The organism is Streptomyces shaanxiensis (assembly GCF_039537145.1).
GTDB lineage: Bacteria > Actinomycetota > Actinomycetes > Streptomycetales > Streptomycetaceae > Streptomyces > Streptomyces shaanxiensis.
Genome location: NZ_BAAAZY010000009.1, coordinates 57,672 through 112,660, shown reverse-complemented (window position 1 = coordinate 112,660; position 54,989 = coordinate 57,672). Strand labels below are relative to the sequence as shown.

Annotated in this window: 56 protein-coding genes and 1 riboswitch (2 of these 57 cut by a window edge); of the genes, 35 read left to right on the top strand and 21 right to left on the bottom strand. The window is 72.1% G+C overall.

Going from position 1 to position 54,989, the window contains the following annotated elements; genetic code table 11:
• The 3 genes in view from ABD932_RS13570 to ABD932_RS13560 are tightly spaced (at most 39 nt apart) and all read left to right on the top strand, a layout consistent with a single transcriptional unit that may run on beyond the window.
• Positions 1-1,287 carry the 3' portion of a DUF6777 domain-containing protein gene (locus tag ABD932_RS13570; protein WP_425587457.1) on the top strand. 15 nt of this gene lie to the left of the window's left edge, so only the last 1,287 of its 1,302 coding nucleotides appear in the window; its start codon lies off the left edge, out of view; it ends in the stop codon at positions 1,285-1,287.
• A gap of 39 nt (positions 1,288-1,326) precedes the next feature.
• Entirely contained in the window at positions 1,327-3,441 is a 2,115-nt protein-coding gene (locus ABD932_RS13565) for a serine/threonine-protein kinase (RefSeq protein ID WP_345012196.1), read from the top strand.
• Between the two features lie 12 nt (positions 3,442-3,453).
• A complete protein-coding gene (locus ABD932_RS13560; protein WP_345012193.1) occupies positions 3,454-3,624 on the top strand; it encodes a hypothetical protein in 171 nt (56 codons plus the stop codon).
• Positions 3,625-3,627: 3 nt separating this feature from the next.
• Here the strand turns inward: ABD932_RS13560 and ABD932_RS13555 are convergent, their stop codons facing one another.
• The 4 genes from ABD932_RS13555 to ABD932_RS13540 form a co-directional block, all read right to left on the bottom strand.
• Positions 3,628-4,845: a sensor histidine kinase gene (locus ABD932_RS13555; protein WP_345012191.1), complete on the bottom strand. Its 1,218-nt coding sequence runs from the start codon at positions 4,843-4,845 to the stop codon at positions 3,628-3,630.
• Between the two features lie 88 nt (positions 4,846-4,933).
• Positions 4,934-6,646, bottom strand: coding sequence for a sodium/solute symporter (locus ABD932_RS13550; protein ID WP_345012188.1), 1,713 nt, complete (start codon positions 6,644-6,646; stop codon positions 4,934-4,936).
• A gap of 20 nt (positions 6,647-6,666) precedes the next feature.
• Positions 6,667-7,026, bottom strand: a complete 360-nt coding sequence (locus ABD932_RS13545; RefSeq protein WP_345012186.1) for a hypothetical protein — start codon at positions 7,024-7,026, stop codon at positions 6,667-6,669.
• Between the two features lie 2 nt (positions 7,027-7,028).
• Positions 7,029-7,781 carry a LytR/AlgR family response regulator transcription factor gene (locus tag ABD932_RS13540; RefSeq protein ID WP_126389538.1) on the bottom strand — a complete coding sequence of 251 codons (753 nt, stop codon included), beginning with the start codon at positions 7,779-7,781 and terminating at the stop codon, positions 7,029-7,031.
• A gap of 78 nt (positions 7,782-7,859) precedes the next feature.
• Between ABD932_RS13540 and ABD932_RS13535 the strand changes: the two genes are divergently transcribed.
• The 6 genes from ABD932_RS13535 to ABD932_RS13510 all read left to right on the top strand — a co-directional run bounded on the left by ABD932_RS13535 (position 7,860) and on the right by ABD932_RS13510 (position 15,761).
• The gene (locus tag ABD932_RS13535; RefSeq protein ID WP_345012182.1) at positions 7,860-8,345 is read left to right on the top strand and encodes an Lrp/AsnC family transcriptional regulator; all 486 of its coding nucleotides are present in this window, start codon (positions 7,860-7,862) and stop codon (positions 8,343-8,345) included.
• 155 nt (positions 8,346-8,500) lie between these two features.
• Positions 8,501-9,310 carry a dimethylargininase gene (gene ddaH / locus ABD932_RS13530; protein WP_345012180.1) on the top strand — a complete coding sequence of 270 codons (810 nt, stop codon included), beginning with the start codon at positions 8,501-8,503 and terminating at the stop codon, positions 9,308-9,310.
• Positions 9,310-10,527, top strand: a complete 1,218-nt coding sequence (gene rocD, locus ABD932_RS13525) for an ornithine--oxo-acid transaminase (RefSeq protein ID WP_345012178.1) — start codon at positions 9,310-9,312, stop codon at positions 10,525-10,527. Before ddaH ends, rocD begins: the two co-directional genes overlap by 1 nt.
• 365 nt (positions 10,528-10,892) lie before the next feature.
• On the top strand, positions 10,893-13,352 hold the full coding sequence (locus ABD932_RS13520; protein ID WP_345012176.1) for a SpoIIE family protein phosphatase: 2,460 nt from the start codon (positions 10,893-10,895) through the stop codon (positions 13,350-13,352).
• A gap of 88 nt (positions 13,353-13,440) precedes the next feature.
• Positions 13,441-14,673, top strand: coding sequence for a PP2C family protein-serine/threonine phosphatase (locus ABD932_RS13515; protein ID WP_345012174.1), 1,233 nt, complete (start codon positions 13,441-13,443; stop codon positions 14,671-14,673).
• Between the two features lie 353 nt (positions 14,674-15,026).
• Entirely contained in the window at positions 15,027-15,761 is a 735-nt protein-coding gene (locus ABD932_RS13510) for a lysophospholipid acyltransferase family protein (protein ID WP_345012172.1), read from the top strand.
• 29 nt (positions 15,762-15,790) lie between these two features.
• Here ABD932_RS13510 and ABD932_RS13505 read toward each other — a convergent pair whose 3' ends face one another.
• From ABD932_RS13505 to ABD932_RS13475, 7 genes are all read right to left on the bottom strand, one after another.
• The gene (locus ABD932_RS13505; protein ID WP_345012170.1) at positions 15,791-16,564 is read right to left on the bottom strand and encodes an urease accessory protein UreD; all 774 of its coding nucleotides are present in this window, start codon (positions 16,562-16,564) and stop codon (positions 15,791-15,793) included.
• Positions 16,561-17,238 (bottom strand): urease accessory protein UreG, encoded by a 678-nt coding sequence (ureG, locus tag ABD932_RS13500; RefSeq protein ID WP_345012168.1) that lies wholly within the window; start codon positions 17,236-17,238, stop codon positions 16,561-16,563. Before ureG ends, ABD932_RS13505 begins: the two co-directional genes overlap by 4 nt.
• A 202-nt stretch (positions 17,239-17,440) precedes the next feature.
• Positions 17,441-18,115: an urease accessory protein UreF gene (locus tag ABD932_RS13495; protein ID WP_345012166.1), complete on the bottom strand. Its 675-nt coding sequence runs from the start codon at positions 18,113-18,115 to the stop codon at positions 17,441-17,443.
• A gap of 13 nt (positions 18,116-18,128) precedes the next feature.
• Complete coding sequence (locus tag ABD932_RS13490; protein WP_345012164.1) at positions 18,129-19,850, bottom strand: urease subunit alpha; 1,722 nt, start codon at positions 19,848-19,850, stop codon at positions 18,129-18,131.
• Complete coding sequence (locus tag ABD932_RS13485) at positions 19,843-20,154, bottom strand: urease subunit beta (RefSeq protein ID WP_126389569.1); 312 nt, start codon at positions 20,152-20,154, stop codon at positions 19,843-19,845. Before ABD932_RS13485 ends, ABD932_RS13490 begins: the two co-directional genes overlap by 8 nt.
• A 10-nt stretch (positions 20,155-20,164) precedes the next feature.
• On the bottom strand, positions 20,165-20,467 hold the full coding sequence (locus tag ABD932_RS13480) for an urease subunit gamma (RefSeq protein WP_020270782.1): 303 nt from the start codon (positions 20,465-20,467) through the stop codon (positions 20,165-20,167).
• 143 nt (positions 20,468-20,610) lie between these two features.
• Positions 20,611-21,240 carry a TetR/AcrR family transcriptional regulator gene (locus ABD932_RS13475; RefSeq protein WP_345012161.1) on the bottom strand — a complete coding sequence of 210 codons (630 nt, stop codon included), beginning with the start codon at positions 21,238-21,240 and terminating at the stop codon, positions 20,611-20,613.
• A 128-nt stretch (positions 21,241-21,368) separates the two neighbouring features.
• Here ABD932_RS13475 and ABD932_RS13470 point away from each other — a divergent pair, with 128 nt between their 5' ends.
• On the top strand, positions 21,369-22,397 hold the full coding sequence (locus ABD932_RS13470) for an ABC transporter permease (protein WP_345012159.1): 1,029 nt from the start codon (positions 21,369-21,371) through the stop codon (positions 22,395-22,397).
• A gap of 94 nt (positions 22,398-22,491) precedes the next feature.
• Here the strand turns inward: ABD932_RS13470 and ABD932_RS13465 are convergent, their stop codons facing one another.
• Positions 22,492-22,770: a type II toxin-antitoxin system Phd/YefM family antitoxin gene (locus ABD932_RS13465; RefSeq protein WP_345012157.1), complete on the bottom strand. Its 279-nt coding sequence runs from the start codon at positions 22,768-22,770 to the stop codon at positions 22,492-22,494.
• A gap of 69 nt (positions 22,771-22,839) precedes the next feature.
• On the opposite strand from ABD932_RS13465, the gene ABD932_RS13460 reads away from it, so the two are divergent.
• The 3 genes from ABD932_RS13460 (at position 22,840) to ABD932_RS13450 (ending at position 24,819) form a co-directional block, all read left to right on the top strand.
• Positions 22,840-23,475 (top strand): ATP-dependent Clp protease proteolytic subunit, encoded by a 636-nt coding sequence (locus tag ABD932_RS13460; RefSeq protein ID WP_345012155.1) that lies wholly within the window; start codon positions 22,840-22,842, stop codon positions 23,473-23,475.
• Positions 23,476-23,482: 7 nt separating this feature from the next.
• Positions 23,483-23,791 (top strand): hypothetical protein, encoded by a 309-nt coding sequence (locus tag ABD932_RS13455; RefSeq protein WP_250080946.1) that lies wholly within the window; start codon positions 23,483-23,485, stop codon positions 23,789-23,791.
• Between the two features lie 418 nt (positions 23,792-24,209).
• A riboswitch (cyclic di-AMP (ydaO/yuaA leader) is annotated at positions 24,210-24,342 on the top strand.
• Between the two features lie 3 nt (positions 24,343-24,345).
• A complete protein-coding gene (locus ABD932_RS13450) occupies positions 24,346-24,819 on the top strand; it encodes a C40 family peptidase (protein ID WP_345012152.1) in 474 nt (157 codons plus the stop codon).
• A gap of 61 nt (positions 24,820-24,880) precedes the next feature.
• Here ABD932_RS13450 and ABD932_RS13445 read toward each other — a convergent pair whose 3' ends face one another.
• A complete protein-coding gene (locus ABD932_RS13445) occupies positions 24,881-25,495 on the bottom strand; it encodes a LysE family translocator (RefSeq protein ID WP_345012150.1) in 615 nt (204 codons plus the stop codon).
• Between the two features lie 130 nt (positions 25,496-25,625).
• Between ABD932_RS13445 and ABD932_RS13440 the strand changes: the two genes are divergently transcribed.
• Entirely contained in the window at positions 25,626-26,540 is a 915-nt protein-coding gene (locus ABD932_RS13440; RefSeq protein ID WP_345012148.1) for a LysR family transcriptional regulator, read from the top strand.
• Positions 26,541-26,684: 144 nt separating this feature from the next.
• Here ABD932_RS13440 and ABD932_RS13435 read toward each other — a convergent pair whose 3' ends face one another.
• Positions 26,685-27,140, bottom strand: a complete 456-nt coding sequence (locus ABD932_RS13435) for an ATP-binding protein (RefSeq protein ID WP_345012146.1) — start codon at positions 27,138-27,140, stop codon at positions 26,685-26,687.
• 213 nt (positions 27,141-27,353) lie between these two features.
• Between ABD932_RS13435 and ABD932_RS13430 the strand changes: the two genes are divergently transcribed.
• Positions 27,354-28,232 (top strand): helix-turn-helix domain-containing protein, encoded by an 879-nt coding sequence (locus tag ABD932_RS13430; protein WP_345012144.1) that lies wholly within the window; start codon positions 27,354-27,356, stop codon positions 28,230-28,232.
• Positions 28,233-28,241: 9 nt separating this feature from the next.
• Entirely contained in the window at positions 28,242-28,469 is a 228-nt protein-coding gene (locus tag ABD932_RS13425; RefSeq protein ID WP_345012142.1) for a DUF397 domain-containing protein, read from the top strand.
• A gap of 95 nt (positions 28,470-28,564) precedes the next feature.
• Here the strand turns inward: ABD932_RS13425 and ABD932_RS13420 are convergent, their stop codons facing one another.
• Positions 28,565-29,692, bottom strand: a complete 1,128-nt coding sequence (locus tag ABD932_RS13420; protein ID WP_345012140.1) for an 8-amino-7-oxononanoate synthase — start codon at positions 29,690-29,692, stop codon at positions 28,565-28,567.
• Positions 29,693-29,838: 146 nt separating this feature from the next.
• Here ABD932_RS13420 and bioB point away from each other — a divergent pair, with 146 nt between their 5' ends.
• The 5 genes from bioB to ABD932_RS13395 all read left to right on the top strand — a co-directional run bounded on the left by bioB (position 29,839) and on the right by ABD932_RS13395 (position 33,595).
• Entirely contained in the window at positions 29,839-31,086 is a 1,248-nt protein-coding gene (bioB, locus tag ABD932_RS13415) for a biotin synthase BioB (protein WP_345012138.1), read from the top strand.
• Between the two features lie 10 nt (positions 31,087-31,096).
• Complete coding sequence (locus ABD932_RS13410) at positions 31,097-32,377, top strand: adenosylmethionine--8-amino-7-oxononanoate transaminase (RefSeq protein WP_345012136.1); 1,281 nt, start codon at positions 31,097-31,099, stop codon at positions 32,375-32,377.
• A gap of 1 nt (position 32,378) precedes the next feature.
• Positions 32,379-33,095, top strand: coding sequence for a dethiobiotin synthase (gene bioD / locus ABD932_RS13405; protein WP_345012134.1), 717 nt, complete (start codon positions 32,379-32,381; stop codon positions 33,093-33,095).
• A gap of 44 nt (positions 33,096-33,139) precedes the next feature.
• Positions 33,140-33,352: a hypothetical protein gene (locus tag ABD932_RS13400; protein WP_345012132.1), complete on the top strand. Its 213-nt coding sequence runs from the start codon at positions 33,140-33,142 to the stop codon at positions 33,350-33,352.
• A 75-nt stretch (positions 33,353-33,427) separates the two neighbouring features.
• Positions 33,428-33,595 carry a hypothetical protein gene (locus ABD932_RS13395; RefSeq protein ID WP_345012130.1) on the top strand — a complete coding sequence of 56 codons (168 nt, stop codon included), beginning with the start codon at positions 33,428-33,430 and terminating at the stop codon, positions 33,593-33,595.
• Here the strand turns inward: ABD932_RS13395 and ABD932_RS13390 are convergent.
• Complete coding sequence (locus tag ABD932_RS13390; RefSeq protein WP_345012372.1) at positions 33,592-36,462, bottom strand: LuxR C-terminal-related transcriptional regulator; 2,871 nt, start codon at positions 36,460-36,462, stop codon at positions 33,592-33,594. The genes ABD932_RS13395 and ABD932_RS13390 overlap by 4 nt on opposite strands.
• Before the next feature lie 118 nt (positions 36,463-36,580).
• Here ABD932_RS13390 and ABD932_RS13385 point away from each other — a divergent pair, with 118 nt between their 5' ends.
• Positions 36,581-37,267, top strand: a complete 687-nt coding sequence (locus tag ABD932_RS13385) for an esterase/lipase family protein (protein ID WP_345012128.1) — start codon at positions 36,581-36,583, stop codon at positions 37,265-37,267.
• A 136-nt stretch (positions 37,268-37,403) separates the two neighbouring features.
• A complete protein-coding gene (locus ABD932_RS13380; protein WP_345012126.1) occupies positions 37,404-38,105 on the top strand; it encodes a class I SAM-dependent methyltransferase in 702 nt (233 codons plus the stop codon).
• Here ABD932_RS13380 and ABD932_RS13375 read toward each other — a convergent pair whose 3' ends face one another.
• The gene (locus ABD932_RS13375; RefSeq protein WP_128430484.1) at positions 38,106-38,480 is read right to left on the bottom strand and encodes a fic family toxin-antitoxin system, toxin component; all 375 of its coding nucleotides are present in this window, start codon (positions 38,478-38,480) and stop codon (positions 38,106-38,108) included.
• Between the two features lie 4 nt (positions 38,481-38,484).
• The gene (locus ABD932_RS13370) at positions 38,485-38,712 is read right to left on the bottom strand and encodes an antitoxin (RefSeq protein ID WP_062704383.1); all 228 of its coding nucleotides are present in this window, start codon (positions 38,710-38,712) and stop codon (positions 38,485-38,487) included.
• A gap of 192 nt (positions 38,713-38,904) precedes the next feature.
• Here ABD932_RS13370 and ABD932_RS13365 point away from each other — a divergent pair, with 192 nt between their 5' ends.
• From ABD932_RS13365 to ABD932_RS13335, 7 genes are all read left to right on the top strand, one after another.
• Complete coding sequence (locus ABD932_RS13365; protein ID WP_345012120.1) at positions 38,905-39,783, top strand: ABC transporter ATP-binding protein; 879 nt, start codon at positions 38,905-38,907, stop codon at positions 39,781-39,783.
• Positions 39,784-39,786: 3 nt separating this feature from the next.
• Positions 39,787-42,360, top strand: coding sequence for an ABC transporter permease (locus ABD932_RS13360; RefSeq protein WP_345012118.1), 2,574 nt, complete (start codon positions 39,787-39,789; stop codon positions 42,358-42,360).
• Between the two features lie 47 nt (positions 42,361-42,407).
• Positions 42,408-43,349 carry an LLM class F420-dependent oxidoreductase gene (locus tag ABD932_RS13355; protein WP_345012116.1) on the top strand — a complete coding sequence of 314 codons (942 nt, stop codon included), beginning with the start codon at positions 42,408-42,410 and terminating at the stop codon, positions 43,347-43,349.
• 56 nt (positions 43,350-43,405) lie between these two features.
• Positions 43,406-43,831 carry a GNAT family N-acetyltransferase gene (locus tag ABD932_RS13350; protein ID WP_126389636.1) on the top strand — a complete coding sequence of 142 codons (426 nt, stop codon included), beginning with the start codon at positions 43,406-43,408 and terminating at the stop codon, positions 43,829-43,831.
• Between the two features lie 189 nt (positions 43,832-44,020).
• On the top strand, positions 44,021-45,364 hold the full coding sequence (locus ABD932_RS13345) for a hemolysin family protein (protein WP_345012112.1): 1,344 nt from the start codon (positions 44,021-44,023) through the stop codon (positions 45,362-45,364).
• Complete coding sequence (locus ABD932_RS13340) at positions 45,361-46,374, top strand: hemolysin family protein (protein WP_345012110.1); 1,014 nt, start codon at positions 45,361-45,363, stop codon at positions 46,372-46,374. The genes ABD932_RS13345 and ABD932_RS13340 overlap by 4 nt, the downstream gene beginning before the upstream one ends.
• A gap of 71 nt (positions 46,375-46,445) precedes the next feature.
• Positions 46,446-47,228, top strand: a complete 783-nt coding sequence (locus ABD932_RS13335; RefSeq protein WP_345012108.1) for an SGNH/GDSL hydrolase family protein — start codon at positions 46,446-46,448, stop codon at positions 47,226-47,228.
• A 99-nt stretch (positions 47,229-47,327) separates the two neighbouring features.
• On the opposite strand, the gene ABD932_RS13330 is transcribed toward ABD932_RS13335, so the two are convergent.
• Positions 47,328-48,155: a hypothetical protein gene (locus tag ABD932_RS13330; protein ID WP_345012106.1), complete on the bottom strand. Its 828-nt coding sequence runs from the start codon at positions 48,153-48,155 to the stop codon at positions 47,328-47,330.
• A gap of 391 nt (positions 48,156-48,546) precedes the next feature.
• On the opposite strand from ABD932_RS13330, the gene purB reads away from it, so the two are divergent.
• Positions 48,547-49,989, top strand: coding sequence for an adenylosuccinate lyase (gene purB, locus ABD932_RS13325; protein ID WP_345012104.1), 1,443 nt, complete (start codon positions 48,547-48,549; stop codon positions 49,987-49,989).
• Positions 49,990-50,002: 13 nt separating this feature from the next.
• Positions 50,003-50,566, top strand: a complete 564-nt coding sequence (gene mug / locus ABD932_RS13320; RefSeq protein ID WP_345012102.1) for a G/U mismatch-specific DNA glycosylase — start codon at positions 50,003-50,005, stop codon at positions 50,564-50,566.
• A 49-nt stretch (positions 50,567-50,615) separates the two neighbouring features.
• Here mug and ABD932_RS13315 read toward each other — a convergent pair whose 3' ends face one another.
• The gene (locus ABD932_RS13315; RefSeq protein ID WP_345012100.1) at positions 50,616-51,341 is read right to left on the bottom strand and encodes an ABC transporter permease; all 726 of its coding nucleotides are present in this window, start codon (positions 51,339-51,341) and stop codon (positions 50,616-50,618) included.
• Positions 51,338-52,276: an ABC transporter ATP-binding protein gene (locus ABD932_RS13310; RefSeq protein ID WP_345012098.1), complete on the bottom strand. Its 939-nt coding sequence runs from the start codon at positions 52,274-52,276 to the stop codon at positions 51,338-51,340. Before ABD932_RS13310 ends, ABD932_RS13315 begins: the two co-directional genes overlap by 4 nt.
• Before the next feature lie 108 nt (positions 52,277-52,384).
• Here ABD932_RS13310 and ABD932_RS13305 point away from each other — a divergent pair, with 108 nt between their 5' ends.
• From ABD932_RS13305 to ABD932_RS13295, 3 genes are all read left to right on the top strand, one after another.
• Entirely contained in the window at positions 52,385-53,551 is a 1,167-nt protein-coding gene (locus ABD932_RS13305) for a sensor histidine kinase (RefSeq protein ID WP_345012096.1), read from the top strand.
• Between the two features lie 14 nt (positions 53,552-53,565).
• Positions 53,566-54,228 (top strand): response regulator transcription factor, encoded by a 663-nt coding sequence (locus ABD932_RS13300; protein ID WP_345012094.1) that lies wholly within the window; start codon positions 53,566-53,568, stop codon positions 54,226-54,228.
• Between the two features lie 121 nt (positions 54,229-54,349).
• Positions 54,350-54,989, top strand: the 5' portion of a protein-coding gene (locus tag ABD932_RS13295) for an ROK family protein (RefSeq protein WP_345012092.1). It continues 518 nt past the right edge of the window; only the first 640 of its 1,158 coding nucleotides appear in the window; the start codon lies at positions 54,350-54,352; its stop codon lies beyond the right edge, outside the window.

Below are 54,989 nucleotides of genomic sequence, written 5' to 3'. Positions count from 1 at the left end.
GCCTCGGGAGTTCCGTCGCTGGCGCCCTTCTTCGACGAGAGCCAGGGGCTGGGCCGGGACCAGCAGGTCAGGGCGCAGACGGCGCCCGGCGGTCTGCAGCAGGGCGACACTCCTGGCCTGTACGGGGGGTCGAAGCAGCCGACCATCTGTGACGTCGAACGGCTCAGGGAGTTTCTCACCGATCCCGCCAATGAGCGGAAGGCACAGGCGTGGGCAACCGCGCTCTCGATCACCACGGCCGAGATTCCCGGTTATCTCGATCGCCTCACACCCGTTCTCCTGCGTCACGACACTCTCGTGAAGAATCACGACTACAAGAAGGAAAAGGCCGTCCCCTTCAACGCGTTGCTGCAGACGGGAATCGCGATTCTCGTCGATGCGGAAGGCCTTCCCGCCGTGAAGTGCTCGTGCGGAAATCCGCTGCGGCCCTTCGAGGGTGACACGACCCGGATAAAGGTCGAGTTCGACGACCGCAACGAGGAGTGGAAGGGGTACGAGAAGGCGTCCGTCGTCGCCGTGCGGCCCGCCACGCGGACAGTGGAGCGGCTCGCGCTCGTCGACGTGGAGGAGCCGGAGCGGGGCATCAACCGTCCCGTCGGCACGACGGGCAAGGACGACACGACGTTCGACACGCGTGAGCGGCGCGCGGTGCCCAACCTGGCCGGGGCGACGTTCGGGCAGGCGAGCCGGACGCTGGCCGACAAGGGGCTGGCGGTCGCCTTCGAGGGCGGGGGGCTGCCGCCGGACGGCGCCGAGGTCACGGCGTCGGATCCGCCGGCCGGGACCGAGCTGCGGTTCGGGGAGTACGTGACGCTGAGCGTGGCCGGGGGGACCTCGGAGGGCTCGTCCGACGGGACGTCCACTCCGCCGGGGACGTCCCAGTCGACGCCGGGTCCGTCGGACTCGAAGCCGTCGACGTCCCCGCCGTCCACCTCGACCCCGCCGCCCTCGTCCTCCGGCTCCGGAAGCGCCGGTCCCAGCAGCTCCGGGCCCACCAGCCCCGGTCCCACGAGCGCGCCGCCGTCCTCCTCCGCACCGCCCACCTCCGACCGGCCGCCCAGCTCCGCCCCACCCCCCTCGACCAAGGACCCCACCACCAGCTCGCCACCCCCACCCACGACCGGCGCACCCCCACCGACCACCGGCTCGCCCCCGACCAGCGCCCCGGTCACCAGCAGCGAGCCGCCGCCCGGGACCAGTGCGCCCGCCACCACCGAACCGGCGACCGACCCGCCGTCCACCGGCGCACCCTCGCCCGGCGCGCCCACCGCGAGCACGACCGTCTAGCGACCACGCAGCGCCCCCGCAGAACCCGGGAGACACCGGATGCCTTCAGGATCACCGACGTCGGGAGTGGGCCGGGTCATCGCCGGCCGTTATCTGCTGCTGAACCGGCTCGGCAGCGGCGGGATGGGCCATGTCTGGCTCGCCCACGACCGCAGACTCGCCTGTGAGGTCGCGCTCAAGGAGATCGTGTTCCGGGACCCGGCCGAGGCCGACGAGCGTGAGGCCCGGGTGGCCCGTGCCCGGGCCGAGGCCCGGCACGCGGCGGGGCTGCGCGGGCATCCGCATGTGGTGACCGTGCACGACGTGCTGGAGCACGAGGGGCTGCCGTGGATCGTCATGGAGTACGTGGCAGGTGCCGTCAACCTGCGTGACCTGGTCGACCAGCGCGGTCCTCTGGCGCCCGCGGAGTGCGCCCGCATCGGGGTCGCCGTGCTCGACGCGCTGACCGCGGGGCACGAGCGGGGCGTCATGCACCGGGACGTGAAACCGGCGAACATCCTGCTCGCGCCGGACCGCTCCGGGGCGCCGTACGGCCGGGTGCTGCTCGCCGACTACGGCATCTCGGTGCAGCCGGACGCCGGGGAGACGCGGTACACGCTGGCGTCGGTGCTGGTGGGTACGGCGGGCTATCTGGCGCCGGAGCGGGTCACGGGCGGGGCGCCGACGCCGGCCACCGATCTGTTCTCGCTGGGGTGCACGCTGTACTACGGCGTCGAGGGACGGGGTCCCTTCGACCGGGAGTCGCACCTCGCGGAACTCACCGCGGTGGTCATGGAGGACCCCCGGGCGGCCGCGCGGGCCGGTGCGCTGGGGCCCGTCCTGCGGGCGCTGCTGGAGAAGGATCCGGCACGGCGGATTCCGGCCGCGGAGGCGGAGGCGGCGCTGTCGCGGATCGTCACACCGGAGGTCGACGCGTACGCGCGGACGCAGACCGACCTCGGTTCGCAGCCGCACTGGGGCGGGGCGGCACCGCCACCGGGACCCGCGCCCGACGCCGCGGCGGGGTTCGGCCCCCGGCCCGCGACCGACCGGCCCGACGCCACGTCGTTCGGCCACCCGCCCGCGACCACCCGGCCCAGCGCCGCAGGCTTCAGCCCCCTGTCCCCAACCGACCACCCCAACGCCGCCGGCTTCAGCCCTCCGCCCGGGTCCGACCGGCTCGGCACCGCGTCGGGCTTCAGTCCTCCGTCCGGGCCGTCCGGGCCGTCCGGACAGTCCGGGCAGAGCTGGAGCTCCGTAGCGGAGCAGCCCGGCCGCCCGCACGGCTTCGGTGTGCCGTCCGGCGAGCCCGGTGTGCCGCAGGGCTTCGGCCCGGGGCCCGGCGGGCGGCGTCGTACCCGCCCCCGCATCCTCCACGCGGTTCTCGCCGGACTCCTCGGGCTGGCGCTCGCGGGGGCCGGTGTCTGGTACGCCATGGCCCAGCCGGAGGGCACCGACGGGACGGCGCGGCCGTACGGCGACACCGTCGGACTCCGCGATCCGCTGAAGAGCGGCGACTGCGTGCTCGCCGACTGGCCCGGCGCGGCCGCCTTCCAGGGCACGCCCCGGCTGAGTCTGGATCCCAGTTGCGGGGAGAAGGCGCCCGACGGTCAGGTGATGGCGTTCGTCGCGGCCGCGTCCGCCGCCGAGGCGCGTGAGGAGGGGCCGGCCGCGTGCGAGGAGCGGACCGAGGAGATCCGCGGGAGGCTCGCGGACGTCCGCGGCTTCGCCGTCGTACCGACCGAGGCGGGGTTCGAGGCGGCCGGGCGGCGCACCGCCTGCCTGGTGCTGGGCGCGAACGGGCCGGTGTACGGGCCGCTGGGCGAGCATCGGAAGACCGGGGCGGCCTTCGCCGACACGGCGACCATGCAGCGGCGCGACTGTCTGGATGTCCGCTCGCACCGGGACGCCCGGCTGGCCTCCTGCGACCGGCCGCACGACGAGCAGGTGCTCGGGTTCACCCGACTGGGTGCCGACGTCACGCTGACCGAGGCGCGCACCGAGTCGGACACGGCGTGCGCCCGGGAGGTGCCGCCGCGCGAGTACGGCTTCGATCCGTCCGTGTACACGGCGGGCTCCTGGACGAGCCAGGGGTCCTGGAAGACGGGCACTCATTTCGTCGTCTGCACTGTTCGGAAGCAGAACGGGGGCACCATGGAGGGGGACGAACCTTAGGAGGGTGTTGCGATGCCCGGTTCTGCGGACGGTTCTACGAAGGCGATGGGGGTGGTCACCGTCGGTGGGCTCGTCGTGGTGACGGCCTACACGGTGGCGCTCGGGAGCAATGGCTGGCTGTGGTTCGGGTGGGTGGTGCTGGGGCTGATCACGCTGGGGCTGGTAGTCAGCCGCGGCACCTGAGCCTCACTCCCGGGTGAGTCGCCCGGCGGAGTGCACGCCCGGCTGGTACTTCGGCAGCCGGGCGGTGATCTTCATGCCCGCGCCCACGGCGGTCTCGATGACGAGGCCGTAGTTGTCGCCGTACACCTGACGGAGCCGGTCGTCGACGTTGGACAGCCCGATGCCGCCCGAGGGGCTGACCTCGCCGGCGAGGATGCGGCGCAGCACGGCGGGGTCCATGCCGGCGCCGTCGTCCTCGATGACGACGAGGGCCTCGGCGCCGGCGTCCTGTGCGGTGATGCTGATGTGGCTCTTGCCCGCGGTGGACCCGGCCTTGCCCTCCAGGCCGTGCTTGACGGCGTTCTCGACGAGCGGCTGCAGGCAGAGGAAGGGCAGTGCGACCGGGAGCACCTCGGGGGCGATCTGGAGGGTCACGGAGAGGCGGTCGCCGAAGCGTGCCCGGACGAGTGCCAAGTAGTGGTCGATGGCGTGGAGTTCGTCGGCGAGGGTGGTGAAGTCGCCGTGCCTGCGGAAGGAGTAGCGGGTGAAGTCGGCGAACTCCAGGAGCAGTTCGCGGGCACGTTCGGGGTCGGTGCGGACGAAGCTGGCGATCACCGCGAGCGAGTTGAAGATGAAGTGCGGGGAGATCTGGGCGCGCAGGGCCTTGATCTCGGCCTCGATCAGGCGGGTGCGGGACTGGTCGAGGTCGGCCAGCTCCAACTGCACGGAGACCCAGCGGGCCACCTCGCCGGCCGCCCGCACGAGCACCGCCGACTCGCGGGGAGCGCAGGCGACGAGCGCGCCGTGGACCCGGTCGTCGACGGTGAGCGGGGCGACCACCGCCCAGCGCACGGGGCAGTCGGGGGTCTCACAGGTGAGCGGGAAGGCTTCGCCGCGGCCCGACTCCAGGGGACCGGCGAGGAGTTCCATGATCTCCGTACGGTGATGGCCGCCCACCCCGTCCCAGACCAGGACGTCCTTCTCGTCCGTCAGGCACAACGCGTCGGTGCCCAGCAGTGAGCGCAGCCTGCGGGCCGACTTGCGGGCGGTCTCCTCGGTGAGGCCGGCGCGCAGCGGGGGTGCGGCGAGGGAAGCGGTGTGCAGGGTCTCGAAGGTGGCGTGCTCGACGGGGGTGCCGAGGCCGCCGAGGGTCTGGGGGCGGGCGGTGCGCCGGCCGAGCCAGAAGCCGGCGGCGAGCAGCGGGAGGATCGCCACGCACAGGCCCGCGATGAATCCGCTCATGACGTCACCGCCACCCGATGTCCGGCACCGAGCCCGCTGAGTCCGCCGAGTCCGCCACCGCCACCCGACGTCCGGCACTGCGTCCCGCTCATGCCTTCACCTCCGCCCGCAGCTCCTCCGGCAGATGGAACCGCGCCAGGATCGCCGCCGTCCCGGGCGGCACCCGGCCCGGCGTGGCCAGGGACACCAGCACCATGGTGAGGAAGCCCAGCGGCACCGACCAGAGCGCGGGCCAGGCGAGCAGCGCGTGCAGGGTGCCGGAGCCCGGGAAGCCCGCCATGGTCGCCGCGACGGCGAGCAGCGCCGAGCCGCCGCCGACCAGCATCCCGGCGGCCGCGCCGGGCGGGGTCAGCCGGCGCCACCAGATGCCGAGAACGAGCAGCGGGCAGAAGGAGGACGCCGACACGGCGAAGGCGAGGCCCACCGCGTCGGCGACCGGCAGCCCGCCGACCAGGACGCTCGCGGCGAGCGGGACGGCCATGGCGAGGACCGTGCCGAGCCGGAAGTGCCGTACGCCGCGCGACGGGAGCACGTCCTGGGTGAGGACGCCCGCGACGGCCATGGTCAGGCCCGAGGCCGTGGACAGGAACGCGGCGAAGGCACCCCCGGCGACCAGCGCGCCGAGCAGGTCGCCGCCCAGGCCGCCGATCATGCGGTCGGGCAGGAGGAGTACGGCGGCGTCCGCGTCGCCGGTGAGGGTGAGTTCGGGGGCGTAGAGGCGGCCGAGGGCGCCGTAGACCGGCGGCAGCAGGTAGAAGGCGCCGATCAGGCCGAGCACGGCGACGGTGGTGCGGCGGGCGGCGACGCCGTGCGGGCTGGTGTAGAAGCGGACGACGACGTGCGGCAGGCCCATGGTGCCGAGGAAGGTGGCCAGGATCAGTCCGTACGTGGCGTACAGCGGGCGTTCGCCGCGGCTCTCGGCCTGCGAGGGTGACAGGCTGCCGCCCGCTCGGTGGTCGGGTTCGGGGACCTCGGCGCCCTTGGCGAAGGTCAGGCGGGCGCCGCCGTCGATGCGGTGCGTGCCGGCGGGGAGCCGGAGCTGCTTGTCCTCGTGGTCACGGCCGTCGATCGTGCCGCTGACCGTGACCGTCAGGGGCCGGTCGAGCTTCAGGTCGAGGGTGCCGTCGACGCGGACGACGCTCTGTTCACGGAAGGTGGCCGGTTCGTCGAAGGCGCGGCGAGGGGCGTCGTCGCCCTGCCAGGCGAGGATCAGGAAGAGGGCGGGGACGAGCAGGGCGGTGAGTTTGAGCCAATACTGGAAGGCCTGCACGAAGGTGATGCTGCGCATGCCGCCCGCGGCGACGATGGCGACCACGACGACGGCGACGATCAGCCCGCCGAGCGAGTCGGGCGCCCCGGTCAGCACGGTCAACGTCAGTCCGGCGCCCTGGAGTTGGGGCAGCAGATACAGCCAGCCGGTGCCGACGACGAAGGCGCCCGCGAGCCGCCGTACGGCTTGGGAGGAGAGACGGGCCTCGGCGAAGTCGGGGAGGGTGTAGGCGCCGGAGCGGCGCAGCGGGGCGGCGACGAACAGCAGCAGGACGAGGTATCCGGCGGTGTAGCCGACCGGGTACCAGAGCATGTCCGGGCCCTGGACGAGGACCAGGCCCGCGATGCCGAGGAAGGAGGCGGCGGAGAGGTACTCGCCGCTGATCGCGGCCGCGTTGAGGCGGGGGCCGACGGTGCGGGAGGCGACGTAGAAGTCGGAGGTGGTGCGGGAGATACGCAGGCCGAAGGCGCCGACCAGGATGGTCGCCAGGACGACCAGGGCAACGGCGGGGACGGCGTAGCTGGAGTTCACGGCGGCGTCGTTCCTCGGGCTCAGCGGTCTTCGACGAGGCGCACGAAGTCCCGCTCGTTGCGTTCCGCGCGCCGGACGTACCAGCGGGCCAGGAGGACCAGGGGGGCGTAGAGGCCGAAACCGAGCACCAGCCATTCGAGGCCGCGGGCGTTCGGCATGGCCGCGAACAGCAGGGGCAGGGGGCCGATGAGCAGACCGAGGACCGCGAACACGGTGAGTGCGGCGCGGAGTTGGCTGCGCATCAGGGAGCGGACGTAGGTGTGGCCGAGGGTGGTCTGCTCGTCGATCTCGGTGCGCGGGCGGTAGTAGCCGGAGACCCGGCGGGTCCGGCGGGGCGGGCCGGTGACGACGACGCGGCGGTCGGCGGGGCTCTGGGGCATGGTCACGGCCTCCTCATGAGCAGGTCGCGCAGCTCGCGCGCGTGCCGGCGGCTGACCTGGAGTTCCTCGGAGCCGACCATGACGCTGACGGTGCCCGCGTCCAGGCGGAGTTCGCCGATGTGGCGCAGGGCGACGAGATGGCGGCGGTGGATGCGGACGAAGCCGCGGGAGCGCCAGCGCTCCTCCAGGGTCGACAGGGGGATACGGATGAGGTGGCTGCCCTTGTCGGTGTGCAGGCGGGCGTAGTCGCCCTGGGCCACGACGTGGGTGATGTCGTCGACGGAGACGAAGCGGGTCACGCCGCCGAGCTCGACGGGTATGTGGTCGGGGTCGGGCTCGCTCACGGGGATGCGGGGGGCGGCGGTCTCCCTGAGCTCGGCGGCCCGGCGGACGGCCTCCGCCAGGCGCTCCTTGCGCACGGGCTTGAGGACGTAGTCGACGGCCTTGAGGTCGAAGGCCTGGACGGCGAAGTCCTCGTGGGCGGTGACGAACACGACGAGCGGCGGGTTGGCGAAGCCGGTGAGCAGCCGGGCCAGGTCGAGGCCGTCGAGGCCGGGCATGTGGATGTCGAGGAAGACGACGTCGATCGCCTCGGGCCCGCCCGGCCCCGACTCCAGTGCGCGGTTGATCCGGCGCAGCGCCTCGGTCGCGTCGCCGGCGCCCTCCGCGGTGCCGATCCGGGGATCGGCGTTCAGGAGGTAGAGGAGCTCCTCCAGCGAAGGGCGTTCGTCGTCGACAGCCAGGGCACGCAGCATGAACCCGGAGTGTAGGAGCAATTCGTACGCCTGCACACGTGCCGACGTCTGTGCGTTCCCGCTGGATACAGTGCCGCCATGGAGAGCAGGACCTCGCCGTTCGACGAGCTCGACCGGAAGATCATCACCGCGTTGATGGCGAACGCCAGGACGAGCTTCGCCGAGATCGGTACGGCCGTCGGGCTGTCCTCGACGGCGGTCAAGCGGCGGGTGGACCGGCTGCGCGACACGGGTGTGATCACCGGGTTCACCGCCACGGTCAAGCCGTCGGCACTGGGCTGGCGCACGGAGGCGTACGTCGAGGTGTACTGCGAGGGCGCGGCGCCGCCGCGGCGGCTCGCGGAGGTGGTCCGCAACCATCCGGAGATCACCGCGGCGATGACGGTGACCGGGGGCGCGGACGCGCTGCTGCACGTGCGGGCGCGGGACGTGGAGCACTTCGAGGAGGTGCTGGAGCGGATCCGCGTCGAGCCGTTCATCCGCAAGACGATCAGCGTCATGGTGCTGTCCCATCTGCTCCCGGAGAGTCCCGAGGCGGGCGCAACCCAGCCCGCGCCGGAGTAAACCTCGCGGCGCGCAGCGGTACTGCGTTCATCCAGGAAAATTCGCAGCATTCCTGCGCGGGCGCGCAATATTTGTTCCTTGTCGCTCGTCTCCGGCGCTTTCTACCTTTGTGTCAACCCTCAGTCGACACTCGCAGGAAGCGGAGGAACCCCTCTGTGTCCGACACCCGTGTGCCGCGCCGGCGGCGGTATCTCGTCTGCGAACCCAGACATTTCGCCGTGCAGTACGCGATCAACCCCTGGATGCGTCCCGACGCACCCGTCGACGTGGACCTGGCCCGGGAGCAGTGGCAGCGGCTGATCCGCGCCTACCGGGACCACGGCCACACCGTCGACGCGGTGGAGCCCGCTCCCGGCCTGCCCGACATGGTCTTCGCCGCGAACTCGGCGGTCGTCGTGGGCGGCCGTGTCTTCGGCTCCCTCTTCCACGCGCCGGAGCGGCGCCCCGAGTCCACGCACTACGACACCTGGTTCAAGGCGGCGGGCTACGACGTGTACCGCCCCGAGTCGGTGTGCGAGGGCGAGGGCGACCTGGTCTGGACGGGCCGGTACGTCCTGGCCGGCACCGGTTTCCGTACCACCCGCGAGGCGCATCGCGAGGTGCAGGAGTTCTTCGGGCACCCGGTGATCAGCCTGACCCTGGTGGATCCGCGGTTCTACCACCTGGACACAGCGCTGTTCGTCCTCGACGACGACAACATCGCGTACTACCCGGAGGCCTTCTCGCCGGGCAGCCGTGAGGTGCTCGGGCGGCTGTACCCGGACGCGGTGCTCGCGACCCGGGACGACGCGATGGCGTTCGGTCTGAACTCCGTGTCCGACGGCCGCAACGTCTTCATCGCGCCCCAGGCCGAGGCCCTCTCCTCCGCCCTCGCCGACCGCGGCTATGTCCCCGTCCCCGTCGACCTGTCGGAGTTCCGCAAGGCCGGCGGCGGCATCAAGTGCTGCACCCAGGAGATCCGCTGATGACCGCTCCCGTCACCACCCGCTCGTCCGCCGACCTGATCCGCGCCGAGGAACCGGTCGTCGCGCACAACTACCACCCGCTGCCCGTGGTCGTCGCCCGTGCCGAGGGCACGTGGGTGGAGGACGTGGAGGGCCGCCGGTACCTGGACATGCTGGCCGGTTACTCGGCCCTGAACTTCGGCCATCGCCACCCGGCGCTGATCGAGGCGGCCCATCGCCAGCTGGACCGCCTGACCCTGACCTCCCGCGCGTTCCACAACGACCGCCTCGCCGAGTTCGCCGAGCGGCTGGCGGCGTTGACGGGCCTCGACATGGTGCTGCCGATGAACACGGGCGCCGAGGCGGTGGAGAGCGGCATCAAGGTGGCCCGCAAGTGGGCGTACGAGGTGAAGGGCGTCCCGGCCGACCAGGCGACGATCGTGGTCGCCGCGGAGAACTTCCACGGCCGGACGACGACGATCGTCAGCTTCTCGACGGACGAGAGCGCGCGGCAGGGCTTCGGCCCCTTCACACCCGGCTTCCGGATCGTGCCGTACAACGACCTGGCGGCGCTGGAGGCGGCGGTCGACGAGACGACGGCGGCGGTGCTGCTGGAGCCGATCCAGGGCGAGGCCGGGGTCGTCATCCCCGACGAGGGCTATCTGACCGGGGTGCGCGAGCTGACCCGCCGCAAGGGCTGCCTGTTCATCGCGGACGAGATCCAGTCGGGCCTCGGTCGCACGGGCCGTACGCTCGCCGTCGAGCACGAGGGGGTCGTCCCGGACGTACTGCTCCTCGGCAAGGCGCTGGGCGGCGGCATCGTCCCGGTGTCGGCGGTGGTGGCCCGACGCGATGTGCTCGGCGTCCTGCGGCCGGGCGAGCACGGGTCGACCTTCGGCGGCAACCCGCTGTCCGCGGCAGTCGGCACGGCCGTGGTCGACCTCCTGGAGACGGGCGAGTTCCAGCGCCGCGCGGCCGAGCTGGGCGTGGTCCTGCGGGGCGGCCTGTCGGCCCTGCTCGGCAAGGGCGTCGTCGGCTTCCGGGCGCGGGGCCTGTGGGCGGGCGTCGACATCGACCCGGCGGTCGGCACGGGCCGCGAGATCAGCCAACGCCTCCTGCGCGAGGGAGTCCTGGTCAAGGACACCCACGGCTCCACGATCCGCCTGGCGCCGCCCCTGACGATCACGTCGGAGGAACTGGAGGGGGCGCTGGAGGCGCTGCAGAGGGTCCTGACGTAACGGCCCCGGCCTGACACAAGAGCCCTACAGCCCGGCTCCCGAACCATCGGGGCCGGGCTGCCCGATGCCGGCAAGCGCACCGGCGCACACCGGCACGGCCCTCCTGTTTCCGCCATTTCTCTCTCCGCCCCCGGAGCCCCTCCACCCCCGGCCCACCACCTCCCTCCTCGCCCCTCCATCACCACCGCCCCCGCATCTACCACGCACGTTCCCGCACCCCGCGCCGCTCCCCCGCCCCCTCTCCGGCCCTCCGCTCCCCCGCTCCCCGCCCCCACCCGGCCCCCCACAAAGAGGCGGCGTTGACCGGAAGGGTGAAGATGGGGACAAGAGGTGGTAGACCGCTCTCAGCGACAGAGAGGTCGGCCGTGGGCACACACGAGGAGCAGGGCGTAGCCAGGCAGGGGTTCGACGTGGCGGACGCCGCGCCTCTGCTGCTCGACGCGCAGGGTCTGGTGACGGGGTGGACCAGGGACGCGCAGCGGCTGTTGGCGTACGTGGCCTCCGAGGCGGTGGGAAAGCACGTCGGCGAGCTGTTCGACGCGGAGGACGCCGGGCGGCTTCCGGAGCTGATCGAGCGATGCCGCGAGGAGGGCGGCTGGGCGGGGCTGCTCACGGCGGTGCACAAGGGCGGCGCGCCCGTCAGGCTGATGGTGCGGATCACGTCGGCCCTCGACGCCCAGGGCCCCTCGCGCTGGCTCGTGCTCCTGTCCGCGCTCGGGGACGCCCACGGCTGGGACATGAGCCGCGACACCCTGGAGCAGATGGTCGCCCGCTCCCCCGTGGGCATAGCGATCGTGGACACGGAACTGCGCTACGTCTGGTCGAACCGGGCCCTCGCCCAGTTCGGCGGCGGCCCGCCGCCCCATCGGCTCGGGATGCGGCTCGCGGACATCCAGCCCGGCCTGGACGCCCAGTCCATCGAGGCACAGATGCGCCAGGTCCTGGCGACCGGCGACCCGATCGTCGGCTACGAGCACGTGGGCCACGCCCGCTCCGCCCCGCTGCGCGAGACCGCGCACATGATGTCGTTCACCCGGCTCGACGACGGCCACGGCCACCCCACCGGCGTGTACTACACGGTGGAGGACATCTCCGAGCGGCACCGCGCCCGGCAGCGCCTGGCCCTGCTCGACCGGGCCGGCGAGCGCATCGGCCGCACCCTCGACATCACCCGCACCGCCCAGGAGCTGGCGGACGTGGCGGTACCGGGACTCGCCGACATCGTCACGGTGGACCTGCTGGAGTCGGTGCTGCGGGGCGGCGAGCCCGCGCCCGGGCCGTTGAGCGACACGGAACCGGTGCCGCTGCGCCGGGCGGGACACCAGTCGGTCGACGGGAGCGTGCCGGTGACCGTCGTCGGCATCGGCGAGGTGGCCGCCTATCCGGCGGAGTCGCCTCCGATCCGCTCCCTGAGGACGGGCAAGTCCTGGCGCAAGGAGAGGCTCGATCCGCTCGGCGAGGCCTGGGCCAAGCACGCGCGCGGCGGCCAGGCCGCGATCTTCCTGGAACTGGGTCTGCACAGCGTGATGATCGTGCCGATCCGGGCACGGGGCGTCACCCTGGGCGTCACCACGTTCTTCCGCGGCCACCGCCAGGAGCCGTTCGAGGAGGACGACCTGAACCTGGCCGAGGACCTCGTCTCCCGCGCCGCCGTCTGTGTCGACAACGCCCGCCGCTACACCCGCGAACGCGACGCCGCCCTGGTCCTGCAGCGCAGCCTGCTGCCGCACCGGCTGCCCGAGCAGGACGCGCTCGAGGTGGCCGCCTGCTACCGGCCGGCCGACGAGCTGACCGGCCTCGGCGGCGACTGGTACGACGTCATCCCGTTGTCGGGGGCCCGCGTCGCCCTGGTGGTGGGCGAGGTGCCCGGGCACGGCATCAGCGCCGCCGCGGCGATGGGGCGGCTGCGCATGGCCGTACGGACACTCGCCGCGCTGGATCTGCCGCCGGACGAGGTGCTGGCCCATCTGGACGACCTGGTCGCGCGGTCGGCCCGCGAGGAGGGCGTCGAGCCGGGCGGGGAGGAGGCCGACAGCACGCAGTCCGTGGGGGCGGGGTGCGTGTACGTCGTCTACGACCCGGTCGACGGGACGTGCACCATGGCGGCCGCGGGCCATCCGGCACCTGCCGTGATCATGCCCGACGGCAGCGTCACCTTCGTCGATCTGCCGCAGGGCCCGCCGCTCGGCGTCGGCGGTCCCCCCTTCGAGTCGGTGGAGCTGGCCCTGGCGGCGGGCAGCACGCTCGCCCTGCACACCGACGGGCTGCTGGCCGGCGGGGACGCCTGGGCCCTGGACGCGGACCGGGCCCGGCTGCGGCAGGCGCTGGAGCAGGGCGCGGCCTCGCTCGACGGACAGTGCCGGACCGTGGTCGACGCGCTGGTCCCGGACCGGCCGTACGACGACGTGGCCCTGCTGATGGCCCGCACCCGGCTCCTGGGCACCGAGCAGGTCGCCGACTGGGACCTGCCCGCGGACCCGGCCGCCGTCGCCGACGCCCGTAAGACGGCCGCCCGGCAGCTGTCCGAGTGGGGGCTCGAGGAGTTGGTGTTCACGACGGAGCTGGTGGTCAGCGAGCTGGTCACCAACGCCATCCGGTACGCCGCCGGCCCCATCCGGCTGCGCCTGATCCGGGAGCGGGCGCTGTTCTGCGAGGTCTACGACGGCGGCGCCACCGCCCCGCATCTGCGTCACCCGCGGACCACCGACGAGGGCGGGCGCGGGCTGCTGCTGGTCTCCCAGTTCACCCAGCAGTGGGGCACGCGGTTCGTGCCCGAGGGGAAGATCATCTGGGCCGAGCAGTCCCTGACGGATCCGCTGCCCTGAGCTGCCGTATCGGTATGGATGTAGTACATCGGTACATGCGCCGCACGGCGTGGGAAACTGGTGAGGTCCCGGTGGTGAGGCGGGAGCCATGAAAGAGACGGCGATCGACTACGAGGCGGTGTTCCAGGCCCTGCCCGGCATGGTGGCGCTGCTGACCTCGGAGCTGCTCTACGCCGACGCCAACGAGGACTTCCAGCGCCTGTCCGGGCGCACCCGCGACCAGCTGGTGGGCCGGTACATCTTCGACGTCTTCCCCGAGAACCCCAACGATCCGACGGCGACCGGCATGCGCGACGTCCGGGCGTCGATGCTGCGCGTGGTGGCCACCGGCGAACGCGACACGATGGCGCTGCAGCGCTACGACGTCGAGGACCCCATGCGCCCCGGCCAGTGGGAGGAGCGCTACTGGAGCCCGATCAACGCGCCCGTCCGCGGGCCCGACGGGAAAGTGGAGTTCGTGCTGCACCGGGTGGAGGAGGTCACCGAGCTCATCCGGCTGCGCGGCGGCGCGGGCAGTGACAGCCGGGCGCGGGTGCTGGAGGCCGAGCTGTACACACGCGCCCGCGAACTGCAGGAGGTCAACGACCGGCTGCGGCAGGCCCACGCCCGCGAGCGCGAGGTGGCCCTGGCCCTGCAGGAGGCGATGCTGCCCGCCCGACGGCAGGTGGGCAACCACCGGGCGGCGGTGCGCTACCGGCCCGCGGTCGGCTCGCTGAACGTGTGCGGCGACTGGTACGACCTGATCGACCTGGTGGGCGGCAACCGCATCGGCGTGTCCGTGGGCGACGTGGTCGGCCACGGTCTCGCGGCGGCCGGCGTCATGGGCCAGCTGCGCAGCGCGCTCAGCGCCTCCTCCCGCGTGGCCGACGGCCCCGCCCAGGCGCTCGACGTCCTCGGACGGTACGCCCATGTGGTCGACGGCGCGGAGTCGGCCACCGCGGTCACCACGTTCATCGACTTCGACGACCGCACCATCGCCTACAGCAGCGCGGGCCACCCGCCGCCGGTGCTGGTCCACGCCGACGGCCGCGTGGAGTTCCTCGACAAGGCCACCGACACACCCCTGGACGCCCGACCCGACCCGATCCCGAGACCTCAGGCCGCGACGACGTACGCCGACGGAGCCACCCTCGCGCTGTACACGGACGGCCTGATCGAGCGCCGTCGAGAGGACATCGACACCGGTCTGAGCAGGCTCGCGGAGTCCCTCGTCCGCCATCGCACGGCCGACCCCGAGACCCTCGCCGACGCCGTGCTGCTGGAACTGCTGCCGCCCGGCGGCGCGACCGACGACACGGCGCTGATCATCGTGCGGCTGTGATGCGTACGGCTGTGACGCGTGCCGCCGCGGCGGCCGAGCAGAGGCGACGGGCTCCCGCAAGAACGGGCCGCCTGCCACCCGGTGGCAGCGATCACGCCAAACCACGCCATCCGGTTGCCGCACACCGACCGCTGACACCAGGCTGGTCCGGCGGTCCTCCCCATCCGCAAGCGCCGCCGCCCGGCCGCTTCCTGACATCCAGTCAGGAAAATCGCCATTGGTCGGCATCCGTCCGACCCGACCCGGTTCCGGCCCGTCAACCCTGCGCCTACACTGACACCCCCACGGCACGCTGGTTGACCTGCCAGAACGCGGCGGCCCGAGCTGATCCCCCCGAGTGAGGAGCGCCCCCTTTGTTCTACTACGTACTGAAATACGTATTGTTGGGACCTCTCCTGAGACTGGTCTTCCGGCCTCGCATCGAAGGCCTTGAGCACGTACCGGCCACGGGCGCGGCCATCGTCGCCGGCAACCACCTGTCGTTCTCCGACCACTTCCTGATGCCGGCGATACTCAAGCGGCGCATCACCTTCCTCGCGAAGAAGGAGTACTTCACGGGCCCCGGCCTCAAGGGGCGCCTGACCGCGGCCTTCTTCCGCAGTGCCGGCCAGATCCCGGTCGACCGCACCGGCAAGGAGGCGGGCCAGGCCGCGATCCGCGAGGGCCTCGGCGTCCTGAGCAAGGACGAGCTCCTCGGCATCTACCCCGAGGGCACCCGCTCGCACGACGGCCGCCTCTACAAGGGCAAGGTCGGCGTCGCGGTGATGGCCCTCAGGGCCGAGGTCCCAGTCATCCCCTGCGCGATGATCGGCACGTTCGAGGCGCAGCCTCCGGGCAAGATCATCCCGAACGTCCACCCGGTGACGATCCGCTTCGGCAAGCCCCTCGACTTCTCCCGCTACGCCGGCATGGAGAACGAGAAGGCGATCCTGCGCGCGGTGACCGACGAGATCATGTACGCGATCCTGTCCCTGTCCGAGCAGGAGTACGTCGACCAGTACGCGGCCGTGGCCAAGGCCGAGCAGACCGCCGCCGCCAAGGCCAAGGCGGAGAAGGAGCGCAGGTTCCCGCGACTGCCCATCCGCTGACGAGCCGGTACCCGCCCGCGAGGGGGCGCTCAGCCGAGGGAGTCGAGCGCCTCCAGCGCCTCGTCGAGCAGCCTGCGCAGCCGCAGCGCGTCGGCCGCCACGGCACTCACCAGGGCGGCCGGCCCGGCGAGGGGCAGCACGGCGGCGTGGTCCCCCAGCACCCGGGCCGCCACCGGAGCATCCGCGAACTCCGGCCGTACGACGACGAGTTGCCCGACGGCGCGACACCCGCCGACCCCGGCGGGACCGTCCCAGCCGCCCGGCGCACCGGGCCCGCAGGCCAGCTCCTGATCAAGAACCACCCGCCCCGCGACACCCACCCGGATCCGACTGCTCAGCCGCCCGGGCTCCTCCCCCACCCGCCCGAGCACCTGCTCCTCACGCAGGACGAGCCGCCCCGTCGCACCGACGTCGACGCGGGTCGTGACGTGCAGATCGCTGCCGCGGGCGGAGATCAACTGCTCGGGCAGCCAGCGCAGTTCACCACCGTCGGCCACGGACAGCCGCACGTCGTACCGGGCCTCGCCCTTGGCCTGCCCCGGCAGCGCGATGGTGGCGGCCGCCGACCCGACGTGCAGCCGGGCGCCGGTCTCCACATCGGCCTCGACGGTGAAGTGATCCCCGCCGAGCGGCCCGCTCATCGCACCGACGACCACGACCCGGGCCTCGGCGCCGAACGCCCGAGTCCGCCGGAGCGCGAGCGGCCCCTCACCGTCGAGCACGGGCAGCGACGTACCGCCCCGCCCGTCCTCCCGGGCGACGATCCGCGCGAGTGCCCGTACCCCGCCCGCCACGGCCGTCATGCCGCCCACGCGGCAAGCTGCGCCCGCACCCACTCGGCGACGTCCGTCACGCCGGGCTCGCTCCTCAACGACTGGAACACCACCGGCAGTTCGGCCCGCTGCGCCTTGGCGTCCGCCGCCATCCGCGCGAGGTCCGAGCCGACGTACGGAGCGAGGTCCGTCTTGTTGACGACGAGCAGGTCGGCGGTCGTCACACCGGGCCCGCCCTTCCTCGGAATGTCGTCGCCCCCTGCCACGTCGATCACGAAGATCTGCGCGTCGACGAGCCCCTTGGAGAAGGTGGCGGTGAGATTGTCCCCGCCGGACTCCACGAGGATGAGTTCCAGGGGCCCGACCGCGTCCTCCAGATCCTCGACGGCTTCGAGGTTCGCCGAGATGTCGTCCCGGATCGCGGTGTGCGGACAGGCCCCGGTCTCCACGGCCGTGATCCGCTCGGGCGGCAGCACGGCCTCCCGCAGCAGGAACTCGGCGTCCTCGCGCGTGTAGATGTCGTTCGTGACGACGGCGAGGGACAACTCGTCCCGCAGCGCCCGGCAGAGCGCGGCAACGGTGGCGGTCTTACCGGACCCGACGGGCCCGCCGAGACCGATACGCAGGGCGCGGCGCGAGCCGTCGGGACGGTGGGCGTCGGCGCTGACGGCGGAGGGGCCGTCGTGGGAGTGGTCGAGGTGCATGGGGCGGCTCCTTCTCATAAGTGGACCGACGATGTGGGGGCTCGGCTTGCGGCGCCGGTCCGTACAACTCAGCCCGTCCGGCGTTTGAGGACAAGGCCCTTTCGGGGCCGAAGCGGGGGTCTGGGGGCGCAGCCCCCAGCGGGGTCGAAGGGGCGGAGCCCCTGGGGACGGGAACGGGTAAGGGCGGCGGGGGCGAGGACACTCAGGACGCGAACAGACGTACCGGCCAAGCCGCATGCACCTCCGCCCCGATCTCCAGCAACGGAGCAGAAGCCGCAGGCAACGCGTCGACCCCGTCATCGACCACCCGCCGAGCCGCCTCCACCGCCCGATCCGCGACCCGGTCCATCTCCGGCGCCAACCGGGCCAGCACGGCCGTGGCGTCGAAGGGATCAAGACTCAACAACCGCACCGTCGCACTCGCCGACCCGCTCACACTCTCGTACGCCGCACAGTACGCGGCGTCGACCGCCCCCAGTCCGGCCGCTCGAGCCGCCACCCCGAGCACAACCGGCTGGTGCGCCCCCTTGGGGAACTCCCTTGCCACGGCGTCGAGTTCCTCGGACGGCCAGGTCGCCCGCGCCGCACGCATCAGCTGCCGCCCGAGCTTCCGAGCCGCCGTACGCAACGCGGGCGAGGGCGTGCGGGCATCGGCGGCCTCGTCCAGGGCCACCACATCGACCCCGAGCGCTGCGGCCGCCGCAAGCGAGGCCGCGACCAGCCCCGCCGTGTGCAACCGCCCCCGGCAGAAGTCCTCCAGGCTCGCGGCCCCGGTGATCCGCCCGGCCTTGACGGCCGCCTCCGCGCCCCCGGAGTGCGCATGGCCCCCGGCGGGGAAGCGGCCGTCGGCGAGGACGAGAAGTGCTGCCCGCGACATCAGACACCAGCCATCAGAAGAGGAAGTACCGCTGAGCCATGGGCAGTTCGGCCGCAGGAGTGGCCTCCACCAGCTCACCGTCGATGTGCACGGCGAAGCTGTCGGGGTCGACCCGCACCTCGGGCCGCGCGTCGTTCTGACGCATGTCGGCCTTGGTGACCCCACGCGTCGACTCGATGGCCACGAACCGCTTCCCCAGCTGGAGCCGCTCCGGCAACCCGTCCTCGATGGCGAGCGACGCCACGAAGTTGACCGAGTTCGCGGCCGGCGCCCGCCCGATCGCGCCGAACATCGGCCGGGGCAGGACCGGCTGCGGGGTCGGGATGGACGCGTTGGCGTCGCCCATCTGCGCGTACGCGATCTGCCCGCCCTTGATGACGAGGTGCGGCTTGACGCCGAAGAACGCCGGCTCCCACAGCACCAGGTCGGCGAGCTTGCCGGTCTCCACGGAGCCGATCTCGGCGTCGAGGCCCTGCGCGAGTGCGGGGTTGATCGTGTACTTGGACACGTACCGCCGCACCCGCAGGTTGTCGGCCCGCCCGTCCCCGGGCAGCGCGCCCCGCCGCCCCTTCATCACATGGGCGGTCTGCCAGGTCCGCATGATGACCTCGCCGACGCGTCCCATGGCCTGCGCGTCGGACGAGATGATCGAGATCGCGCCCAGGTCGTGCAGTATGTCCTCGGCCCCGATGGTCGACGGCCGGATCCGCGACTCGGCGAAGGCGAGGTCCTCGGGTACGGCCGCGTTGAGGTGGTGGCACACCATCAGCATGTCGAGGTGTTCCTCGGCGGTGTTGACGGTGAACGGCCGCGTCGGGTTGGTCGAGCTGGGCAGCACGTGCGGCTCGGAGACGACGGTCATGATGTCCGGCGCGTGGCCGCCGCCCGCGCCCTCGGTGTGGTACGCGTGGATGCCCCGGCCCGCGATCGCGGCCAGCGTGTCGCCGACGAAGCCCGCCTCGTTCAGCGTGTCCGTGTGGATCGCGATCTGGATGCCGGTCCGGTCGGCGACGGTCAGCGAGGCGTCGATGACGGCCGGGGTGGAGCCCCAGTCCTCGTGCAGCTTGAGGCCGAGCGCGCCACCGCGGATCTGGGAGAGCATCGCCTCGTGGGAGACGGTGTTGCCCTTGCCCAGCAGACCGAAGTTGACGGGGTGGGCCTCCATCGCCTCCAGCATCCGGGCCAGGTGCCAGGGTCCGGGCGTGACGGTGGTCGCCTTGGAGCCCTCGGCGGGTCCGGTGCCACCGCCGATGAGGGTGGTGACGCCAGCGGCGAGCGCCTCGTCGGCGATCTGGGGACAGATGAAGTGGACGTGCGCGTCGATGGCGCCGGCCGTGAGGATCCGCCCGTTGCCCGCGATGATCTCGGTCTCGGGGCCGATGACGAGGTCCGGGTGCACCCCGTCCATCGTGTCGGGGTTGCCCGCCTTGCCGATGCCGGTGATCCGGCCGTCGCGGATGCCGACGTCGGCCTTGACGATGCCCCAGTGGTCGATGATCACGACGCCGGTGATCACCGTGTCGGGGGTGCCGTCTGCGCGCGTAGCACGGGACTGGCCCATGGACTCGCGGATGACCTTGCCGCCGCCGAACACGGCCTCGTCACCGGCGAGCCCGGGACCGCCGGAACGGTCCTCCTCGATCTCGACCAGCAGCTCGGTGTCGGCGAGCCGGATGCGGTCACCGGTCGTCGGGCCGAACAGGTCGGCGTACGCGGCACGGGAGATCTCAGGCATCGAGGGCACCTCCGGTCTCCCCGCGCAGTCCGGGCACCACACGGGCGCCGGTGAGCGGGACGAGTTCGACGTCGACGGGGATCCCGGGCTCGAAGCGCACGGCGGTGCCGGCGGCGATGTTGAGCCGCTTGCCGCGCGCGGCGCCGCGGTCGAAGTCCAGACCGGGGTTGGCCTCGGCGAAGTGGTAGTGGGAGCCGACCTGGACGGGCCGGTCGGCGGCGTTGAGGACGGTCAGCCGGGTGACCTCGCGGCCCTCGTTGTAGGCGATCGGGCCGTCGGCGAACAGGATCTCTCCGGGGATCATCGAGGCCACCTCAGACGATCGGGTCGTGGACGGTGACGAGCTTGGTGCCGTCCGGGAAGGTCGCCTCGACCTGGACGTCGTGGATCATCTCGGGGATGCCCTCCATGACGTCGTCCCGGGTGAGCAGCTTGCGCCCGGAGGACATGAGCTCGGCGACCGTACGGCCGTCACGGGCGCCCTCGAGGATGTGCGACGTGATGAGGGCGATCGCCTCGGGGTGGTTCAGCTTGAGGCCACGGGCCCGGCGCTTCTCGGCGACGTCGGCCGCCACGTGGATGAGCAGCCTCTCTTGCTCGTGCGGGGTCAGTTGCACGTCCCACCTCACAGTCCTCGCTCCGGACCGTGCGGGGTCCGGTTGCCGCAGCCACCCGGCAAAGTCCCTGGTGGCGTGGATGGGCAGGCTAGTTGGACCGCATTTCAAGCAAGTTAACCGAGCTGTGATCCTCTAGCACCCGGTCAGGCCTGCGGCCGCAGGGCCGGCATGCTCATCAGCCCGCGCAGACCGTTCTGCAGGACCTCCACCGGCGCCGCACCGAACAGCGCCTGCTGGGCCACGAATCCCTGCACGGTGGCGATCATCGTGCGCGCGACATGGTCCGCGGGGATGTCCGATGCCATCATTCCGGCGTCCTGGTACGCCTCGACGGCCGCCACCCAGTTCTCGCGCAGCTCGGTGTAGACGTCCGTGAGGACGAGCGCCAGTTCCTCGTTGCGCACGGTCTCCGCCCACACCTGCATGATCAGCCGCGGGAAGAGCGGTTCGCCCTCGACGTTCAGGGACGACCAGACGCGGAGCGTCCGTCCCATGACCAGGCCGACCAGGATGTCCGGCGGCGGGGGCGGGCTCTGCCGGGTGACGTCGGCGAAGGCCGCGTGGATCTCCTTGAGCACCTCTTTGACGATCGCGGCGATCAGCTCGTCCTTGCCGCTGAAGTAGCGGTACACCGCACCGGCCGAGAGGTCGACCTCCTTCAGCACGTCCTGCATCGACGTGGCGTGGAAGCCGTTGCGCGCGAAGAGGCGCGCGGCGCCGTCGAGGATCTGCCGGCGGCGGGCGTCGAGGTGTTCCTGGGATACGCGGGCCATGGTCCACAAAGTAAAACGAACATTCCTTCTTGACAAGGAGCGACATCGGCAGGACGGTGGGAGCAACCGTAAAACGAACGATCCTTCTTTTTGGCGCCCGCTCTCCGAGACCTTCCGAGGGAGACCCCATGCCCACCCCGTCCGCTACTCCGTCCAGGAGCACCGCATCCCGGCGCCTGGTCGCGGTCGTCGTGCTCGTCCCCGTACTCGCCGCACTCGCCCTGTGGGCCTTCGCCTGGCCGGCCGCCCGCACCGCGCCCCGCGACCTGCCGCTCGGCGTGGCCGGACCTCCCACCGCCACGGCCCAGGTGGAGCGGCAGCTCGCCCGGCAGGACGGCGCGTTCGAGATCCACCGCTACGCCGACGAGGCCGCCGCCCGGGAGGCCGTCGAGGACCGGACCGTATACGGCGCGGTCGTGGTCACGACCCAGGGGCCGAAGCTGCTGACCGCCTCGGCCGCGAGCCCGACGGTCGCCCAGCTGCTCCAGCAGGCGGTGGAGCGACAGGCCGCCGCCGAGGGCGCCGAGATCAGGACGGTCGACGTGGTCCCCGCCCCGGAGACCGACCCGCGCGGCGCAGCTCTGAACGCGAGCGTCCTGCCGCTCGCCCTGGCCGGCATGGCGGCCGGCGCCGCGGTAACCCTGCTCGGGCTGCGCGGCGTCCGCGCCGTGAGCGCCCTGGTCGGCGCCGCCGCCCTGATCGGCGTGATCACTGCGGCTCTCGCGCACAGCTGGCTGGAGGTCCTCGCCGGCGACTGGTGGGCGGAGGCCGGGGTGTTCGCCCTGTCGACGCTGGCCGTGAGCGCCGCCGTCGCGGGGCTCGCCGCGCTGATCGGCCCCGCGGGCATCGGCGTCGTGTCGTTCGTGGTGATGTTCCTCGGCAACCCGTTCTCCGGGGCGTCCTCGGCCCCGCAGATGCTGCCCGAGCCGGTCGGCACGATCGGCCAGTGGCTGCCGCCGGGTGCGGGGGCGAGCCTGCTGCGCTCGGTGTCCTTCTTCGACGGCGCCGCGGCGACCGGCCCCGCCCTCACACTGACCTGGTGGGCCGCGCTGGGCCTGGGCGCCGTACTGCTCGGGAGCGCCATGAAGTCACGTACGAAGAGCACCGGGCCCGCGATCGACAAGGAACTCGACAAGGGACTGACCCCGGTCGGCTGACCCGCATCCCGGTCACACCGAACCGACCGTGCACCCCCGCTGTAGCGGACGGGGGTGCACGGTCCTGTCGTTTCGGCGGACCCGAAAGCCGGGTCTAGGAGGGCGCCGGCCCCCGATGCTCGGCCGCGATACCGAACCGCTGCCGTTCGCGGGGAGCGGAAGCGACCCCGCGGACGCTGGAGACCGAGCTGATCACCTGCTCCTCGACGGGCGCGTCGAGGGCGTCGAGTCGCTCGAGGTCAGCTGCGGAGACAAGGGCGACGAGGGGCTTTCCGTGGCGCGTCACGACGACGCGCTCACCGCCGTACACCACGCGATTGATCAGTTCGGCGAGCTCAGCCCTGGCTTGCGTCACCGGAATCTCGTAGGCCATGCTCCCTACATTACGTCATGTACGTCCTGTACATTTTTTACAGGCACCCCGGCAAGGGAGGCGCGAGCCATGACCCGACCGTCCGCCCGCTATGTACTGCCCGAGTTCACCGAGCGCACGAGTTACGGCACCAAGACGCAGGACCCGTACTCGAAGCTGCTGGAGGAGCGGATCGTCTTTCTCGGCACGCCGATCGACGACACCTCCGCCAACGACGTGATGGCCCAGTTCATGTATCTGGAACACAAGGACCCCGACCGCGACATCTCGCTGTACATCAATTCGCCCGGCGGCTCGTTCAGCGCCATGTCGGCTGTCTACGACACGCTGCGTTACGTCACCTGTGACGTGGAGACGATCTGCCTGGGCCAGGCCGGTTCGGCCGCCGCGGTGCTGCTCGCGTCGGGCACCGAGGGCAAGCGGTTCGCGCTGCCGGGGGCCCGGGTGGTGATCCATCAGCCAGGACTGCCCGAGCCGATCGAGGGCCAGGCAAGCGATCTGGCCATCCAGGCCGACGAACTGACGCGCACTCGGATCCGCCTGGAGGAGATGCTCGCCCGGCACACCGGCCGCAGCCGTGAGCAGGTGAGCGAGGACATCGAGCGGGACAAGATCCTGAGCGCCCAGGAGGCGCTGGAGTACGGGCTGGTGGACCGGATCATCCCCAGCCGCAAGGCCACCCTCGCCCCGCCCACGGGGAGGTGATCGGCCGGTGCTCCCACCCGAATTGCCGCCGCTGCCCGCGCTGACCCGTGCGGAAGGGGAGTTGATCGACCGTTACCTCGACGTGGTCGACCTGCTCGGCCGTATCAACCCGGCGCAGCACGGCGACACCTACCGCGGACTGCGTGCCGCCCAGGCGCTGGTCAGCAAGGCGGCCGAGCTCCGGGACGCGCTGGCGCTGATGCATCAGCGCGGTGAGACGGAGCTGCACGCTCCTACGCTGGCGCGTGCGCTGCGTGTGCTGGACGGAGAGCGCCGCACGGCTCGTGTCACGGTTCCGCCGCGCTCCGACAGTTGACGGCACGTACGGACCGGATCCGGACTCCTCGGCCCACCGCCGGGGCGTCCGGGACGGCGTTGAAACGGACCAAACGGCGTACCCCCTTTCGGCGTAGTCGCCGGTACTTTTGTACGCCCGCCGAGCTTGCGCAACAGGTATGACCGCAAGGCGGAATGAAAGGCTCCGCCGCTGGTCCGAGGCTCGTCGGGCAGCTGACGCCCGCCCGGACACGAGGGCGTCCACCCGAACGGGTGAGTGGTGAGTAACCCCACAAATCCCCGATTCCGTTGGGCATTTCGCTCATCCGTGCGTCAAGATCCCTGTCTGACGACAAGCCCCCGCCACAGCGGCGGGGCGGTCCGGGCGGACGCCGAGTCCTGCCGCCGCCCGGATGACCGGTCGACAGGAGTGGATCGGCAGGAGTGGAGGACCCAAGCAAGACGGGTCGCCGGAGCGGACGTTCGTTCGAGCCGAGCAGCCCTTGGGGTGAAGCCGTGGCAACGCGGCCGGGCAACTTCGCCAGCCCGAATCCGACAGGTCATCCTTCACAGGCGGCTGACGAAGGGTTGCGCATGACTGCGCTCAATCGTGTCCCGTCGCTCATGGTCCGGGCCGGTACGGCCTCGGCTCTCACCCTGGCCGCAGTGGGCGGCACCGTGGTCGCCCCCGGCTTCGCCTCCGAGGCCGAAGCCGCGACGCCGGCGACGAAGGCACTTCAGGTCGCGGCCTCGAAGAAGGGCTCCCCGTACAAGTGGGGCGCCGTCGGGCCGAACAGGTTCGACTGCTCCGGGCTCACGCTGTACTCGTACAAGAAGGCGGGCAAGAAGCTCCCCCGTACGGCGTCCCAGCAGTACAACAAGACCCGCCACATCTCCGCCGGCAACCGCAAGGCCGGAGACCTGGTGTTCTTCCACTCGGGGTCGAACGTCTACCACGTCGGCATCTACGCCGGGAAGGGAAAGATCTGGCACTCCCCGAAGAGCGGGGACGTCGTGAGACTGCAGAAGATCTGGACCAAGAGCGTCTGGTACGGCCGGGTCAAGTGACCTCCCCGGAGGCGGTGGCGGCGGCCTGACACGCCGTCACCGCCCCCGGGGCCCCTGCACCTCAGAGGGCCGACAGCGGCCCGGCGAGGAGCGCCACGCCGAAGGCGGTCAGCGCGGCGCCGGTGACGAGCGTGACCGCGCGGGCGGCCCGCGGCCGGCGCAGCCACCTGCCCAGCCGGTCCACCAGCAGGGCGACGACCTGGAACCACACCGTCGCGATCGCCAGGACGATCAGAGCGAGCAGCAGCGTCCGGGGCATCGCCGGAGCGCCCGCGGGCACGAACTGCGGCAGCACGCTGAGGAAGGTGAGGGACGCCTTCGGGTTGAGGGCGTTGGTCACGAAGCCCTGCCGCAGCGGTCGGGCGGTGGAGTCCTCACGTGGGTCGGCCACGTCGGTGTGCCGCTGCCGCAGCGTCTGGACGCCCAGGTACAGCACATAGACGCCGCCCACCACCTGGAGCGCCCGGAACAGCGCCGGCACGGCGGCCAGAACGGCGGCGACTCCCACCACCGCCAGCGTCACATGGACCAGCAGCCCCGCCCCGATCCCGAGCGCACAGGCGATGCCGGCCCGGCGCGAGACGAGGGCGTTGCGTACGACGACGGTGAAGTCGGCCCCGGGCATGGCGACCAGGCCGGCGGAGACCCCGGTGAAGGCGATGAGCTGAGCGTCCATGCCGCCAGCGTGCCGTGCGGGAGCCTTCAGCAGGTATGTCGAATATTCTGGGGATCCCTAAAGCGTTTGTTAAGGCAGCCCAGGTCAAGGCTGTCATAGGCGGACAGTCACCGGCAGACAGGGAGCCCGCATGTACGACCCGACCCGCCTCGCCGCCCTGGTGGCGGTCGCGGAGGCGGGTTCGATCACCCGGGCCGCCGAACGGCTCGGGTACACCACACCGGCGCTCTCCCAGCAGCTGGCCAAGCTGGAGCGCGAGGCGGGCACCGCCCTGCTGATCCGGCACCACCGCGGGGCGCGGCTGACGGGTGCGGGCGAGCTGCTGGTGGCCCGGGCGCGGCGGGTGCTCGACGAACTGGAGCGGGCCCGGCAGGAACTGGCTCGGCTGACCGGCCTGTCGGGCGGGACGCTCCGGCTGGGCACCTTCCAGACCGCCGGCATCCATCTGCTGCCGCCCGCCCTCAGCGCCTTCCGCCGGGCGCATCCGGACGTGGAGCTGACGGTCGCCGACTACGAACCGTCGGCCGGTGTCTCCGCCGTCGCGGCCGGGGAGGTCGATCTGGCCCTCACCCACGCCTACGAGCCCGGCGACCCGGTCCCGCTCCCGTCCGCCGTCGGCATCGAGCCGATCCTCGTCGAGGAGCTGGTCCTGGTCTCCGCTCCGGGCCACGCCCTGACCAGCGGGACGGCACGTCTGCCGCTGACCGAGCTCGCCGGGCAGCCCCTGATCAGCATGGCGCCGGACGCTCCGGCACGGCGCGGCGTCGAGGCCCTGCTGGCCCGGTCCGGGGCCACGCCCTCGGTACTGGTCCCGACGCCGGGCTACCTCCTGGTGTGCGCGCTGGCCAGTGCGGGGCTCGGGGTTGCGGTCGTACCGGAGATGGTGGCGCGTACGTCGGTCACGCCGGTCGGGGTGCGGGCGCTGGAGGGCGGGCGCCTGCGCCGTACGGTCTCGGTCGCCTTCCGCAGCGACGAGACGGCACCTGCGGCGGACGCCTTCCGAGCGCTGCTGCGCGGCACGTTCGGCCGGGCCCGGCAGACCTGAGCGGGCTTGGCGGCATCATCTGCGGTTCCGCAGCCCCCCAAGGGGCGCGGGGCTGAGTCGATATGCGGCTCCGCCGCATGGGCGCGACCAGCCACCACGAACCCGCAGACGAAACTCAACCCGTTCCGCGCAACCAGCGGAGCGCTACGGCTGGCCGGCCGCCTGCACCGGCGCCGCCGCCGGCACGATCCACGGCAGCTCGATGGATACGGTCTTGCCGCCCTCCCGCGTGGGCCGCACCCTCAGCTTGCCGCCGCACTCAGCGGTCAGCCAGCGGATGATGACCAGGCCTCGGCCGTTGTCCTGCTGGACGGCGGCCGGCAGGCGTTTGGGGAACCGCGGGTGGCTGTCGGTCACCCCGATGCGCAGGTGTTCGTCACGGTCGAGCTCGATGTCCACCCGGAAGGTGGGTGACTGCCCCAGGGTGTGCTGTACGGCGTTGGTGGTGAGTTCGGACACGATCAGCCGGATGGTCTCGGCCGCTTCGGTCTCCGGTGGCAGTCCCCACTCCGCGAGGGTGGAGACCACGTAGGCCCGGGCCGCGGAGACCGAGGCGGGATCGCTCGGCAGAGTGACGGATGCTTCCAGGTGATCTGCCATGGCGACGTCGTCCCTTTCCCAACGGGACCGCAGTCCGACACGGAGCGGATGGTTCGAGTACGGTCCCGGACTGGTGCTTCGTCGCCAGACTGCCATTACCAGGGCCGTCAGGGTGCCGATCCACCAAGATATGCATATATCTGTCGCTCGAAGCGGTGAACTCTGCGACGGCAGACCGTATTTGGGCGGCCCGGTTGGAGTAAGGAGTTGCCCATGCAGCATGGCCCCGCGGTACGCCGCCGGAAACTGGGCGCGGAACTGCGTGCGTTGCGCACCAGTGCCGGGCTCACCAGTGGTGAGGCGGCCCGGCTGGTGGGCTGGCACCAGTCCAAGGTGAGCCGGATCGAAACCGGCGCCAGCGGGGTGAAACCGGCCGATGTGCGGTTACTGCTCGACGCGTACGGCGTACGGGACACCCAACTACGGGAGCTGCTCCTGGTGTTGGCGGGATCCGACGAGGGTGGCGACCGGCACCACTGGTGGCATGCGTACCGCGGAGTGCTGCCGCCGACGTACCGGGATTTCATCAGCCTGGAGTCCCAGGCGAGCGCGATGCGCACGCTGGAGACCTCCGTGGTGCCCGGGCTGCTGCAGACGCCCGAGTACGCCCGGGCGGTGACCCGGGCCGCGGTGAGCGGACTCGCCGACGAACCCGGCGCCGCCGACGAACGGCTCGACGCACTGGTCGCGGTCCGTCTGGCCAGGCAGGACGTGCTGCACGCCGATCCGCCGCTGCAACTGAGCGCGGTGCTCGACGAGGCGGTGCTGCACCGGGAGATCGGCGGGCCCGAGGTGATGGCGCGGCAACTGGGGCAGCTGGTGGTGGCGGCGCGTCTGCCCCAAGTCAGGCTGCAGATCCTGCCGTTCAAGGCCGGTGAACATATCGGCATCACCGGGCCTTTCGTTATCTTCTCATTTTCGAGCACTTCTGATCTGGATGTGGTTGTTCTCGACCACTTGACGAGTAGCCTCTACCTCGAACGGAAAGAAGACCTCCGGGCTTACACGGAGGCCTTCAACGCCCTTCGGATCCACGCCCTTTCGCCCGAGGAATCGCTGGATTACATCGCCGCGCTAGCCGGCGGCGCGTAAGGAGGCACCATGACCGCACTGCCTCGGAATGTCACCTCAAGCACCGCTCTGACCGGTGCGCGATGGCTGCGCAGCAGCTACAGCACGGGAGCCAACAACTGCGTCGAGACGGCACGGACGTGCTCCGGTCCCTGGATCGGACTGCTCGCCGTGCGCGACTCCAAGGACCCGGCCGGGCCCGCGCTGCTCTTCTCCCCCGAGAGCTGGGCGGGGTTCACGGCCGCGTTCCAGTCCTGACAGCCCCTACTTCTGTTCAGTCCCGGATTCTGATCAGTCCCGATCGGATCTGATCAGTTCCGCCTGATGCGAGGGCAGGGCCGTGTCACGCCGACTCATGGTCGTGTCTCGCGGATCACCTGTACAGCGCGTTCGATCTGCCCCTCGGTGAGGTCCGCGCGGGCGGTCAGCCTCAGCCGTGAGATGCCGTCGGGGACGGAAGGAGGACGGAAGCAGCCCACGGCGAGGCCCGCCGCCCGGCACTCGGCCGCCCAGCGCACGGCCCCCTCCGGGGACGGCGCGCGCACGGAGACGACCGCGGCGTCCGGACGTACCGCTTCCAGACCCGCGGCGGTCAGGCGTGCGTGGAGTTCGCGTGCCACCGCGCGCGCCCGCGCCGCCCGCTCCGGCTCGCGTCGCAGCAACCGCAGTGCCGCCAGGGCCGCGCCCGTCGCCGCGGGGGCGAGACCGGTGTCGAAGATGAACGTCCGGGCCGCGTTGACCAGGTGGTCGATCACCCGGGCGGGGCCGAGGACGGCGCCGCCCTGGCTGCCGAGCGACTTGGACAGCGTGACCGTCACGACGACGTCGCCGGCTCCCGCCAGCCCCACCGCCTGCGGGGCGCCGCGGCCGCCGTCGCCGAGCACGCCCAGCCCGTGCGCGTCGTCCACGACCAGCCCGGCCCCGTGCTCCCGGCACGCCTCGGCGAGCCCCGCGAGCGGTGCGGCGTCGCCGTCGACCGAGAAGACGGTGTCGGACACGACGACGGCGGGACCGTCATGCGTCTGGAGCGCCTTGCGCACGGCGTCCGGTTCGGCGTGCGCGACGACCTGGGTCGTACCGCGCGCCAGTCGGCAGCCGTCGATCAGCGAGGCGTGGTTGCCGGCGTCCGAGACGATCAGCGAGCCGTGCGGCGCCAGCGCGGTGACCGCCGCGAGGTTGGCCGCATAGCCGGAGGAGAAGACCAGCGCCGCCTCGAAGCCGCAGAAGTCGGCCAGCTCGCGCTCCAGCTCGGCATGCAGTTCGGTCGTGCCCGTGACGAGCCGGGACCCGGTCGCGCCGCCGCCCCACGCCTGCGCGGCCCGCGCCGCGCCCTCGGTGACCTCGGCGTGGCGGGCCAGGCCCAGGTAGTCGTTGCTCGCCAGGTCGAGGAGCGGCGAGTCGGCGGAGCGGGGGCGCAGCGTCCGTACGAGTCCGGCGCGGCGGCGCAGCTCCGCCTGCTCGTCGATCCAGCCGAACGCCATGGCTCCTCCGGGCTTTTGTAGGCAGTGCACAGACATTAGCCGCACGATCCGCCACCCACGGTGTGGCAATACCCACACATCGAAGTGACAGGGTTGTCCGAAGTCTCCTTGGCTCGGAGCCCCTCCGTACGTCAGGATCAGCTCCCATGGACCTGCTGAACACGCTGGTGGACAAGGGGCTTCGGCGCGAGCTGCCGACCCGCGAGGAAGCCTTGGCCGTCCTCGCCACTTCCGACGACGACCTGCTCGATGTGGTGACCGCGGCCGGAAAGGTGCGCCGGCACTGGTTCGGCCGACGGGTGAAACTCAACTATCTCGTCAACCTCAAGTCGGGCCTGTGCCCGGAGGACTGCTCCTACTGCTCCCAGCGGCTCGGCTCCACCGCCGGCATCCTCAAGTACACCTGGCTCAAGCCCGACGAGGCCTCCCAGGCCGCGGCCGCCGGTTTGGCGGGTGGCGCCAAGCGGGTCTGTCTGGTGGCGTCCGGGCGCGGCCCGACCGACCGGGACGTGGACCGGGTCTCCGACACCATCAAGGCGATCAAGGACCAGAACGAGGGCGTCGAGGTGTGCGCCTGTCTCGGTCTGCTCTCCGACGGCCAGGCCGAACGGCTGCGCGAGGCGGGCGCGGACGCCTACAACCACAACCTCAACACCTCCGAGGGCACGTACGCGGAGATCACGACCACCCACACGTACGCCGACCGGGTGGACACCGTGCAGAAGGCGCACGCGGCCGGGCTGTCCGCCTGCTCCGGCCTCATCGCGGGCATGGGCGAGAGCGACGAGGACCTGGTCGACGTCGTCTACTCGCTGCGCGAGCTGGACCCGGACTCGGTGCCGGTCAACTTCCTGATCCCCTTCGAGGGCACCCCGCTCGCCAAGGAGTGGAACCTCACCCCGCAGCGCTGCCTGCGGATCCTGGCGATGGTCCGGTTCGTGTGCCCGGACGTCGAGGTCCGGATCGCGGGTGGCCGCGAGGTCCATCTGCGCACGATGCAGCCGCTCGCCCTGCACCTGGCCAACTCGATCTTCCTCGGCGACTACCTCACCAGCGAGGGCCAGGCGGGCAAGGCCGACCTGGAGATGATCGCGGACGCCGGGTTCGAGGTGGAGGGCGCCGGTGAGGTGACGCTGCCCGAGCACCGGGTGACGGCCGGGGGCGGGTGCGGGTCGCAGGCAGGTGCGGGGTGCGGGTCGCACGAGGGCGCCGGGTGCGGGTCGCACGACGAGGGCGCGGGCTGCGGGGCGTCGCAGGAGAGCGCCGGGTGCGGGTCGCACGAGGGTGGCGGTGTGTGCGGTACGGCCGCTGCCGCGCCGGCCGGCGAGCCGCGCACCGACCTGGTCGCGGTACGCCGCCGGGGCGCCGGAACGGACCTCGCGCCCAATGCCTGACCCGCGCCCCATGCACGACCTGAGCGTGCCCGAGCTGCTGGAGCTCGACCGGCGGCACGTCTGGCATCCGTACGGCCCCATGCCCGGCCGCATCGAGCCGCTGGTCGTGGAGTCGGCGAGCGGCGTGCGGCTGAAGCCGGCGGACGGTTCGGGCGAACTGGTCGATGGCATGTCGTCATGGTGGTCGGCCATCCACGGCTACAACCACCCGGTGCTCAACGAGGCCGCGCACGAACAGCTGTCCCGCATGAGCCATGTGATGTTCGGCGGGCTCACCCACGAGCCCGCCGTACGGCTGGCGAAGCTCCTTGTCGACATGTCGCCCGACGGTCTGGAGCATGTCTTCCTCGCCGACTCCGGGTCGGTGTCGGTCGAGGTCGCGGTCAAGATGTGCCTGCAGTACTGGCGTTCGCTGGGCCGCCCCGGCAAGCAGCGGCTGCTGACCTGGCGCGGCGGCTACCACGGCGACACCTGGCAGCCGATGTCAGTGTGCGACCCCGAGGGCGGGATGCACGAGCTGTGGACCGGGGTGCTCCAGCGCCAGGTGTTCGCGGACCCGCCGCCGGTGGAGTACGAGGAGTCGTACGCCGAGCATCTGCGCTCGCTGATCGAGCGGCACGCCGACGAACTGGCCGCCGTGATCGTCGAGCCGGTCGTGCAGGGCGCGGGCGGGATGCGGTTCCACTCCCCCGCGTATCTGCGGGTGCTGCGGGAGGCGTGCGACGCGCACGACGTGCTGCTGGTGTTCGACGAGATCGCGACCGGGTTCGGGCGCACGGGCGCGCTGTTCGCCGCGGACCACGCGGCGGTGACGCCGGACGTGATGTGCGTGGGCAAGGCGCTGACCGGCGGCTACCTGACGATGGCGGCGACGCTGTGCACGTCCCGTGTGGCCGACGGGATCTCGCGGGGCGAGGTGCCGGTGCTCGCGCACGGCCCGACCTTCATGGGCAATCCGCTGGCGGCGGCGGTGGCCTGCGCCTCGATCGAGCTGCTGCTCGGCCAGGACTGGTTGGCCGAGATCAAGCGGATCGAGGAGGGTCTGCGGGACGGCCTGGCTGCCGCGGCGGACATTCCGGGCGTGGCGGACGTACGCGTCCTCGGCGCCATCGGGGTCGTCCAACTCGACCATCCCGTCGACATGCAGGCGGCGACGGCGGCCGCCGTGCGCGAGGGCGTGTGGCTGCGGCCGTTCCGGGACCTCGTCTACACGATGCCGCCGTACGTCACGGGCGACACGGACGTGGCACGGATCGCCCGCGCGGTGTGCGCGGCGGCGCGGGAGGGATGACATGCCGGTACTGGTGATCACGGGCACGGGCACGGAGGTCGGCAAGACGGTCACGACGGCCGCGGTCGCCGCGGCCGCGGTGGCGGCGGGCCGGTCGGTGGCGGTGCTGAAGGCCGCGCAGACGGGCGTGACGCCGCACGAGCTCGGCGACGCGGAGGAGGTCGCGCGGCTCGCGGGCACGGTGACGACCGCGGAAGTCGCCCGCTATCCCGAGCCGTTGGCCCCAGCCACGGCCGCGCGCCGGGCCGGCCGCCCGCCGGTGCGTCCGCACGAGATCGCCGACGCCGCCGCCAAGCTGGCCGCCGAGCACGACCTGGTGCTGGTGGAGGGGGCGGGCGGGCTGCTCGTCCGGTTCGACGAGGCGGGCGGCACGCTGGCGGACGCCGCCGAGCTGATGGCGGCGCCGGTCCTGGTGGTGGCGTCGGCGGGCCTCGGCACGCTGAACACGACGGAGCTGACCGCGCGTGAACTGCGTGGCCGACGGCTGGACTTGCTGGGCGTGGTGATCGGCAGCTGGCCCGAGGCACCGGATCTGGCGTCACGCTGCAACGTGGCGGATCTGCCGGAGGTGGCGGGGTCACCGCTGCTGGGGGCGGTGCCGACGGGGGCGGGGGCGCTGGCGCCCGCCGACTTCCGCGTCGCGGCGCCGGGTTGGCTGGCGCCCCGGTTGTTCGGGACGTGGGACGCGGAGGGGTTCCGGGGGCGGGTAGCGCCCTGAGGTGTGCCTGCCTGGATGTCAGACCCGCATGCCATCCGCTGATCATGGCCAACGCAGACGCGGTCGAAGACCTGCACGACGACGCTTCACCACCCGCTCCGGCACCCGCCGCCCCAGCTGAATGGGAGCGCCTGATCGGGGAATGGGATGAGATCCGGCACGGCTACCACCTCGGCAATGCGCCGGGAACGGTGCTGGAGTGCGCGTGGAATCTCGAGGCGAGCGTGGCTGCCGACGGGCCCGACACCGCGCTGTGAACCCTCGGGCTGGTACTCACGTGTGACGACATCGAGCTCGATTTCGAGCTGGACAACTTCCGGTACGTCCTGGAGATGCTGGCCCGTCCGGAGCAGGACGCCGCTCAGGAAGCCGTCCTGGACGATGCGCAGCCCTGTTCCGACGACGACTCGGAGAAGAGGTTCGAGCACCGGATGACCCGGGAGATATGGGCGTGCCCGGTGAATCTCGCCGGGTTCGCCCGTGCCTTCTCCGGTTCCTAGACAGCCTCGCTCTCGTCGCTCTCGGCGAGGAGCCGTACCAGTTCGATGCGGGAGCGGATGCCCAGGCGGGTGAAGACGCCTCGCAGGTGATGGTCGATGGTGCGCGGGCTGAGGGCCAGGCGGCCGGCGATCTCGCGGTTGGTCGCGCCCTCCGCCGCCATCCGCGCGACCAGAAGCTGTTGTGCCGTGAGGCGGGCGACGGTGGCGTCGAGGCCGGCCGGCGCGGGGGCTGCCGGGGTGCCGAGGGCGCGGAGCTCGGTGCGGGCCTGGGCCGCGCAGTGCGGGGCGCCGAAGGAGTCGAAGGCTTCCAGTGCACTGTGCAGGCGGTCGCGTGCCTCCGTACGGCGGCGCAGCCGACGCAGAGCGCTGCCGAACAGCAGCTCCGTGCGGGCGCGTTCGAAGTCGCGGGTGCCGTGGGAGTGCAGGTCGAGTGCCGTCCGGTAGTGCTCGACGGCTTCCTCCCCCGGAGCGAGCAGGGCGCCGCAGCGGGCACTGAGGGCCAGGTCGTCGGGGCTGCGGACCGTGCTCGCCCAGCGGTGGTAGTCGGCGTGCGCGACTCGGGCGACCCTCGTGTCCCCCGTGCGGACGGCTGCCTCCACGTAGTGCGGGGTGGCCAGGTGGCGGACGGCCCGGTGGCCGTGGCCGGGCCCGAAACCGGCGAGGGCGCGCAGCCGGGCCGCCGCCGCGGCGAAGCGGCCGCTGCTCAGGTCGAGGAAGGCGAGCGCCCACTGGGCGAGGGCGGCGGGCAGGCCCAGCCCGTGGGTGAGGGCGTACGACCGCGCGGTCGCGGCGCGTTCGTGGCAGACCTCGGCGTCTCCGGTGAGCGCGGCGAACATCGCGAGGGCGGCCTGCAGATGACAGGCGCCGTTGTCCTGACCGGTGGCGTGGGCCTGCCACAACGCGTCGGCCGCGGCGGCCTCGCCGGCCCTGGGACGCCCGGTCCAGAAGTCGGCGTACGCGCGGAACTCCATGGCCTGCGGCACGGTCACCGGCGTACCCAGCGCCCTCGCGGAGGCGGCCGCGCGGACGGTCGCGGTGGCCGCGCGGGTGTGGTCGCCCAGGAGCAGCGCGGCGATCCCGGCGTGGATCAGGACGGTGGGGTCACCACCCGGCCCACACCGCCCGGCCGCCGACTTCAGCAGGTCCCGCGCGTCCTCGTACCGCCCGTCGAAGGCGGCCACGAGCCCGGTCAACGTCCCGGGCGGCACGAGCCCGTGCCGATCGGCGACCCGGGCGGCCTCACGCAGACGGCGTACGTCTCCGGTGTAGATGGCGGCTTCGGTGACTCGGGCGAGGAGGTGGGCGGCCGGGGTGGGGGTCCCGGTGAGGGGCCCCGTGAGGGTGGGGGTACGGGTCGGGGTGGGCGTGACGACAGTGGGTGACGCGGCGGGGACTGCGGGCCGCGTGGCGCGATGGGCTGTGGCCCGGGAGGCGCCGTGCGCTGTGGGCCGGGAGGCCCTCGCCGCCGGGCCCGCCGACCGCAGACCGGCGTCGTCAGCGGCGACTGCGGAGCCTGCGCCATCCGCACCGTCGGGGTCCGAAACCGCCGAAGTGGAGGGCACCGCAACGCCCGCCGACACCACAAGCTCTGCAGCACCCGTGGGCTCGGTTACCCCCGCCGCGCCCGCCGGCCCCGCGACGTCCCCCACGCCCGTGGGCTCCACGACACCCGACACACCCGCGGGCTCGGTTACCCCCGCCGCGCCCGCCGGCCCCGCGACGTCCCCCACGCCCGTGGGCTCCACGACACCCGACACACCCGCGGGCTCCGTTACCCCCGCCGCGCCCGCCGGCCCCGCGACGTCCCCCACGCCCGTGGGCTCCACGACACCCGACACACCCGCGGGCTCCGTTACCCCCGCCGCGCCCGTCGGCCCCGCGACGTCCCCCACGCCCGTGGGCTCCACGACACCCGACACACCCGCGGGCTCGGTCACCCCCGACACACCCGTGGGCTCGGTTACCCCCGCCACACCCGTCGCCCCCGCGCCCCCCGCCGCCGCCCGCACCACCCCCATCAACAACGCGTCGAACGCCTCCGCCGCGTTCCCCGCCCGGAGGGCCAGCACCCCGCTCAACGCGTCGTCGGAGACGGCCGCCGCCAGCCTGCGTGCCCGGTCGCCGTCGCCCGACCGCCAGGCGTACGCGGCGGCCCGGGCCAGCAGGCGGGCCTGCTCGGACGGGTCGGGGCACAGCGCGGCGGCCCGCTCGGCCAGTGCGCGTGCCACCGACAGGCGCCCCGCCTCCCCCGCCTTGCCCGCGGCGGCGCCGAGCTCCGCCGCCAGGCGTGCGCTGGGGCCGAGCGCCCCCGCGCCCCGGTGCCAGGAGCGCCACGGCGTCTCGCCCTCGCCGCGCAGCACGCGGGCCAGCAGGCGGTGGACGTCGCGGCGGTCGGCCGGGGAGCCCGTCTCGTAGGCCGCGATCCGCGTCCAGGCGTCGCGGAACACCACCCCGCCCGCTCCCGCGTGCGCGATCCCGGCCGCCTCGGCGGCGTCCAGCAGCCGAGTGTCGAGGCGGGCGGCCATGACGGCACGCAGGAAGGCGTCGGTGGGGACGGGGTACTGGTCGGCCGCGGCGAGGAGCAGCAGCAGACGCGTGTCGTCCGGCAACGCCCTGATCTCCGCACGGCGTTCACGCAGCAGGGACGGGGCCAGTTCGGCCGGTGACGTGGGCAGCGGGTCGACGCCCGTCGCCTGGCGGTCGGTCAGGCGCGGGGCCAGTTCGGCGGCGGCGCGCGGATCGCCGTACACGGCACGCAGCACGCGGACGCGGACGCCTTCCGGAAGGACGGCGTCCGGCTGTCGCCACGCGTCCGTGCGCCGCGGTGGCGAAGTGCGGTCGAGAGGCGGGGGGTTCACCGGAGTCACCACACAAATGACGTTACTGGCGAGTTAATTGAACCGTAAAGACCGGCGATTTCGCCGATGCGGCGCGCGTAGACCCGGCTCGACACTCCTGACAACCCCACACGTTTCAGGAGGCATCATGCAGCGCACCACGCGTCGCATCGCCACGGCCTGTTCGGCCCTGGCCACCACGCTCCTTCTGTCACTGTCCCTCTCCCCCACACCCGCGCACGCCGCGACCCACGACCCCGTCGTCTTCGTGCACGGCCTCAGCAGCTCGGCGAGCAGCTGGGACGACTGGGTCGGCTACTTCAAGGCCGACGGCTACAGCGCCTCCGAGCTGGACGCGTTCTCGTACGACTGGGCCCAGTCGAACGCCACCACCGCTCAGCAGCTCTCGACCGAGATCAGAAACGTGCTCGCCCGGACCGGCGCCTCGAAGGTCGACGTGGTGGTCCACTCCATGGGCGCGCTCAGCTCCCGCTACTACCTCAAGAACCTCGGCGGGACGTCGTACGTCGACGACTTCGTCTCCACGGCCGGCGTGAACCACGGCACGTCCACCGCCTCGTGGTGCGCGTGGCTGTACACCTCGTGCGCGGAGATGAACACCGGCAGTTCGTTCCTGGCCTCCCTGAACTCCGGCGACGAGACCCCGGGCAGCGTGTCGTACGCGAGCTACTGGTCGAACTGCGACGACGCGCTCACACCCGACACCACCGCGATCCTCAGCGGCGCCACGAACGTCGAGGTCGGCTGCGTCTCGCACACCGACATGAACAACGACCACGGCGTGTACGAGCAGGTCCGGGACTTCATCGGCTGAGGCCGAGCCCCGGCTGAGCGACAGCCACACGACAGCTGTCCGCAGGCCGCATGACGGTCACAGCGACAGCGGGGGGTGCGCCGGTCCCGAACGGGGGACAATCGGGAGTGAGTCCCCTTCCGTCCGGGAGGTACCCATGGCCCTACGGTCCCTACGGCCCGCCGGCTCCGGCAAGGTGTCACGGGATGCCGTGCACCACCCGCTGTTCGCCCGTTTCTACGCCCGGATCAGCGTCAACGCCGAGTCCCGGATGGGCATGGGCGACATCCGCGAACGGCTGCTGGCCGGGCTGTCCGGCCGGGTGATCGAGATCGGCGCGGGCAACGGCCTGAACTTCGCCCACTATCCGAGCGCGGTCTCGGAGGTGGTCGCCATCGAACCGGAGCGCCTGCTGCGGAAGTTGGCGGTGGAGTCCGCGCTGCGCGCCGGGGTGCCGGTGGACGTGGTGCCGGGCGCGGCGGAGGCGCTGCCGGTCAAGAGCGAGGCCTTCGACGCGGTGGTGCTCTCGCTGGTGCTGTGCAGCGTGCGGGACGTGCCGCGGGCGCTCGGTGAGGTACGGCGGGTGCTGCGGCCGGGCGGTGTCGTGCGGTTCTTCGAGCACGGCCGGGGCGGCGGGCCCGCGATGCAGTTCACGCAGCGTGCGCTGGACCGGACGGTGTGGCCGCTGGTGAGCGGCGGCTGCCATGTCTCGCGCGAGCCGGTCGCCGCGTTGCGGACGGCCGGGTTCGAGCTCGGCCCCGTCCGGCGGGTGATGATGCCGGAGAAGGGGCCGGTGCTTCCGTCGTCGTACTGCGTGCTGGGCACGGCGTGGCGGCCGGCCGAGGAGCGGCCCGTCTGATCACAGGCTCCACTGGCGCAGTTCGCGGGCGATGTCCTCGACCGAGGCCTCACCGCTCTTGACCAGCCGGGCCAGGTCACGCACCTGCTCGGGCGAGGTGACGACCTTGAGGCCGCTGGCGACCAGGTAGGCGTAGGCCACGGCGGAGGCGAACAGCGCGTTGGAGCGCTCCAACGCCGGGACGTGGATGAGCAGTTGAAGCAGGGCCGCGGCGCGGGCCTGCGGACTGTCGTAGACGGGGACGTCGAATATCTCGGCCTGATGGCGGGCGACGGCGGCGACGAGAGCTCCCCAGTCGGTGACCTGAGGGTCCCCGGGTGTGCGCTTCTCGGCGAGCATCAGCAGCCAGGCAAGGTCGATGGTCAGATTGCTCAACGGATCAGCGGCGACCTTCGCGCTCCGCGCCGAATTCCTCGGCGAAGACGGACTCGTACTGCTTCATGAAATCGGCGGCGGCGTCCACGAACGTGTGGCCGACCTCCCCTGTGTCCTTTCTGACCAGCTCCTCGATGTAGCGGTTGACGCTCATCCCACGGGCCAGGGCACGTTCGCGAGCGGCGCGGGCCGTGCCCTCGTCGACTCTCACGTTCAGCTGGGTCTTCGCCATAACTAGAAGCTAGCGCTCGGACGCTAGCAGCGGCAAGGGGGCCCAGGGGGCGAAGGGTGCCCCTTACATCGACATCAGGGGCCCGACCTGGGACGGAGACCGACCGGGACCTACGAGGGATACCGGGTGTGGGGTGGATCACATTACGCTCGGCTGGGACGAGGAGTCCGTTACGTCCGCGAGGAGGCGGTCTTGCCCAACGCAGCTGCGGAGTACGCCCCGAACCCCGCGTCGGCCGACGGGATCGCGGCCCGCGCCCGCGGTCTGACCAAGGCGTACGGCTCGGGCGAGACGACCGTGCTCGCCCTCGACTCGGTGGACGTGGACATCGCGCGCGGCCGCTTCACGGCGGTCATGGGGCCGTCGGGTTCCGGGAAGTCCACGCTGATGCACTGCCTCGCGGGCCTCGACAACGTCTCGGCCGGGCAGGTGTGGCTCGGCGACACCGAGATCACCGGGCTGAGGGAGCGCGAGCTGACCCGGCTGCGGCGGGACCGGATCGGCTTCATGTTCCAGTCGTTCAACCTCATCCCGACCCTGAACGCGGCCGAGAACATCACCCTGCCCATGGACATCGCCGGCAAGAAGCCCGACGAGAAGTGGCTGGACCAGGTCATCGACACGCTGGGCCTGCGCGATCGCCTCAAGCACCGGCCCTCCCAGCTCTCCGGCGGCCAGCAGCAGCGCGTCGCCTGTGCCCGCGCGCTGGCCTCCCGGCCCGAGCTGATCTTCGCCGACGAGCCGACCGGCAACCTCGACTCGCGGGCCGGTCTGGAGGTGCTCGGCTTCCTGCGGGAGGCGGTTGACCAGCTGGGGCAGACCGTGGTCATGGTCACCCACGACCCGGGCGCCGCCGCCCACTCCGACCTGGTGCTCTTCCTCGGGGACGGGCGGATCGTCGACGAGATGGAGCGGCCGACGGCGGAGGCCGTACTGGAGCGGATGCGCCTCTTTGCCGGGGGGAACCCCCAGACCTCGGGCTTCGACGTGATCCGCGGCCAGTCCGACGACAGCGGTCCCCCGCCGGGAGCGACACCCACCACCGGCAACCCGTCGCCCGAGGAGCCCTGACCCGTGCTGAAGGCGACGCTCCGGAGCTTCCTCGCCCACAAGGGGCGGCTGCTGCTCTCCGCCCTGGCGGTGATCCTGTCCGTGGCGTTCGTCGCGGGCAGCCTGATCTTCTCGGACACCGTCAGCCGTACCTTCGACCGGCTCTTCGCCTCGACCGCCGCCGACGTCACCGTCACCCCGAGGGAGACCCTCGACGAGACGGTGCCCTCCGGTCAGACCCTGACCCTGCCGGCCTCGCTCGCCGACCGCCTGTCCCAGGTCCAGGGCGTCGCGGCGGCCCGCGCCGAAGTGGACGTGGAGGGCCTCACCGTCGCCGACGAGAACCGCGAGTCGGTGGGCCCGACCACCGGCGCCCCCACGATCGGCACCGCCTGGAACCCGACCGAACGCAGCCCCGTGGAGCTCACCTCGGGCCGCGCCCCGCAGGGCGACGGGCAGGTCCTGATCGACGCGGACACCGCCGACAGCAAGGACGTGCGGATCGGCGACCGGCTCACGGTCATCGGGCAGGAGGGCTCCTTCCCGGTCGAGGTCGTCGGCATCGTCACCTTCACCACCACCAACCCCGGTGCCGCACTGGTCTTCTTCGACACCGCGACCGCGCAGACGAAGCTGCTGGGCGACCCGCGGGGCGCCACCGGCATCTCGGTGGACGCGGCCGAGGGCGTCAGCGACACGGAGCTCAAGCGGCGCGTGGCCGACGCGCTCGGGTCCGACGCCGACACCTACGAGCTGCGCACCGCCGACGAGCAGGCCAAGTCGGACGTCGAACAGCTGGGCGGATTCCTCGACATCATCAAGTACGTCATGCTCGGCTTCGCCGGGGTCGCGGTCCTCGTGGGCGTGTTCCTGATCGTCAACACGTTCTCGATGCTGATCGCCCAGCGCACCCGCGAGCTCGGCCTGCTGCGGGCACTGGGCGCCGACCGGCGCCAGGTGCGGCGCTCGGTCCTCACCGAGGCGCTGCTGCTCGGGCTGGTCGGCTCGACGCTGGGCCTCGCCGCCGGCATCGGGCTGGCCGTCGGACTCATCGAGCTGATGGGTCTGATGGGCATGAACATCAGGGCGAACGAGATGGTCGTCGGGTGGGTGACCCCGTTCACCGCCTACGTCGTCGGCCTCGGCGTCACCTTCGTCGCGGCGTACCTGCCGGCGCGGCGCGCGGCCGGCGTCTCGCCGATGGCGGCCCTCGCGGACGCCGAGATCGCCGAGATCGGGCGGCCGCTGCGGATGCGCGCGGTGGCGGGCTCCGTGGTCGGCGCGGCCGGCGCGGCGGCGCTCGTGGGCTGTGCCGTGTCGTCGAAGACGTCGTCGGCGGCCTCCCTGCTGGGTCTCGGCGTCCTGCTGACCCTCGTCGCGACCGTGATCGCGGGACCGCTGCTCGTACGTCCCGTGATCCGGGTGCTCGGCGGGGCCTTCCCGGCGCTGTTCGGCTCGGTCGGCCGGATGAGCCAGCGCAACGCCCTGCGCAATCCGCGCCGCACCGGGGCCACGGCGGCCGCCCTGATGGTGGGCCTCGCGCTGGTCGGCGGGATGTCGGTGGCCAGCGCCTCGATGACCAAGTCGTTCGACGAGCAGATCGACAAGACGCTCGGCGCCGACTTCGTGGTGCAGAACAGCAACTTCGTGCCCTTCCCCAGGGAGGTCACCGAGCGGATCGAGGACACCGAGGGCGTGGGGCTCGTCGTGCGCTCGCAGTTCGTGACGATCGCGGTGCGCATGCCGGACGGCGACCGTGTGAAGACGACCGCCGCGGGCTACGAACCCGAGCTCGACGAGGTCGCCCACATCACGTACGCGCAGGGCGACACCGCGGCCGCGCTCGCGGCCGGGAACCTCGCCATGGACAAGGACTTCGCCGAGGACCACGGCGTACGCGTCGGCGACACGCTCCCCGTCGCGTTCCAGGGCGACCGGCGGGCCGAGCTGAGGGTGGGCGCCCTCACCGACCAGGAGGCCGCCGAGGGGTTCGGCGCGCAGGGCGGGATCTACTTCGGCCTGGGCACACTGGAGAAGTACGCGCCGGGCGGACAGGACGCGGCCGTGTACGTCAACGCCGCCTCCGGCACCGGCGACGACGACCTGCGGGCAGGCCTGGAGAAGACGCTCGACCCGTATCCGCAGGTGCAGGTCCGGGACATCGCCGACTACAAGGACCTGGTGCACGACCAGATCGCCGTACTGCTCTACCTCGTCTACGCCCTCCTCGGGCTCGCGATCATCATCGCCGTGCTGGGCGTGGTCAACACCCTCGCCCTGTCGGTCGTCGAGCGCACCCGGGAGATCGGGCTGCTCAGGGCCATCGGGCTGGCCCGGCGGCAGCTGCGCCGGATGATCCGGCTGGAGTCGGTGGTGATCGCCGTGTTCGGCGCGGTCCTGGGCCTGGCGCTGGGGCTGGTGTGGGGCGTGTGCACCCAGCAGGTGCTGGCGTTGCAGGGCATGACGGCGCTGGCGATCCCCTGGGGCACGATGGTCGCGGTGGTGATCGGCTCGGCCGTGGTGGGTGTCGTGGCGGCGCTGCTGCCCGCGTTGCGTGCATCGCGCATGAATGTGCTGGCGGCCATCGCGCACGAGTGATGGAATCGCAGGCAGGCACTCAAGTCCCTTGCAGGTGAGGAGAGTTCATGTCGCGACCGGATGGCCCGCGCCCGTTCCGCTTCGGCGTCACCCTGATGACCCCCGCCCCGGCCGACCAGTGGCGGGCCAAGTGCCGCCGGGCCGAGGAGCTCGGCTACGACGTGATCCTGGTCCCCGACCACCTGGGCATGCCCGCGCCGTTCCCGGCCCTGGTCGCGGCGGCCGAGGCGACCGAGCGGCCACGACTGGGCACGTTCGTGCTCAACGCGGGGTTCTGGAACCCGGCCCTGCTCGCCCGGGAGGTGGCGACGACCGACGCCCTGACGGGCGGGCGCCTCGAGCTCGGGCTCGGCGCGGGCTACGTACAGGCGGAGCACGACACGGCGGGTCTGCCGTTCGGCTCTCCCCGCGAGCGCGTGGACCATCTGCGGCGCACGGTCGAGGAGCTGGAGCGGCTGCACGGATCGGACGAGCTCCCCCACTCTCGGCTTCGCTCGAGCGGGGGGACCCCCATGCCGCGGCCGGCGCAGAAGCCACGCGTACCGCTGCTGATCGGCGGAAACGGCGACCGCGTCCTGCGGCTGACCGCCGAGCACGCCGACATCGCGGCGTTCGGGGGCGCGTACGCGGACCCGGAGAGCTCGACGGGGCGGCTCGTCCCCGTCACGGCCGAGCAGCTCGACGAGCGAGTGGCCCGGTACCGGAAGTTCGCGGCGGGCCGGGAGGACCCGGCGGAGCTGAACCTCCTCCTGCAGATGGTGGTCGTCACCGAGGACCGCGCGAGCGTGGTCCAGCCTCTGCTCGACCGGGTGCCGGAACTGACCCTGGAGCAGGTCCTGGCGCTGCCCATCCTCCTGGTCGGCGCCCTGGAGCAGATCGTCGAACAGGTGCTGGCCCGGCGGGAGCGGTACGGCTTCACCTATCTGACCGTCCTGGAGCCGTACATGGAGGCGTTCGCGCCGGTGATCGAGCGGCTGCGCGGCAAGTAGCCGTCCGCATAATGGAATTACGCGTCCCGTTCCGGCTCCCGTGATGGGATCGGACCATGACTGATCTGCGGATACGGGCCGCGACGGCCGACGATCTCGACACCGTGCTGGCCTTCTGGAAGACGGCCGCCGAGGGCACCAGCATCAGCGACGACCGGGACGGCGTGGAGCGCCTGGTCGCCCGTGACCCCGAGGCGCTCGTCCTGGCCGAGCTGGACGGCGAGCTGGTCGGCACGGTGATCGCGGGCTTCGACGGCTGGCGCTGTCATCTGTACCGGCTGGCGGTGCACCCGGAGCGGCGCCGCCGGGGCATCGGCTCGGCGCTGCTGGCCGCCGCGGAGGAGAGGTTCGTACGGCTCGGCGGGCGCCGGGGCGACGCGATGGTGCTGCAGCGCAACGAGACCGCGCAGCATGCCTGGGGCGCGGCCGGGTACGCGCCCGAGGAGCAGTGGCGACGGTGGGTGAAGCACCTCACCGACTGACCGCTGTCCGATCGGTCTCCGATCACTGTCCGACCGCTTCACCGAAGCACTTTGCCCGTCCTTTACTATTGGGGGACCACTTCGGTCCTCCAGTGAAAGGTGTGAGCGTCCGCCCATGGGCGAGCCTCCCAGTAGACGACATCGCGCGATCCTCCCCACCCTGTCCGACGATGGGACGGAGGTGACCCGATGACCGAAGTGCTCCTCCTTCTGGTGGCGATCCTGCTGTCGCTCGCCTGTGGTGCCTTCGTCGCGGCCGAGTTCTCGCTGACCACGGTCGAGCGCAGCGAGCTGGAGCGGGCCGTGGAGCGCGGTGAGCGGGGCGCCGCCGGCGCTCTGAAGGCCGTACGGAATCTGACGTTCCAGCTCTCCGGCGCGCAGCTCGGCATCACGGTCACCAATCTGGTCGTCGGCATGCTCGCCGAACCGTCGATCGCCGCGCTGATCGCGGGCCCACTGGAGTCGCTGGGCGTCTCCCGCTCGACGGCGAGCTCGATCGCACTGGTGATCGGCACCGCGCTGTCGACCGTCGTCCTGATGGTCGTCGGCGAGCTGGTGCCCAAGAACTGGGCGATCTCCTCGCCACTGGCCGTGGCCAAGACGGTCGGGAACGCGCAGCGCTGGTTCAGCGCGATCTTCCGCCCCTTCATCACCCACCTCAACAACACGGCGAACCGCATAGTGCGCCTCTTCGGCGTGGAACCCACCGAGGAGCTGGCCGCCGCGCGCGGCCCCCAGGAGTTGGCCGCCCTCGCCCGGCACTCCGCCCGGGAGGGCGCCCTGGAGGCGGACACCGCCGAGCTCTTCGTACGGACCCTGAACCTGGCCGATCTGACCGCGGAGAACGTCATGACCCCGCGCGTCCAGGTCGTCGCCCTCGACGCCCAGGCGACCTGCGAGGACGTGGCGAACGCGACGCGGGCGACCGGGCTGTCCCGGTTCCCGGTCTACCGCGGCAGCCTCGACTCGGTCGTGGGCACCGCGCACATCAAGGACATCCTGGCGGTGCCCGCCGCGCGCCGGCCCCGTGTCTCCGTCGCCGAGCTGATGCGCGAGCCGCTGCTCGTCCCCGAGACACTCACCGTCGACCGGCTCCTCGACCGGCTGTCCGGCAAGCGCACCATGGCCGTGGTCATCGACGAGTACGGCGGCACGGCGGGCGTGGCCACGCTGGAGGACATCGTCGAGGAGGTCGTCGGCGAGGTGCGGGACGAACACGACCCGCACGAGACGCCCGACCTCGCCTCCGCGGGCAGCGACGACGACGGCCGGGCGCTGTTCTCGGCCGACGGTTCGGCGCGGGTGGACCACCTCGCGCGCGTGGGGCTGCGGGCGCCCGAGGGACCGTACGAGACGCTGGCCGGTCTGGTCGCGACCGAGCTCGGCCGTATACCGGCCGTCGGTGACCGGGTCGAGGTCGCCGGCTGGCGGCTCGACGTGGTGGACGCCACGGGCCGCAGGGCCGCACGGGTCCTGCTGCACGCGCCGCTGGACGACGTAGCGGAGGAGAACGAGAAGGAGGGTGGGCGATGACCGCCGTACAGCTGCTCATCGGTTTCGCGACGCTGGTCGTCAACGCCTTCTTCGTGGGCGCCGAGTTCGCGCTGATCTCGGTGCGCCGCTCACAGATCGAGCCGTACGCCGACCAGGGCGACCGGCGCGCCAAGAGCGTGCTGTGGGGTCTGCAGCACGTGTCCGCGCTGATGGCGGCCGCACAGCTCGGCATCACGCTGTGCACCCTGGTGCTCGGTGTGGTCGCCGAACCCGCCATCGAGCATCTGCTGGAGCCGGTGTTCCACGCGGTGGGTGTGCCGGAGAGCGCCGGGCACGTGGTGTCCTTCGTGATCGCGCTGGCCTTGGCCACGTATCTGCACATGCTGCTCGGCGAGATGGTGCCGAAGAACATCGCGCTGGCCGAGCCGGTGCGCAGCGCCCTGCTGCTCGGTCCGCCGCTGGTCGCGCTGTCCCGGGCGCTGCGGCCGGTGATCTTCACGATCAACGCCTTCGCCAACACGCTGCTGAAGCTGATGCGCGTCGAGACCAAGGACGAGGTGACGGCGACCTTCTCGGACGCCGAGCTGGCCCGGCTGGTCCGTGACTCCGGCGAGGCCGGCCTCATCGACGAACGCGCTCGGGAGCGGCTGCACGACGCCCTGGAGCTGGGCCGTCGTCCGGTGCGTGACGTGGTGCTCCCGCTCGAAAGCGTCGTCTACGCGCGCGTGGGCGTCACCCCGGAGGAGCTGGAGGGGCTGTCGGCCGAGTCGGGCTTCTCCCGCTTCCCGGTCGTCGACGAGGCCCGGCGCATCGTCGGCTATCTGCATGTGAAGGACGCGTTGGACGCCTCGCCGCGGGATGTGCCGTTCCAGGTGCGGGACATGCGGCCCATCGCGCGCGTACGGGAGAGCACGCCGCTGGACGACGTGCTCACCGCGATGCGGGGCAGCCGTACGCATCTGGCGGCCGTGCTGGGCCGCGACGGCCGACTGGCGGGCCTGGTGACCATGGAGGACGTGCTGCGGGAGCTGTTCGGGCAGCGGGCCTGACGGCCGGTCGCAGCGGGTACCCCGGGGCGACCGACCGGTGGGTATGGACCCGGGATACCATCTCTGTCGCCATGCAGACGAACCCCAATCACACCAGCCTGGTCGCGCTCGGCGACTCCTTCACCGAGGGCATGTCGGACCTGCTCCCGGACGGCTCCTACCGGGGCTGGGCCGACCTCCTCGCGACACGGATGGCCGCCCTCACCCCCGGTTTCCGGTATGCCAATCTCGCCGTGCGCGGGAAGCTGATCAAGCAGATCGTCGAGGAGCAGGTCGGCGTGGCGGCAGCCATGCGGCCGGATGTGATCACGCTGGTGGGCGGGCTCAACGACACGCTGCGGCCCAAGTGCGACATGGGGCGCGTGCGCGGCCTCCTGGAGGAGGCCGTGGAGACGCTCGCCCCGTCCTGCAAGCAGTTGGTGCTGATGCGCAGCCCCGGCCGCCAGGGCCCGGTCCTGGAGCGGTTCCGGCCGCGCATGGAGGAGCTGTTCGTCTGCATCGACGAGCTGGCCGAGCGGCACGACGCGGTCGTCGTCGACCTGTACGCTGCCCCGTCGCTCTCCGACCCCCGCCTGTGGGACGTGGACCGGCTGCATCTGACGGCCGAGGGGCATCGCCGGGTCGCGGAGGCGGTGTGGCAGACGCTCGGCTACGACCCCGAGGACGCCGAGTGGCGTACGCCGATGGCGGCCACGATGCCGCCGGGCTGGGTCGCGCGGCGGACCGCGGACGTGCGGTTCGCCCGGCAGCATCTGCTGCCGTGGATCGGGCGCCGGCTGACGGGGCGGTCGTCCGGGGACGGACTGCCGCCGAAGCGGCCTGAGCTGCTGCCGTACGAAGGCCCGGCGGCGTAGGCCCACATGGCTCCGGCCTCCGCCTCAGCCCCCGGGGGGAGGCAGAGGCGGAGGCCGGTCGGGTCGAGGCGCCGAGCCTCTCCGGCGGGACCCGGTCCGCTATCGACGGGCCGCGGCCCGGCTCCGCCGGTACAGCACGGTTCCGGCGATCAGCAGCGCCCCACTGGCGGCCACGCCTCCGATGACACTCTCGGCGCCGGTCTCGGGCATCTTGGGGTGGTCCGGCTTCCCGGGCTTGGACGGCGGCGGCTCGTGCGGAGGCGTGGGTTCGGGCCTGGGCTTCTCCTCTTCGCCGTAGCCGTACCCGTACCCGTCGTCGCCCGACTCGTCCGAGCCGTAGCCGTACCCGTCATCGCTCGGCTTGTCCGAGCCGTAGCCGTAGCCGTCGTCGTCCCGCTTGTCGGAGCCGTAGCCGTCGTCGCTCGACTTGTCGGAGCCGTAGCCGTAGCCGTCGTCGCTCGACTTGTCCGAGCCGTAGCCATGGTCCTTCGGCTTGTCGGAGCCGTAGCCATCGTCCTTCGGCTTGTCCGAGCCATAACCGTGGTCCTTCGGCTTCTCCGAGCCATAGCCATGGTCACTCGGCTCGTGGCCGCCATAGCCGTGGTCACTCTGCTTCTCGGCGCCGTAGCCGGAGCCGCCATATCCGGGGGTGTCCTTCTCGGAAGCGGATTCCGGCTGATACATCCCGCCGAACTTGTCATTCAGTTCGAGGAACCTGTCGCGCATCTCGCCGAACTTTTCATGCATCTCGCCGACTTTGTCATCCAGGTCGTCCAGCCCGTCCGAGTCCCATGGATCCGTACGGGCCGACAGCGCAGCGCCGGAGTTCACCACAGCCCCCTGTGCGCGTGGAGCCGCATACGCGCACGTGCCGTACAGGGACAGGGCGCTGGTCGCGGCGGCGGCCACGATCAATCCCTTGGTCAAGGCCTGTCGCATTCTCGTTGTCTTTCTCTCAGGCGGAATGGGGAAGCCGACTTCGGTCATTTCACGCGTTCTTGTGGATTGGCGGAATTCGCAGGGCCATCGCGGGAGCCGTGCTGCCACACGTTCGAACTCGCCACGACCTGCAGACTATGAACGAGATGTGGAGGCTCCTGGAAACCACGACGCGTCGACGCCGAGGGAATTCACTCGATCGCCCGTATGCGAGGCCCGTATCACCCGCGTGCGGAGGCTCGTACCGCCCGCGTGCGGGGTTCGTATCCGTCTCGCGGACGAGCGCAGCAGGACGGCGTCCACAGCACCCCTGACCTGGGGGGCTGTGGGCTGTACGGGCGATCCGGGCCGCACGGGACGCCGGGTAGACTCCGTACACGTGACTTCTGCGCCCGCCAAGCCCCGCATCCCGAACGTCCTCGCCGGACGCTACGCCTCCACCGAGCTCGCCACGCTCTGGTCCCCCGAGGAGAAGGTGAAGCTCGAGCGCCGGCTCTGGCTCGCCGTTCTGCGGGCCCAGAAGGACCTCGGCATCGAGGTGCCGGACGAGGCGATCGCCGACTACGAGCGCGTCCTCGACACCGTCGACCTGGCCTCGATCGCCGAGCGCGAGAAGGTCACCCGGCACGACGTGAAGGCGCGGATCGAGGAGTTCAACGACCTCGCCGGGCACGAGCACGTGCACAAGGGCATGACCTCCCGCGACCTCACGGAGAACGTCGAGCAGCTGCAGATCCGGCTCTCCCTGGAGCTGGTGCGCGACCGCACGGTGGCCGTGCTGGCCCGGCTGGGCAAGCTGTCCGGTGAGTACGGCGAACTGGTCATGGCCGGCCGCTCCCACAACGTGGCCGCGCAGGCCACGACGCTGGGCAAGCGCTTCGCGACCGCCGCCGACGAGCTGCTCGTGGCGTACGGCCGGGTCGAGGAGCTGCTCGGTCGCTACCCGCTGCGCGGCATCAAGGGCCCGGTGGGCACGGCGCAGGACATGCTGGACCTGCTCGGGGGCGACGCGGCGAAGCTGGCCGAGCTGGAGGACCGGATCGCCGGTCACCTGGGCTTCTCGCAGGCCTTCACCTCCGTCGGCCAGGTCTACCCGCGCTCCCTCGACTACGAGGTCGTGACCGCGCTCGTGCAGCTGGCGGCGGCGCCGTCGTCGCTGGCGAAGACGATCCGCCTCATGGCCGGGCACGAGCTGGTGACCGAGGGCTTCAAGCCGGGCCAGGTCGGCTCCTCCGCGATGCCGCACAAGATGAACACCCGGTCGTGCGAGCGTGTCAACGGCCTCATGGTCATCCTGCGCGGCTACGCGTCCATGACCGGCGAGCTGGCGGGCGACCAGTGGAACGAGGGCGACGTGTCCTGCTCGGTGGTGCGCCGCGTCGCGCTGCCCGACGCGTTCTTCGCGCTGGACGGACTGCTGGAGACGTTCCTGACGGTGCTCGACGAGTTCGGTGCCTTCCCGGCGGTCGTGGCGCGCGAGCTGGACCGTTACCTGCCGTTCCTCGCCACCACCAAGGTGCTGATGGGCTCGGTGCGCGCGGGCGTCGGCCGTGAGGTGGCGCACGAGGCGATCAAGGAGAACGCCGTCGCCTCCGCCCTGGCGATGCGTGAGCAGGGCGCCGAGCGCAACGAACTGCTCGACAAGCTGGCCGCCGACGAGCGCATCCCGCTCGACCGCGCCGGGCTGGACGCGCTGATGGCCGACAAGCTGTCCTTCACGGGGGCCGCGGCCGACCAGGTCGGCATCGTCGTCGGCCGCATCGAGGAGATCGTGAAGCAGCGCCCGGAGGCCGCCGGTTACACGCCCGGGGCGATCCTCTGAAGCCCTTGCCGGCATGACGCGCTTCACCGCCGAGCAGTTGGAGGCCGCCCGCGACCGTCTCGTACCGGACGTCGTCGCGGACGGCCTCCACGTGCTGTTCTGCGGCATCAACCCCAGCCTGATGACGGCCGCGACCGGCCATCACTTCGCCCGCCCCGGCAACCGTTTCTGGCCGGTCCTGCATCTGTCCGGGTTCACGCCGAGGCTCATGAAGCCTTCGGAGCAGGGCGAGTTGCCGTCCTGCGGGCTCGGCATCACGAACGTCGTCGCGCGGGCGACCGCACGAGCCGACGAACTCAGCGCCGAGGAGTACCGCGAGGGCGGGCGACTGCTGACGGCCAAGGTGGCACGGTTGCGGCCGCGTTGGCTGGCGGTCGTGGGGGTCACCGCGTATCGGGCGGCGTTCGACGACCGCAAGGCCCAGGTGGGTCCGCAGGAGCGGGTGATCGGGGGCACGCGCGTGTGGGTGCTGCCGAATCCGAGCGGGCTCAACGCGCACTGGACGGCGGCGACGATGGCGCAGGAGTTCGCCCGGCTGCGGGTGGCGGCCGAGGCTCAGGAGAGCGCGGAGGGCTGACGTCCGTCGGCTCACCGGATATCGGCTCACCGGGTTCCGACTGGCGGGGTCAGGCGTCCCGTCGCCGTACGCTCCAACCGCCCGCCAGCAGCACGGCCGCCGTCCACAGGGCCGTCACCGTCAGTCCCGACCATGGCCCGAGAGGGCCGTCGTACGTCTGGTGAAGGGCGATCTGGCCTGCCTTGTCGGGCAGGAAGTCCGCGACGGTGCCCGCGGCGTCGCCGATGACGAACGACACCACCAGGATGAACGGGATCAGGATGGACAGCGTGGCCACTCCGCTGCGCAGCAGGGCGGTGAGACCCGCCGCGAACAGGGCGATCAGCATGAGGTAGATCCCGCAGCCCAGGACCCCGCGCAGCTGTTCGGCCACGGTGAGCCCGTCGGCCGCGGAGCCGAGTCCCGCGCGGCCCGCGGCGAGTGCGGCGCCGGCGGTGACCAGTCCGACCAGCAGGGCCGGTACGGCGATGGCCGTCATCTTGGCGGCGAACCAGCGTCCGCGCTGCGGGGTCGCGGCGAGCGTCAGCCGGAGCGCACCCCCGTGGTACTCCGACGACACGGCCATCGCACCGAACGAGATGGCCGCGATCTGGCCGGGCAGGATCCCGGACAGGGCCGTGAACAGCGGGTCGAACTCCGGGTCGGAACTCCCGTCGGCGCCGGCCAGCGCCGAGAACCCCGTGGTGACGGCGAACAGCGCCAGCAGCGCTCCCGGAAGCGAACGGAGGGTGCGGATCTTGAGCCACTCCGCGTGGAGCACGGGTGCGAAGGTCATGGTCCGGCCTCCTGGGGCTGCTGCTGTGACTGGGTGGTGAACTCGGCCTCGGTCGCGGTGAGATCGAAGTACGCCTGCTCCAACGTCCCCTCCTCAGCGGCGAGTTCGAGGAGTGGGACGTGCGCTTCCGAGGCAATGCGGCCGATGTCGTCCACGCGCGCGTGGTGCACGGTCCAGTGCCCGTCGTCGTGCTGGACGGCGTCGTGGCCGTGCCGGGCGAGGGCGGTCGTGAGCGCGGCGGCGTCCGTGGTGCGGATCCGCACGCTCGGCCGCACGCGCGCGTGGATGAACTCCCGCATCGGGGTGTCGGCCAGCAGACGTCCCCGGCCGAGGACCACGAGGTGGTCCGCGAAGGAGGCGGTCTCGTTCATGAGGTGGCTGGAGACGAGCACCGTCCGACCCTCCCCCGCCAGGCGCCGCGTCAGGTCCCGGATCCAGACGATGCCTTCGGGGTCGAGGCCGTTGGACGGCTCGTCGAGCATGACCACCTCGGGGTCGCCCAGGAGTGCGGCGGCGATGCCGAGCCGCTGGCGCATGCCCAGCGAGTACGTCTTCACCCGGCGCCGCGCCACCGACGCGAGCCCCGTCTCCTCCAGCACCTCGTCGACGCGTGCGCTCGGGATGCGGTTGCCCGCCGCCAGGACGCGCAGATGGTCGCGGGCGGTGCGGGAGCCGTGCGCGGCCCCGGCGTCGAGCAACGCGCCGACGTGGCGCAGGGGTTCGCGCAGGGCCGCGTAGGGGCGGCCACCGACGGTGGCGGTGCCGGAGGTCGGCCGGTCGAGGCCGAGCACGAGCCGCATGGTGGTGGACTTTCCGGCGCCGTTGGGGCCGAGGAAGCCGGTGACACGGCCGGGGAGGACGGTGAAGGTGAGGTCGTCCACGGCTCGTCGGGTACCGAACTCCTTCGTGAGGGCCTGGACTTCGATGCTGGTCATGGCAGCAGCCTGGCCGCCGGGGCGGCTGCGGGTCCTCCCTCGCGGGTGGAGATCGTCTCCCCCGTGCGGGGGAGGCTCGTTGTCAGTGGCGGCTGGCACGATGACGGAATGGCCCGCTTGCTGCGCCCGTTCGGCCGGGCGGTTACGTACACACGATGGCTGCATCTGTTCATCGCCGTCGTGTGGCCGAGCATGTGGTTGTTCATCCGGGAAGAGTGGTGGATCTGGCTGGTGGCGGCCGTTTCGCTCGCCCCCGCCGGTCTGGTGCCCGCGATGCGCACCGTGGAGGGGCTGCAGGCCAGGCTGCTGCTGACCGGTCACGGGCCGGACAGCGGGAGCGCCGACATCGTCGTCGCACCGTCCGCCACCTGGAGCGACCGGCGGCGGCTCGTCGTGTGGCTGGAGGCGCGGCTGCTGGTCGGGTACGCGACCGCGACGGTCACCGGCCAACTGCTCTTCGCCACGGTGGACTTGCTGTCGGCGCCGTTCGGCCGTGACTTCGACGAGGGCCGGCTGTTCCTTCAGGGCCACCCATGGTGGCAGTTGCTGCTCGTGCCCGTGACCCTGGCCACCCTGGCGGTGACCGTGGTCGCCGCCGGCCACCTCATCACCGCACTCGCCCTCCGGCTCCTGGGCCCCTCACCGACCGAGCGCCTCGCCGCCCTGGAGGAGCGCACCGAGCAGCTCCTGGAACGCACCCGGATCGCCCGCGAGCTCCACGACTCCATCGGCCATGCCCTGACCGTGGCCGTCGTCCAGGCGGGCGCGGCCCGCGCAGCCGGCGATCCCGCCTTCACCGAGCGGGCCTTGGACGCCATCGAGGAGACGGGCAGGGCCGCACTGGAGGACCTGGAGCGCGTCCTCGGCATCCTGCGCGAGTCGGAGCGGCCGGTCAGCAGCCGGCCCACGCTCACGGACGCCGATCGCCTGCTGGAGTCCGCGCGTGCTTCCGGCGCGAAGGTCGACGTCGACCTGGCCGGGGCCTTGGACACCGTGCCCGGCCCGGTCTCCCGGGAGGGCTATCGCATCCTCCAGGAGTCGCTGACCAATGTGCTGCGGCACGCCGGGTCCGTTCCGGCCCGGGTCCGCATCGCCGTCGTGGGCGGCACGCTCACCCTTGAGATCCGCAATCCGCTCACCGCCGGCATACCCGGGCCCGGCAGAGGCAGCGGCCTGCGTGGGATACGCGAGCGCGCCGCCCTGCTGGGCGGACACGCGCGGACCGGTCCCGACCAAGGTGACTGGCAGGTACATGTAGAGCTGCCGCTGAGTTGATCTAGGCTGGCCGGATGCCGGTCACCGTTCTCCTCGTCGACGACGAACCCCTCGTACGCGCCGGTCTGCGGGCCGTGCTGGAGGCGCAGTCCGACATCGAGGTCATCGGGGAGGCGGCCGACGGGGCGGCGGTGATTCCGCTGGTGAGGCAACTGCGGCCCGACGTCGTCGCCATGGACGTACGGATGCCGCTGCTGGACGGTATCGAGGCCACGCGCGCGGTGTTGCGGACGGTCGACGAGCCGCCGAAGATCCTCGTCGTCACGACCTTCGAGAACGACGAGTACGTGTACGAGGCGCTGCGGGCCGGCGCCGACGGCTTCCTGCTCAAGCGGGCCCGGCCGGCCGAGATCGTGCACGCGGTGCGGCTCGTCGCCGAGGGCGAGTCCCTGCTGTTCCCGGCCTCCGTACGGCAGCTCGCCGCGCAGTACGGCGAGGACGGCGGGAACCGGGCGGCCCGCGCCCTGCTGGAGCGGGCCCGGCTGACCGAGCGGGAGGCCGAGGTGCTGCGGCTGATGGCGCGCGGTCTGTCGAACGCGGAGATCGCCGCCCGGCTCGTGGTCGGGACCGAGACGGTCAAGTCGCATGTGAGTGCCGTCCTGGCGAAGCTGGGGGCGCGGGATCGCACGCAGGCGGTGATCACCGCGTACGAGTCGGGGTTCGTGGCGCCGGGGTGATCCGGGCGGCGTGCCACCGACGGGGCCCGGGCCGGGCGGCCGGTGAGTGCCCACCACTCGCCGGGGTCCGCCACGGCGAGTACCATCCGGCCAACATGCGCACGAGCTGGGAGGACGGACGTTGCCGCGGCTGACCGGCGGGGATCCCTCGCTGCTGCGAAGGATCAACTCCGCGGTGGTGCTGCACGCGCTGCGTGCCACGGACGCCGCGACGCTGACGGAGATCACCCGGGTGACCGGACTGTCCCGGCCCACCGTCGAGGGCGTGGTCGAGGGGCTCATCGAGGCGGGTTACGTCGTCGAGAAGGCGGCCGACGAGAGTGTCGTACGGCGTCAGGGGCGGCCCGCACGGCGGTTCCGGTTCCGGGCCGAGGCGGGTCATCTGCTGGGTCTGGACATAGGGGCGCATCGGGTCGCCGCGCTCCTCGCCGATCTGGACGGCCGGGTGCTCGGCTCGATCGTCAAGGACGTCGACGAGACGGCTCCGGCCGACGAGCGGCTCGAACGGGTGCGTACGGCGGTGGCAGAACTGCTGCGCCGGGCCGGTGTCGCGCGCGGCTCGCTGCGGGCCGTGGGGGTGGCGACGCCGGGCATCGTGGACGCGGACGGCACCGTGCGGCTGGGCGCGGCGCTGCCCGAGTGGACGGGGCTGCGGCTGGGCGAGCGGCTGAGCCGGTCCTTCAAGTGCCCGGTCCTGGTCGAGAACGACGCCAACGCGGCGGCGGTCGCCGAGCACTGGAAAGGCTCGGCCACCGAGTCCG

Bases quoted from the DNA above. Each gene is read 5' to 3' on its own strand.
- ABD932_RS13565 (WP_345012196.1), top strand. From the start codon at position 1,327: ATGCCTTCAGGATCACCGACGTCGGGAGTGGGCCGGGTCATCGCCGGC.
- ABD932_RS13560 (WP_345012193.1), top strand. From the start codon at position 3,454: ATGCCCGGTTCTGCGGACGGTTCTACGAAGGCGATGGGGGTGGTCACC.
- ABD932_RS13555 (WP_345012191.1), bottom strand. From the start codon at position 4,845: ATGAGCGGATTCATCGCGGGCCTGTGCGTGGCGATCCTCCCGCTGCTC.
- ABD932_RS13545 (WP_345012186.1), bottom strand. From the start codon at position 7,026: ATGCCCCAGAGCCCCGCCGACCGCCGCGTCGTCGTCACCGGCCCGCCC.
- ABD932_RS13540 (WP_126389538.1), bottom strand. From the start codon at position 7,781: ATGCTGCGTGCCCTGGCTGTCGACGACGAACGCCCTTCGCTGGAGGAG.
- ABD932_RS13535 (WP_345012182.1), top strand. From the start codon at position 7,860: ATGGAGAGCAGGACCTCGCCGTTCGACGAGCTCGACCGGAAGATCATC.
- rocD (WP_345012178.1), top strand. From the start codon at position 9,310: ATGACCGCTCCCGTCACCACCCGCTCGTCCGCCGACCTGATCCGCGCC.
- ABD932_RS13515 (WP_345012174.1), top strand. From the start codon at position 13,441: ATGAAAGAGACGGCGATCGACTACGAGGCGGTGTTCCAGGCCCTGCCC.
- ABD932_RS13505 (WP_345012170.1), bottom strand. From the start codon at position 16,564: ATGACGGCCGTGGCGGGCGGGGTACGGGCACTCGCGCGGATCGTCGCC.
- ureG (WP_345012168.1), bottom strand. From the start codon at position 17,238: ATGCACCTCGACCACTCCCACGACGGCCCCTCCGCCGTCAGCGCCGAC.
- ABD932_RS13495 (WP_345012166.1), bottom strand. From the start codon at position 18,115: ATGTCGCGGGCAGCACTTCTCGTCCTCGCCGACGGCCGCTTCCCCGCC.
- ABD932_RS13490 (WP_345012164.1), bottom strand. From the start codon at position 19,850: ATGCCTGAGATCTCCCGTGCCGCGTACGCCGACCTGTTCGGCCCGACG.
- ABD932_RS13485 (WP_126389569.1), bottom strand. From the start codon at position 20,154: ATGATCCCCGGAGAGATCCTGTTCGCCGACGGCCCGATCGCCTACAAC.
- ABD932_RS13475 (WP_345012161.1), bottom strand. From the start codon at position 21,240: ATGGCCCGCGTATCCCAGGAACACCTCGACGCCCGCCGCCGGCAGATC.
- ABD932_RS13470 (WP_345012159.1), top strand. From the start codon at position 21,369: ATGCCCACCCCGTCCGCTACTCCGTCCAGGAGCACCGCATCCCGGCGC.
- ABD932_RS13465 (WP_345012157.1), bottom strand. From the start codon at position 22,770: ATGGCCTACGAGATTCCGGTGACGCAAGCCAGGGCTGAGCTCGCCGAA.
- ABD932_RS13460 (WP_345012155.1), top strand. From the start codon at position 22,840: ATGACCCGACCGTCCGCCCGCTATGTACTGCCCGAGTTCACCGAGCGC.
- ABD932_RS13450 (WP_345012152.1), top strand. From the start codon at position 24,346: ATGACTGCGCTCAATCGTGTCCCGTCGCTCATGGTCCGGGCCGGTACG.
- ABD932_RS13445 (WP_345012150.1), bottom strand. From the start codon at position 25,495: ATGGACGCTCAGCTCATCGCCTTCACCGGGGTCTCCGCCGGCCTGGTC.
- ABD932_RS13440 (WP_345012148.1), top strand. From the start codon at position 25,626: ATGTACGACCCGACCCGCCTCGCCGCCCTGGTGGCGGTCGCGGAGGCG.
- ABD932_RS13435 (WP_345012146.1), bottom strand. From the start codon at position 27,140: ATGGCAGATCACCTGGAAGCATCCGTCACTCTGCCGAGCGATCCCGCC.
- ABD932_RS13430 (WP_345012144.1), top strand. From the start codon at position 27,354: ATGCAGCATGGCCCCGCGGTACGCCGCCGGAAACTGGGCGCGGAACTG.
- ABD932_RS13425 (WP_345012142.1), top strand. From the start codon at position 28,242: ATGACCGCACTGCCTCGGAATGTCACCTCAAGCACCGCTCTGACCGGT.
- ABD932_RS13420 (WP_345012140.1), bottom strand. From the start codon at position 29,692: ATGGCGTTCGGCTGGATCGACGAGCAGGCGGAGCTGCGCCGCCGCGCC.
- bioB (WP_345012138.1), top strand. From the start codon at position 29,839: ATGGACCTGCTGAACACGCTGGTGGACAAGGGGCTTCGGCGCGAGCTG.
- ABD932_RS13410 (WP_345012136.1), top strand. From the start codon at position 31,097: ATGCACGACCTGAGCGTGCCCGAGCTGCTGGAGCTCGACCGGCGGCAC.
- bioD (WP_345012134.1), top strand. From the start codon at position 32,379: ATGCCGGTACTGGTGATCACGGGCACGGGCACGGAGGTCGGCAAGACG.
- ABD932_RS13400 (WP_345012132.1), top strand. From the start codon at position 33,140: ATGGCCAACGCAGACGCGGTCGAAGACCTGCACGACGACGCTTCACCA.
- ABD932_RS13395 (WP_345012130.1), top strand. From the start codon at position 33,428: ATGCTGGCCCGTCCGGAGCAGGACGCCGCTCAGGAAGCCGTCCTGGAC.
- ABD932_RS13385 (WP_345012128.1), top strand. From the start codon at position 36,581: ATGCAGCGCACCACGCGTCGCATCGCCACGGCCTGTTCGGCCCTGGCC.
- ABD932_RS13380 (WP_345012126.1), top strand. From the start codon at position 37,404: ATGGCCCTACGGTCCCTACGGCCCGCCGGCTCCGGCAAGGTGTCACGG.
- ABD932_RS13370 (WP_062704383.1), bottom strand. From the start codon at position 38,712: ATGGCGAAGACCCAGCTGAACGTGAGAGTCGACGAGGGCACGGCCCGC.
- ABD932_RS13355 (WP_345012116.1), top strand. From the start codon at position 42,408: ATGTCGCGACCGGATGGCCCGCGCCCGTTCCGCTTCGGCGTCACCCTG.
- ABD932_RS13350 (WP_126389636.1), top strand. From the start codon at position 43,406: ATGACTGATCTGCGGATACGGGCCGCGACGGCCGACGATCTCGACACC.
- ABD932_RS13345 (WP_345012112.1), top strand. From the start codon at position 44,021: ATGACCGAAGTGCTCCTCCTTCTGGTGGCGATCCTGCTGTCGCTCGCC.
- ABD932_RS13340 (WP_345012110.1), top strand. From the start codon at position 45,361: ATGACCGCCGTACAGCTGCTCATCGGTTTCGCGACGCTGGTCGTCAAC.
- ABD932_RS13335 (WP_345012108.1), top strand. From the start codon at position 46,446: ATGCAGACGAACCCCAATCACACCAGCCTGGTCGCGCTCGGCGACTCC.
- mug (WP_345012102.1), top strand. From the start codon at position 50,003: ATGACGCGCTTCACCGCCGAGCAGTTGGAGGCCGCCCGCGACCGTCTC.
- ABD932_RS13315 (WP_345012100.1), bottom strand. From the start codon at position 51,341: ATGACCTTCGCACCCGTGCTCCACGCGGAGTGGCTCAAGATCCGCACC.
- ABD932_RS13310 (WP_345012098.1), bottom strand. From the start codon at position 52,276: ATGACCAGCATCGAAGTCCAGGCCCTCACGAAGGAGTTCGGTACCCGA.
- ABD932_RS13305 (WP_345012096.1), top strand. From the start codon at position 52,385: ATGGCCCGCTTGCTGCGCCCGTTCGGCCGGGCGGTTACGTACACACGA.
- ABD932_RS13300 (WP_345012094.1), top strand. From the start codon at position 53,566: ATGCCGGTCACCGTTCTCCTCGTCGACGACGAACCCCTCGTACGCGCC.